The 57671-nt window shown below is 58.8% G+C and carries 42 protein-coding genes and 4 pseudogenes (2 of these 46 running past the window's edge); 33 read left to right on the top strand and 13 right to left on the bottom strand.

Annotated elements, in window-relative coordinates; translation table 11 throughout:
* From ACMGGG_RS20270 to ACMGGG_RS20225, 10 genes and pseudogenes are all read left to right on the top strand, one after another.
* Positions 1-1070 carry the 3' portion of an MFS transporter gene (locus tag ACMGGG_RS20270; protein ID WP_197893285.1) on the top strand. It extends 454 nt beyond the left edge of the window, so the window shows 1070 of its 1524 coding nt (coding positions 455-1524); the start codon falls outside the window, past its left edge; the stop codon is at positions 1068-1070.
* 95 nt (positions 1071-1165) lie between these two features.
* Positions 1166-1702 (top strand): annotated as a pseudogene (locus ACMGGG_RS20265) (MCP four helix bundle domain-containing protein); the annotation flags it as partial.
* 66 nt (positions 1703-1768) lie between these two features.
* Complete coding sequence (locus tag ACMGGG_RS20260; RefSeq protein WP_414155829.1) at positions 1769-2830, top strand: methyl-accepting chemotaxis protein; 1062 nt, start codon at positions 1769-1771, stop codon at positions 2828-2830.
* Between the two features lie 173 nt (positions 2831-3003).
* On the top strand, positions 3004-3915 hold the full coding sequence (locus ACMGGG_RS20255; RefSeq protein WP_054895270.1) for a LysR family transcriptional regulator: 912 nt from the start codon (positions 3004-3006) through the stop codon (positions 3913-3915).
* 131 nt (positions 3916-4046) lie between these two features.
* On the top strand, positions 4047-5504 hold the full coding sequence (locus ACMGGG_RS20250; RefSeq protein WP_239502724.1) for a gamma-aminobutyraldehyde dehydrogenase: 1458 nt from the start codon (positions 4047-4049) through the stop codon (positions 5502-5504).
* Between the two features lie 83 nt (positions 5505-5587).
* Positions 5588-6733, top strand: a complete 1146-nt coding sequence (gene ydcS, locus ACMGGG_RS20245) for a putative ABC transporter substrate-binding protein YdcS (RefSeq protein ID WP_414154300.1) — start codon at positions 5588-5590, stop codon at positions 6731-6733.
* 142 nt (positions 6734-6875) lie between these two features.
* On the top strand, positions 6876-7901 hold the full coding sequence (locus ACMGGG_RS20240; protein WP_414154299.1) for an ABC transporter ATP-binding protein: 1026 nt from the start codon (positions 6876-6878) through the stop codon (positions 7899-7901).
* 1 nt (position 7902) lies between these two features.
* On the top strand, positions 7903-8853 hold the full coding sequence (locus ACMGGG_RS20235; RefSeq protein ID WP_414154298.1) for an ABC transporter permease: 951 nt from the start codon (positions 7903-7905) through the stop codon (positions 8851-8853).
* Positions 8843-9649 carry an ABC transporter permease gene (locus ACMGGG_RS20230; protein WP_414154297.1) on the top strand — a complete coding sequence of 269 codons (807 nt, stop codon included), beginning with the start codon at positions 8843-8845 and terminating at the stop codon, positions 9647-9649. The genes ACMGGG_RS20235 and ACMGGG_RS20230 overlap by 11 nt, the downstream gene beginning before the upstream one ends.
* Before the next feature lie 35 nt (positions 9650-9684).
* Positions 9685-11109 (top strand): gamma-aminobutyraldehyde dehydrogenase, encoded by a 1425-nt coding sequence (locus ACMGGG_RS20225; protein WP_414154296.1) that lies wholly within the window; start codon positions 9685-9687, stop codon positions 11107-11109.
* Between the two features lie 194 nt (positions 11110-11303).
* Here the strand turns inward: ACMGGG_RS20225 and ACMGGG_RS20220 are convergent, their stop codons facing one another.
* The 3 genes from ACMGGG_RS20220 to ACMGGG_RS20210 all read right to left on the bottom strand — a co-directional run bounded on the left by ACMGGG_RS20220 (position 11304) and on the right by ACMGGG_RS20210 (position 15431).
* Positions 11304-12692: a class II fumarate hydratase gene (locus ACMGGG_RS20220; protein ID WP_414154295.1), complete on the bottom strand. Its 1389-nt coding sequence runs from the start codon at positions 12690-12692 to the stop codon at positions 11304-11306.
* 15 nt (positions 12693-12707) lie between these two features.
* Complete coding sequence (dctA, locus tag ACMGGG_RS20215; RefSeq protein ID WP_414154294.1) at positions 12708-14009, bottom strand: C4-dicarboxylate transporter DctA; 1302 nt, start codon at positions 14007-14009, stop codon at positions 12708-12710.
* A 66-nt stretch (positions 14010-14075) separates the two neighbouring features.
* The gene (locus ACMGGG_RS20210; RefSeq protein ID WP_151925040.1) at positions 14076-15431 is read right to left on the bottom strand and encodes an adenylosuccinate lyase family protein; all 1356 of its coding nucleotides are present in this window, start codon (positions 15429-15431) and stop codon (positions 14076-14078) included.
* 124 nt (positions 15432-15555) lie between these two features.
* On the opposite strand from ACMGGG_RS20210, the gene ACMGGG_RS20205 reads away from it, so the two are divergent.
* Positions 15556-16290, top strand: coding sequence for a GntR family transcriptional regulator (locus tag ACMGGG_RS20205; RefSeq protein WP_125931385.1), 735 nt, complete (start codon positions 15556-15558; stop codon positions 16288-16290).
* 183 nt (positions 16291-16473) lie between these two features.
* On the opposite strand, the gene ACMGGG_RS20200 is transcribed toward ACMGGG_RS20205, so the two are convergent.
* Positions 16474-16935, bottom strand: coding sequence for a hypothetical protein (locus tag ACMGGG_RS20200; RefSeq protein WP_054895259.1), 462 nt, complete (start codon positions 16933-16935; stop codon positions 16474-16476).
* 132 nt (positions 16936-17067) lie between these two features.
* Positions 17068-18012, bottom strand: coding sequence for a helix-turn-helix transcriptional regulator (locus ACMGGG_RS20195; protein ID WP_063546169.1), 945 nt, complete (start codon positions 18010-18012; stop codon positions 17068-17070).
* A gap of 177 nt (positions 18013-18189) precedes the next feature.
* On the opposite strand from ACMGGG_RS20195, the gene ACMGGG_RS20190 reads away from it, so the two are divergent.
* Genes ACMGGG_RS20190 through ACMGGG_RS20180 form a run of 3 tightly spaced genes read left to right on the top strand, consistent with a single transcriptional unit; the run spans position 18190 to position 19909 of the window.
* Entirely contained in the window at positions 18190-18636 is a 447-nt protein-coding gene (locus ACMGGG_RS20190; protein WP_063546168.1) for a hypothetical protein, read from the top strand.
* Between the two features lie 3 nt (positions 18637-18639).
* The gene (locus tag ACMGGG_RS20185) at positions 18640-19290 is read left to right on the top strand and encodes a hypothetical protein (RefSeq protein WP_063546167.1); all 651 of its coding nucleotides are present in this window, start codon (positions 18640-18642) and stop codon (positions 19288-19290) included.
* Positions 19283-19909 (top strand): hypothetical protein, encoded by a 627-nt coding sequence (locus ACMGGG_RS20180; RefSeq protein ID WP_414154293.1) that lies wholly within the window; start codon positions 19283-19285, stop codon positions 19907-19909. The genes ACMGGG_RS20185 and ACMGGG_RS20180 overlap by 8 nt, the downstream gene beginning before the upstream one ends.
* Positions 19910-20123: 214 nt before the next feature.
* Here ACMGGG_RS20180 and ACMGGG_RS20175 read toward each other — a convergent pair whose 3' ends face one another.
* Complete coding sequence (locus ACMGGG_RS20175) at positions 20124-21041, bottom strand: LysR family transcriptional regulator (RefSeq protein WP_125931388.1); 918 nt, start codon at positions 21039-21041, stop codon at positions 20124-20126.
* Between the two features lie 126 nt (positions 21042-21167).
* On the opposite strand from ACMGGG_RS20175, the gene ACMGGG_RS20170 reads away from it, so the two are divergent.
* The 8 genes from ACMGGG_RS20170 to dctM all read left to right on the top strand — a co-directional run bounded on the left by ACMGGG_RS20170 (position 21168) and on the right by dctM (position 30231).
* The gene (locus ACMGGG_RS20170) at positions 21168-22007 is read left to right on the top strand and encodes a MaoC family dehydratase N-terminal domain-containing protein (protein WP_054895271.1); all 840 of its coding nucleotides are present in this window, start codon (positions 21168-21170) and stop codon (positions 22005-22007) included.
* A 30-nt stretch (positions 22008-22037) separates the two neighbouring features.
* Entirely contained in the window at positions 22038-23201 is a 1164-nt protein-coding gene (locus ACMGGG_RS20165) for an acyl-CoA dehydrogenase family protein (RefSeq protein ID WP_414154292.1), read from the top strand.
* A 10-nt stretch (positions 23202-23211) separates the two neighbouring features.
* Positions 23212-24561 (top strand): MmgE/PrpD family protein, encoded by a 1350-nt coding sequence (locus ACMGGG_RS20160; RefSeq protein ID WP_414154291.1) that lies wholly within the window; start codon positions 23212-23214, stop codon positions 24559-24561.
* Between the two features lie 20 nt (positions 24562-24581).
* On the top strand, positions 24582-25781 hold the full coding sequence (locus ACMGGG_RS20155) for a CaiB/BaiF CoA transferase family protein (RefSeq protein ID WP_063546162.1): 1200 nt from the start codon (positions 24582-24584) through the stop codon (positions 25779-25781).
* 19 nt (positions 25782-25800) lie between these two features.
* Positions 25801-26628, top strand: coding sequence for an HpcH/HpaI aldolase/citrate lyase family protein (locus ACMGGG_RS20150; protein WP_063546161.1), 828 nt, complete (start codon positions 25801-25803; stop codon positions 26626-26628).
* A 618-nt stretch (positions 26629-27246) separates the two neighbouring features.
* Entirely contained in the window at positions 27247-28245 is a 999-nt protein-coding gene (locus tag ACMGGG_RS20145; RefSeq protein ID WP_054895249.1) for a TRAP transporter substrate-binding protein, read from the top strand.
* 70 nt (positions 28246-28315) lie between these two features.
* Positions 28316-28948: a TRAP transporter small permease gene (locus ACMGGG_RS20140; RefSeq protein ID WP_063546160.1), complete on the top strand. Its 633-nt coding sequence runs from the start codon at positions 28316-28318 to the stop codon at positions 28946-28948.
* The gene (dctM, locus tag ACMGGG_RS20135) at positions 28948-30231 is read left to right on the top strand and encodes a C4-dicarboxylate TRAP transporter large permease protein DctM (RefSeq protein ID WP_414154290.1); all 1284 of its coding nucleotides are present in this window, start codon (positions 28948-28950) and stop codon (positions 30229-30231) included. Before ACMGGG_RS20140 ends, dctM begins: the two co-directional genes overlap by 1 nt.
* Before the next feature lie 60 nt (positions 30232-30291).
* Here the strand turns inward: dctM and ACMGGG_RS20130 are convergent, their stop codons facing one another.
* Entirely contained in the window at positions 30292-30777 is a 486-nt protein-coding gene (locus ACMGGG_RS20130; protein WP_414154289.1) for a hypothetical protein, read from the bottom strand.
* Between the two features lie 344 nt (positions 30778-31121).
* On the opposite strand from ACMGGG_RS20130, the gene ACMGGG_RS20125 reads away from it, so the two are divergent.
* The 3 genes and pseudogenes from ACMGGG_RS20125 to ACMGGG_RS20115 all read left to right on the top strand — a co-directional run.
* A complete protein-coding gene (locus ACMGGG_RS20125; RefSeq protein WP_414154288.1) occupies positions 31122-31277 on the top strand; it encodes a hypothetical protein in 156 nt (51 codons plus the stop codon).
* Positions 31278-31295: 18 nt separating this feature from the next.
* The gene (locus tag ACMGGG_RS20120) at positions 31296-32849 is read left to right on the top strand and encodes a GMC family oxidoreductase (RefSeq protein ID WP_414154287.1); all 1554 of its coding nucleotides are present in this window, start codon (positions 31296-31298) and stop codon (positions 32847-32849) included.
* Positions 32850-32866: 17 nt separating this feature from the next.
* Positions 32867-33093 (top strand): annotated as a pseudogene (locus ACMGGG_RS20115) (integrase core domain-containing protein); the annotation flags it as partial.
* An 89-nt stretch (positions 33094-33182) separates the two neighbouring features.
* Here ACMGGG_RS20115 and ACMGGG_RS20110 read toward each other — a convergent pair.
* The 4 genes and pseudogenes from ACMGGG_RS20110 to ACMGGG_RS20095 form a co-directional block, all read right to left on the bottom strand.
* A complete protein-coding gene (locus ACMGGG_RS20110) occupies positions 33183-34886 on the bottom strand; it encodes a LeoA/HP0731 family dynamin-like GTPase (protein WP_414154286.1) in 1704 nt (567 codons plus the stop codon).
* Positions 34886-38134, bottom strand: coding sequence for a DUF726 domain-containing protein (locus ACMGGG_RS20105; protein WP_414154285.1), 3249 nt, complete (start codon positions 38132-38134; stop codon positions 34886-34888). Before ACMGGG_RS20105 ends, ACMGGG_RS20110 begins: the two co-directional genes overlap by 1 nt.
* A gap of 290 nt (positions 38135-38424) precedes the next feature.
* The gene (locus ACMGGG_RS20100) at positions 38425-39336 is read right to left on the bottom strand and encodes a restriction endonuclease (RefSeq protein WP_414154284.1); all 912 of its coding nucleotides are present in this window, start codon (positions 39334-39336) and stop codon (positions 38425-38427) included.
* 296 nt (positions 39337-39632) lie between these two features.
* Positions 39633-39813 (bottom strand): annotated as a pseudogene (locus ACMGGG_RS20095) (WYL domain-containing protein); the annotation flags it as partial.
* Positions 39814-39925: 112 nt separating this feature from the next.
* Between ACMGGG_RS20095 and ACMGGG_RS20090 the strand changes: the two are divergent.
* The 8 genes and pseudogenes from ACMGGG_RS20090 to drmC all read left to right on the top strand — a co-directional run bounded on the left by ACMGGG_RS20090 (position 39926) and on the right by drmC (position 51255).
* Positions 39926-40594: an ankyrin repeat domain-containing protein gene (locus ACMGGG_RS20090; protein WP_414154283.1), complete on the top strand. Its 669-nt coding sequence runs from the start codon at positions 39926-39928 to the stop codon at positions 40592-40594.
* A 249-nt stretch (positions 40595-40843) separates the two neighbouring features.
* Positions 40844-41830, top strand: coding sequence for an HNH endonuclease (locus ACMGGG_RS20085; RefSeq protein ID WP_414154282.1), 987 nt, complete (start codon positions 40844-40846; stop codon positions 41828-41830).
* Positions 41831-43347: 1517 nt separating this feature from the next.
* Positions 43348-43608: pseudogene (locus tag ACMGGG_RS20080) on the top strand (transposase domain-containing protein); the annotation flags it as partial.
* Positions 43609-43663: 55 nt separating this feature from the next.
* Positions 43664-43951, top strand: coding sequence for a helix-turn-helix domain-containing protein (locus ACMGGG_RS20075; protein WP_414155828.1), 288 nt, complete (start codon positions 43664-43666; stop codon positions 43949-43951).
* Complete coding sequence (locus ACMGGG_RS20070; RefSeq protein WP_414154281.1) at positions 43948-45195, top strand: DNA cytosine methyltransferase; 1248 nt, start codon at positions 43948-43950, stop codon at positions 45193-45195. The genes ACMGGG_RS20075 and ACMGGG_RS20070 overlap by 4 nt, the downstream gene beginning before the upstream one ends.
* On the top strand, positions 45188-48619 hold the full coding sequence (gene drmA / locus ACMGGG_RS20065) for a DISARM system helicase DrmA (RefSeq protein WP_414154280.1): 3432 nt from the start codon (positions 45188-45190) through the stop codon (positions 48617-48619). The genes ACMGGG_RS20070 and drmA overlap by 8 nt, the downstream gene beginning before the upstream one ends.
* A 4-nt stretch (positions 48620-48623) precedes the next feature.
* Positions 48624-50423: a DrmB family protein gene (gene drmB / locus ACMGGG_RS20060; RefSeq protein WP_414154279.1), complete on the top strand. Its 1800-nt coding sequence runs from the start codon at positions 48624-48626 to the stop codon at positions 50421-50423.
* A gap of 13 nt (positions 50424-50436) precedes the next feature.
* Positions 50437-51255: a DISARM system phospholipase D-like protein DrmC gene (drmC, locus tag ACMGGG_RS20055; protein WP_414154278.1), complete on the top strand. Its 819-nt coding sequence runs from the start codon at positions 50437-50439 to the stop codon at positions 51253-51255.
* Here drmC and ACMGGG_RS20050 read toward each other — a convergent pair.
* Together ACMGGG_RS20050 and drmD are read right to left on the bottom strand one after the other, a co-directional pair.
* Positions 51252-55220, bottom strand: a complete 3969-nt coding sequence (locus tag ACMGGG_RS20050) for an Eco57I restriction-modification methylase domain-containing protein (RefSeq protein ID WP_414154277.1) — start codon at positions 55218-55220, stop codon at positions 51252-51254. The two genes, drmC and ACMGGG_RS20050, sit on opposite strands and share 4 nt — an antisense overlap.
* A protein-coding gene (gene drmD / locus ACMGGG_RS20045) for a DISARM system SNF2-like helicase DrmD (RefSeq protein WP_414155999.1) crosses the window boundary here: on the bottom strand, positions 55207-57671 show its 3' portion. Its footprint extends 616 nt past the window's final position; 2465 of the gene's 3081 nt are visible here — the last part of the coding sequence; its start codon lies beyond the right edge, outside the window — the gene reads right to left on this strand; its stop codon occupies positions 55207-55209. The genes ACMGGG_RS20050 and drmD overlap by 14 nt, the downstream gene beginning before the upstream one ends.

Below are 57671 nucleotides of genomic sequence, written 5' to 3'. Positions count from 1 at the left end.
GCCTGATCGCCAGCACCTTGGGCTGGCGCTGGATCTTCTACATCAACCTGCCGCTGGTGGGGGTGCTGTCGATCATGGTCCGGCGCAGCATCGAGGAATCGCGCGACAGCGCTGCTGCGCGCCTGGATCCGTTCGGCAGCCTGACCTTCGCGGGTGCGCTGGGCTACCTGATCTGGGCGCTGATCGATGCCAACCGCGTCGGCTGGGACAGCGCCCCCACCCTCGGGCGGCTAGTGATCGCGGCGTTCCTGTTCTTCCTCTTCGTGTTGGTCGAGCGCAACCAGTCGCGGCCAATGATCGACCTGCAACTGATGCGCAGCGGGCGCTTCATCGGCGCTCTGCTCGGCATGTTCGCCTATGCCGCCTGCGCCCAGGTGATGATGACCCTGCTGCCGCTGTACCTGCAGAACGGCCTGCAACTGCCAGCGCTGGCCGCAGGTGCAGGCATGCTGCCGTTCGCCCTGGCGATGCTGCTGACACCCCGCCTGGGCATGCGCCTGTCGGCACGGCTCGGCTCGGCGCGCGTGTTCGCCCTGGGGTTGCTGCTGGTGGGGCTGGGCAACCTCTTGTGTTCGGCCGCAGCCGCGTACGGCGGTTATACCCGCTTCGCCCTGGCCAGCCTGGTGCTTGGTGCCGGGGCCGGGCTGCTCAACGGCGATACGCAGAAGAACATCATGGCCTGCGTACCGCGTGAGCGCACCGGCATGGCCTCGGGCTTGAGCACCACCACACGCTTCGGCGCGATCGTGCTGGCCATCGGTGTGCTGGGCGGGATTCTGGCCAGCCGCAGCGGGCAGTTGTTGCGTGAGGCGGTGGCGGGCGTGGCGCCGGCGCAACTGGACAAGGTCGGCGACATGGCGACCCGGGTCGCGGCGGGCGATCTGCCGGCGGCGCTGGCGGTGGTCGATCCGAGTCTGCGCGACACCCTCGCGCCGCTGGCACGCCAAGCCTTCGTCGGCGGTTTCGAAGCGGTGCTGACGAGCGCCGGGGTGGCGGCGCTGGTGTTCGCCGTGGTGGTGGGGCTTCTGCTGAACCGACCACTCCCCGTGCCAGTCACGCAGCCGACCTGATGATTTAATTTCATGGTCGTTATCAATCAACGCGATTAGAAGGCTTCACATTCTCTGGGTATAAAGCATGCAAAAAATGATGGCAAAAAGCTTTTATGCACTCGGGGGAGGACACCATGTTCAGAGGAATCAGCATCACCATGAGGTTGGCGCTGGGGTTTGCATTGGTCGTTGGGTTGATGCTGGTCATCACCGCCATCGGCGTGCACCGGGTGGGCGGGATCGACGCGCTGCTCACCGAGGTCAGCGGCAACACCACGGTCAAGCAGCGCTATGCGATCAACCTGCGCGGCAGCGTGCATGACCGCGCCATCGCCATCCGCGATGCCGTTCTGACCCACGATGACGGCCAGCTTTCTGGCTTCCTCCAGGACATCAAGCGCCTGGACGACTTCTACCAGACCTCCGCGGTGCCGCTGGCCAAGATGCTCGGCGAGCCCAAGGCCGGTGCCGACGAGCAACGCCTGCAGCAGCAGATCCGGGGTATCGAGCGTACCGCCCAGGCCGCCACCGCACAGTTGCTGGAGCTGCGCCACAAGGGCGACTTCGAGCAGGCCCAGGCGCTGCTACTGGCCCAGGTCGCGCCGGCGTACAAGGAATGGCTGCGCAGTATCAACGCCTTCATCGACCTGCAGGAAAAGGATGTAGTGCGCGACATCGGCATCGTGCGTGACAGCGCTTCGGGCTTTGCCGGTTTGATGCTCTGGGCCGCGGCCCTGGCTGCGCTGCTCAGCGTCGCCGCCTCGCTGCTGATCATCCGCAGCATTCGCTCGACCCTGGGCGCCGAGCCCGAGGAGGTGGCGCAACTGCTGCGTGGCCTGGCCCGTGGCGAGATCGACCAGAGCGTACGCAGCCAGCACCCGGACAGCGTGATGGGCGCGCTGGGCACCACCAACCGTCACCTCACCGAGATCATCGCCCAGGTCAACCAGGTGGCGACCGACCTGGTCGCCTCGTCCAGCCGCATGAGTCAGGGCGCCGCCGCCAACCAGGGGCGCATGCAGCAGCAGAGCGACGACACTCAGCACATGGCCAGCGCCGTGTCGCAACTGGTGGCCGCGATCAACGAGATTGCCGGTTACGCCGCCGCGGCAGCGCGGGCCTCCGAGGCGGCCGACCAGGAAGTGGACGCTGGCAAGACCGTGGTCGAAGGTACCGCCAGCTCCATGCACGAACTGGCCCAGGTGCTGGAGTCGGCCACCGAGGCGGTGTTGCAGGTCGCCGCTGACAGCCAGGCCATCGAGAGCATCATCGAGGTCATCAACTCCATCGCCGAGCGCACCAACCTGCTGGCGCTCAATGCCGCGATCGAGGCGGCGCGTGCCGGCGAGTTCGGCCGGGGCTTCGCGGTGGTCGCCGACGAGGTGCGCTCGCTGGCCAACCGCACCCAGGAGTCGACTCGAGAGATCCGCGGCATGATCGGCAAGCTGCAGGAGGGGGCCGGCAAGACTGCGCAGATCGTCGGCGACAGCCGCGAGCTGGCGCAGGGCACGGTGGAGCGTACCCAGGTCGCACAGCGTTCGCTGAACGAGATCCGTCGCGAGGTGGCAGCGATCAGCCAGATGAACAACCAGATCGCCGCGGCTTCGTCGCAGCAGGATGTGGCGGCGAGCATGCTCAGCCAGGACATCAATCGCATCCACGCCTCCTCGCGTGATGCCCACGCAGGTTCCACGCGCCTGGCCGGAGACAGCCAGGAATTGCTGGAGCTGGCGGATGCACTGGGCAGCCGGATGGGCTTCTTCAAGACTGCCGGGTAGTTCCCCCAGGCCCGACCTTTTCGCGGGTAAACCCGCTCCTGCAGGGATTGCTGTGGGAGCGGATTTACTCGCGAAAAGGCCAACACTGCCCTCAACCCTGTTCGATAAAAAAGAACGCTCAATCACCCATTCGATAAACCATACTGCGGAAAAAACAACAGGTGTTTTTCCGCATGATGACCCTGCGCCAGATTCGCCACTTCATCGCCGTCGCCGAAACCGGCTCGATCTCCGCCGCCGCGCAGGCGGTGTTCATCTCCCAGTCGACCCTCACCCAGGCGATCCAGCAACTGGAAGACGAGATCGGCGTGACCCTGTTCACCCGCCACGCCAAAGGCATGAGCCTGACCCACCAGGGCCACCAGTTCCTGCGCCAGGCGCACCTGATCCTGGCCACCGTGGAAAACGCCAAGCGCAGCCTGCAGCAGAGCACCGACCAGGTTGATGGCCTGCTCACCATCGGCGTCACCAGCCTGGTCGCCGGCTATTACCTGGCCGACCTGATCACCCGCTTCCAGCACGCCTATCCCAACGTCCAAACCCGCGTGGTGGAGGACGAGCGTCCCTACATCGAGCATTTGCTGGTGGCCGGCGAGATCGATGTCGGCGTGCTGATCCTGTCCAATCTCGAAGATCGCCACGCCCTGCAGACCGAAGTGCTCACCCACTCGCCACACCGCCTGTGGCTGCCGCCGCGCCATCCGCTGCTCGAGCGCGACAGCATCAGCCTGGCCGATGTCGCGGGCGAGCCGCTGATCCAGCTCAACGCCGATGAAATGGGCCTGCACACCCAGCGCATCTGGAGCCGTGCCGGGCTTACGCCCAAGGTCACCTTGCGCACCGCGTCGGTGGAAGCGGTGCGTAGCCTGGTGGCGGCGGGGCTTGGGCTGTCGATCCAGGCCGACATGACCTACCGCCCGTGGTCGCTGGAAGGCGACATCATCGAAGCCCGCCCGCTGGCCGACCTCAACGAGACGCTCGACGTGGGCCTGGCCTGGCGCCGGGGCACGGCGCGCACGCCGCTGGTGGACCCATTCCTGACATTGGCCAGGGGGCAGGGCAGCCAGCGCAAGGTATCGCTTTAATCGAACGAGACTTTCTATATTTAGAATTTGTGAAGCTGCCTGTCGGGCCCTAGTCTCGTTTCTAGTGGACGCGCCCGACCCACAGCGGAGGCGCCATGCACGACGACACGAAAAAAAGAAGAAGTCCGAAAATGCCCACCAGTCTTCCGCTGTACAGCGCGCAGTTGATCGATGGCCACCTGGTTGCCGGGGAAGGGCTGGTCGAGCCCATCGTCAACCCGGCGACCGGCGAGTTGCTGCTGAATGTCGGCGAAGCCTCCCTCGAACAGCTTGAGCGCGCAGTGCAGGCGGCCCAGCGCGCCTTTGCCGGCTGGTCGCGCACGACCCCTGCGCAACGCGCTGCCACCTTGCTCGCCATCGCCGACGCCATCGACGCCAATGCCGACCAGCTCGCCCGTCTCGAGGCGCTGAACTGCGGCAAGCCCCTGCACCTGGCGCGCCAGGATGATATTCCCGCCACTGCCGACGTGTTCCGCTTCTTTGCCGGGGCGGTGCGCTGTCAGCAGGGCCAGCTCACTGGCGAGTACGTCGCCGGGCACACCAGCATGGTGCGCCGCGACCCGGTTGGCGTGGTGGCGTCGATCGCGCCGTGGAACTACCCACTGATGATGGCGGCGTGGAAGATCGCCCCCGCCCTGGCCGCAGGCAACACCGTGGTGTTCAAGCCCTCCGAACACACGCCGCTGTCGATCCTGGCTCTGGCGCCGCTGCTGGTCGATATCCTGCCGCCTGGCGTATTGAACATTGTTTGCGGTGGCGGCGAGGCGGTCGGCAGCCATCTGGTCGGCCATCCCAAGGTGCGCATGGTGTCGCTGACCGGCGATATCGTCACCGGCCAGAAGATCCTCCAGGCCGCTTCGCGCACGCTCAAGCGCACCCACCTGGAACTCGGCGGCAAGGCCCCGGTGATCGTCTGCGACGATGCCGACCTGGAGGCCGTGGTGCAGGGCATTCGCACCCATGGTTACTACAACGCCGGGCAAGACTGCACCGCCGCCTGCCGCATCTACGCCCAGGCTGGCATCCACGACCGGCTGGTGGCCGCACTGGGCGACGCGGTGGGCAATATCCGCTTCGCCCGCAAGAAAGACGCCGACAACGAGATCGGCCCGCTGATCAGCGCCCGCCAGCGCGACCGCGTGGCCAGCTTCGTCGAGCGCGCCCTGGGCCAGCCGCACATCGAGCGGGTGACCGGTGCCGCAGTGCATTCGGGCCCCGGCTTCTACTACCAGCCGACGCTGCTGGCCGGCTGCCGCCAGCAGGACGAGATCGTCCAGCGCGAGGTGTTCGGGCCGGTGGTCACCGTGACCCGCTTCGAACACCTGTCCCAGGCGCTGGACTGGGCCAACGACTCCGAATACGGCCTGGCCTCCTCGGTGTGGACGCAGAACCTCGACAAGGCCTTCCAGATCGCCAACCGCCTGCAATACGGCTGCACCTGGATCAACACCCATTTCATGCTGGCCAGCGAGATGCCCCATGGTGGGCTCAAGCGCTCCGGCTACGGCAAGGACCTGTCCAGCGACTCGCTGCAGGACTACAGCGTGGTGCGCCACATCATGGCGCGTCACGGCGAGCTGCTCGACTGACACAAGAATCCGCTGGCGCCGCCAGGGACGTTGTTCGCTTGATACTGCCCCGACAATAGAAAGAACAATTTGGGAGATGAACGATGTACAAGACAGCGTTTCTCAGCGGGCTCGCCACCGCGCTCCTGGCCAGTGGCAGCCTCCAGGCCGCCGAAGCCCTGAAGGAAGTCGGCAAGGGCGAGGGCCAGCTCGATATCGTCGCCTGGCCGGGTTATATCGAACGTGGCGAGTCGGACAAGGCCTATGACTGGGTCAGCAAGTTCGAGCAGGACACGGGTTGCAAGGTCAACGTCAAGACCGCTGCCACCTCCGACGAGATGGTCAGCCTGATGGCCAAGGGTGGCTACGACCTGGTCACCGCTTCGGGCGATGCCTCGCTGCGGTTGATCTATGGCAAGCGTGTACAGCCGATCGACCCGAAACTGATCCCCAACTGGAAGAACCTCGACCCGCGCCTGCACGACGCGCCCTGGTACACCGTCGATGGCAAGACCTACGGCACGCCCTACCAGTGGGGCCCGAACCTGCTGATGTACAACACCAAGGTGTTCCCCGCCGCACCGGATAGCTGGAAAGCCGTATTCGAGGCCGAGAACCTGCCCGATGGCAAGCCGAACAAGGGCCGTGTGCAAGCCTACGACGGCCCGATCTACATTGCCGACGCCGCGCTCTACCTCAAGGCGACCCAGCCGACGCTTGGCATCAGCGATCCGTACCAGCTCGATGAAAAGCAGTACGCCGCCGTGCTCGACCTGCTGCGCAAGCAGCACGCCTTGATCCACCGTTACTGGCACGACACCACGGTGCAGATGAGCGACTTCAAGAACGAAGGCGTCGCCGCTTCCAGTGCCTGGCCTTACCAGGCCAACGCGCTCAAGGCCGAGGGCCAGCCGATCGCCACGGTGTTCCCGAAGGAGGGCGTCACCGGGTGGGCCGACACCACCATGCTGCATGTCGAGGCCAAGCATCCCAACTGCGCCTACAAGTGGATGGACTGGTCGCTGCAGGACAAGGTGCAGGGTGACGTGGCGGCCTGGTTCGGTTCGTTGCCAGCGGTGCCGCAGGGCTGCAAGGCCAGCGAATTGCTGGGCGCCGAGGGCTGCAAGACCAACGGTTTCGACCAGTTCGACAAGATCGCCTTCTGGAAGACCCCGCAGGCCGAGGGTGGCAAGTTCGTGCCCTATAGCCGCTGGACCCAGGACTACATCGCGATCATGGGCGGGCGCTAGGCCGGGCGCTTGCCTGGGCCGGCCTCATCGCGGGGCAAGCCCGCTCCCACAGGATACTTTGCAGCCCTGTGGGAGCGGGCTTGTCCCGCGATGAGGCCGGCAGCGACACCACAAAACCACCCTTCACCCCGGAGCCTCCACCATGCCCCCAGCCGTCCAGTTCACCCAGGTCTCCCGTCAGTTCGGCGAGGTGAAGGCCGTCGACCAGGTGTCGATCGACATCCAGGACGGCGAATTCTTTTCCATGCTCGGCCCCTCGGGCTCGGGCAAGACCACCTGCCTGCGCCTGATCGCAGGTTTCGAGCAGCCCAGCGCAGGCTCCATCCGCATCCATGGCCTCGAAGCCGCCGGCCTGCCGCCCTACCAGCGTGACGTCAACACGGTGTTCCAGGACTATGCGCTGTTCCCGCACATGAACGTGCTGGACAACGTCGCCTATGGCCTGAAGGTCAAAGGCGTGGCCCGCACCGAGCGCTTGCAGCGTGCCGAGGAGGCGCTGGAGATGGTCGCCCTCGGCGGTTATGGCACGCGCAAGCCGGTACAGCTTTCCGGCGGCCAGCGCCAGCGCGTGGCCCTGGCCCGCGCGCTGGTCAACCGTCCGCGGGTGCTGCTGCTCGACGAGCCGCTGGGGGCGCTCGACCTCAAGCTGCGCGAGCAGATGCAGGGCGAACTCAAGCGCCTGCAACGCCAACTGGGCATTACCTTCATCTTCGTCACCCACGACCAGAGCGAAGCGCTGTCGATGTCCGACCGCGTCGCGGTATTCAACAAAGGGCGCATCGAACAGGTCGACACCCCACGCAACCTGTACATGAAACCGGCCACCGCCTTTGTCGCCGAATTCGTCGGCACCTCCAACGTGTTGCGTGGCGAACTCGCCAGCCAACTGGTCGGTGATGCCCGGCCGTTCTCCATTCGCCCCGAGCACATTCGCTTCGCCTTGGGCGAACGGGGAGCCAGCGACGTGGAGGTCAGCGGCCTGCTGCACGATATCCAGTACCAGGGCGCCGCAACGCGCTATGAGATCCGCCTGGACAATGGCCAGCACCTGAGCCTGAGCCAGGCCAACAGCCAGTGGGGCGACGGCCCGGCCAGCCACCAGCCGGGTCAGCGCGTCACCGCCCGCTGGGCGCGCGAGGCCATGGTGGCGCTGAGCGAGGGCGTGTGAGATGAGCCTGACCCTCGATGCCACGGCGCCGGTAGTCCGCCACGGCGCCCTGCGCGGGCTGTCCAACCTGCTGTACCGCAAGCCGGCGCTGTACCTGTCGCTGCTGCTGGTGCCGCCGCTGCTGTGGTTCGGCGCGATCTACCTGGGCTCGTTGCTGACGTTGTTGTGGCAGGGCTTCTACACCTTCGACGATTTCACCATGACGGTGACGCCGAGCCTGACCTGGGCCAACTTCGCCGCGCTGTTCACCCCGGCCAACTTCGACATCATCCAGCGCACCGTGCTGATGGCCGTGGCGGTGTCCATCGCCAGTGCTGCGCTGGCGTTTCCCATTGCCTACTACATGGCGCGCTACACCAGCAGCAAGACCAAAGCGTTCTTCTACATCGCGGTGATGCTGCCGATGTGGGCCAGCTACATCGTCAAGGCCTATGCCTGGACCCTGCTGCTGGCCAAGGGCGGGGTGGCCATGTGGTTCGTCCAGCACCTGGGCCTGGAGCCGTTGCTGAACCTGCTGCTGGGCGTGCCCGGTGTGGGCGGCAACACCTTGTCGACCTCGAACCTGGGGCGCTTCCTGGTGTTCGTCTACATCTGGCTGCCGTTCATGATCCTGCCGATCCAGGCCTCGCTGGAGCGCCTGCCGCCGTCGCTGCTGCAGGCCTCGGCCGACCTCGGGGCGCAACCGCGCCAGACCTTCATGCAGGTGATCCTGCCGCTGTCGGTGCCAGGCATCGCCGCGGGCTCGATCTTCACCTTCAGCCTCACCCTCGGCGACTTCATCGTGCCGTCGCTGGTCGGGCCGCCGGGCTACTTCATCGGCGGCATGGTCTACGCCCAGCAGGGCGCCATCGGCAACATGCCCATGGCTGCGGCCTTCACCCTGGTGCCGATCGTGCTGATCGCCGTCTACCTGTCCATCGTCAAACGCCTGGGGGCCTTCGATGCACTCTGAAAAAGCGTCCTGGGGGCTGAAGCTTGCGGCCTGGGGAGGGCTGGTGTTCCTGCACTTCCCGATCCTGATCATCTTCCTGTACGCCTTCAACACCGAAGAGGCCGCGTTCAGCTTTCCACCGCAGGGCTTCACCTTGCACTGGTTCAGTGTGGCCTTCGCACGCCAGGACGTGCTCGATGCCGTGACCCTGTCGGTGAAGATCGCCGCCCTGGCCACGCTGATCGCCATGGTGCTGGGCACGCTGGCGGCGGCTGCGTTGTACCGGCGTGATTTCTTCGGCAAGGAAAGCATCTCGCTGATGCTGATCCTGCCGATCGCCTTGCCCGGCATCATCACCGGCATTGCGTTGCTGTCGGCATTCAAGACCCTGGGCATCGAGCCCGGCTTCATGACCATCGTCGTCGGGCACGCGACCTTTTGCGTGGTGATCGTCTACAACAACGTCATCGCCCGCTTCAGGCGCACCTCGCACAGCCTGATCGAAGCCTCGATGGACCTGGGCGCCGACGGCTGGCAGACCTTCCGCTACGTGATCCTGCCCAACCTCGGCTCGGCGCTGCTGGCTGGCTGCATGCTGGCGTTCGCCCTATCGTTCGACGAAATCATCGTCACCACCTTCACCGCCGGTCATGAACGCACCTTGCCGATCTGGCTGCTCAACCAGCTCGGTCGCCCGCGCGATGTGCCGGTGACCAATGTGGTGGCGATGCTGGTCATGCTGGTGACGATGCTACCGATCCTGGGCGCCTACTACCTGACCAAAGGTGGCGAAGGCGTTGCCGGCAGCGGCAAGTGAACACGCGAACAAGAACCTGAGAAAAGGAGCGCTTCATGCAAACCAAACTGCTGATCAACGGCCAACTGGTCGCCGGTGAAGGCGAGTCGCTCGCCGTGCTCAACCCGGCGCTCGGCACCACCCTGGTGGAAATTGCCGAAGCCACACCGGCCCAGGTCGACATCGCCGTGCGCGCAGCCGACGCGGCGTTCGAAGGCTGGTCCCAGACCGCCCCCAAGGATCGCTCGCTGCTGTTGCTCAAGCTGGCCGATGCCATCGATGCGCATGCCGAGGAGCTGGCGCGGCTGGAGTCGAACAACTGTGGCAAACCCTACCAGGCTGCGCTGAACGACGAACTGCCGGCAGTGGCCGATGTGTTCCGCTTCTTCGCCGGCGCCAGCCGTGTGCTGCAGGGCTCGGCGGCGGGTGAGTACCTGCCGGGGCACACCTCGATGATCCGCCGCGACCCGGTGGGTGTGGTGGCGTCGATCGCGCCGTGGAACTACCCGTTGATGATGGCCGCCTGGAAGCTTGGCCCGGCCTTGGCGGCGGGCAATACCGTGGTGCTCAAGCCGTCCGAGCAGACGCCGCTGACGGCCCTGCGCCTGGGCGAACTGATGGCGGGCATCTTCCCGGCGGGCGTGGTCAACCTGGTGTTCGGCCGAGGCCCGAGCGTGGGCGAGCCGCTGACGACCCATCCCAAGGTGCGCATGGTCTCGCTGACAGGCTCCGTGGCGACCGGCAGCCGCATCATCGCCGGCACTGCCGATACCGTGAAGCGCATGCACATGGAGTTGGGCGGCAAGGCGCCGGTGATCATCTTCGACGATGCCGACATCGATGCCGCAGTCGAAGGTATCCGTGCGTTCGGCTTCTACAACGCCGGGCAGGACTGCACGGCGGCCTGCCGGTTGTATGTGCAGAAGGGTGTGTACCAGGCCTTCGTCGACAAGCTCACGGCGGCGGTGGCGAGCATCCGCCTTGGCGAGCAGGACGATCCCGAGACCGAACTGGGGCCGTTGATCACCCAGCAGCACCTGGAGCGCGTCAGCGGTTTCGTCGAGCGGGCGCGGCAGGTGCCGCATATCCAGGTCACCACTGGCGGCAGGCGCGCCGACCGGGCGGGGTTCTTCTTCGAGCCGACGGTATTGGCCGGCGCGCAACAGGACGATGAAGTGGTGCGGCGCGAGATCTTCGGGCCGGTGGTGTCGGTGACCGAGTTCAGCGACGAGGCCCAGGCGCTGGAGTGGGCCAACGACTCGGACTATGGGCTGGCGTCGTCGGTGTGGACCCAGGACGTTGGCCGCGCGCACCGGCTGGCGGCGCGCTTGCAGTATGGCTGCACCTGGGTGAACACCCATTTCATGCTGGTCAGCGAGATGCCCCATGGCGGGGTGAAGTTGTCCGGGTATGGCAAGGACATGTCGATATATGGGCTGGAGGATTACACGGCCATTCGGCATGTGATGATCAAGCACTGATCGGCGTTGGGTTCATCGCTGTTCTCAAAGCCTGCGGTTTACTGTGGGTGTGGCAACGCGCCGTTGTCGAAAGCAGTGATGAACCTGTGGGAGCGGGTTCACCCGCGAACCAGGGCGAAGCCCTGGCCGATACACCGTGGTGAATTCATCGCGGGGCAAGCCCGCTCCTACAGGGTGCGGGCTTGCCCCGCACCTCAGCCTCCCACCATCTCCTGCGGCCTGACGTACGCGTCGTACTCCTGCGCCGTCAACAGCCCCAGCGCCACCGCCGCTTCCTTGGGCGTCAGCCCCTCGTCCGCCGCCTTGCGGGTAATGCGCGCCACCTGGTCGTAACCCAGCACCGGGTTCAAGGCCGTGGCCAGCAGCAGCGAGCCTTCCACATTGCGCGCGAGCACCGCGTGATTCACCTCCAGCCCCGCCAACAGCTTGTCGGTGAAGATCGTCATGCTCTCGGCCAGCACGCTGATCGACTGCAGCACGTTGTGGATGATCACCGGTTTGGCGACGTTCAACTCGAACAGGCTCGAGGCCCCGGCCACCGACACCGTGGTGTGGTTGCCCATCACCTGCATGCAGGCCTGGGCCAGGACCTCGGCGATGGTCGGATTGCGCTTGCCGGGCATGATCGAAGACGTCAGCCCATCATCAGGCACCACCAGCTCACCCAGCCCGCAGCGCGGACCGGAGCTGAGCAGGCGGATGTCATTGGCCAGCTTGGTCAACGACACTGCCAGCACGTTCAGCACCCCCGACACCTCGACGAACACATCGTGAGTGCCCATGCCCTCGAACTTGCACGGGTTGGGGGTGAAGCGGGTCTGGGTGATCAGCGACAGCTCTTCGCAAAAGGCCTCGGCAAAGCCTGGCGGCGTGTTGAGCCCGGTCCCTACCGCCGTGCCGCCCTGGGGCAGGCTATCGAGCCGTGGCAGGCAGCCTTGCACGCGCTCGATGCCGTGGACGATCTGCGCGGCGAAGCTGGCGAAGGCCTGGCCCATCGTCATCGGTACCGCGTCCATCAGGTGGGTTCGGCCGATCTTCAGCACGTCATGCCACTGTCGGGCCTTGGCCTGCAGCTCGGCGTGCAGGTGGGCAAGCGCCGGCAGCAGGTCGCGACCGAGGGCAAGGCGGGTGGCCAAGTGCATCACCGTCGGGAAGGTGTCGTTGGACGACTGCGAAGCATTGACGTGATCGTTCGGGTGCACCGGCGCCTTGGTGCCCAGCGGCTGCCCGAGCAACTGGTTGGCACGGTTGGCGATCACCTCGTTGGCGTTCATGTTGGTCTGGGTGCCAGAGCCGGTCTGCCACAGCGTCAGCGGGAAATGGCGGTCGAAGTGACCGTCGGCGAGTTCTTGCGCGGCCTGCTCGATCACCTCGGCCAGCCCTGCATCCAGCATGCCCAGGCGCCGGTTGGCACGGGCGCTGGCCAGTTTTTGCTGGCCGAAAGCGTGCAGCAGGACCGGCGGGAACTGCTCGCGGCCGGCACCGAACACGCCGATGGCGCGTTGGGTCTGGGCACCCCAGTACTTGTCCTCGGGGATCTGCACCGGGCCGAAGGCGTCGTGTTCGATACGAACGTTCTGCATGTCGTTCTCCATGGCTCAGAGCGGCGCCGCAGCGCTGCGCCCGAGCACTCGCTGGTACTCGCCCTGGGCCTGCTGCTCGGAGAATTCGCCCGACCATTTGGCGACCACCACGGTAGCGATGCTGTTGCCGATGGTGTTGCAGGTGGCGATGGCCATGGACATGAAGCGATACACGCCGAACAGCAACGCCAGGCCCTCGACCGGCAGGTGGCCGATGGCGGTCACGGTGGCGGCGAACACCACGAAGCTGCCGCCGGACACGGCCGCCGCGCCCTTGGAGGTCACCAGCATGATGGCGATGATGCCCAGTTGCTGCTCCCAGCTCAGCGGCACGCCATAGGCGTTGGCGATGAACAGCACGCACAGCGACATGTAGATCGAGGTGCCATCGAGGTTGAAGGCATAGCCGGTGGGCAGCACCAGCCCCACGCTCTGCTTGGAGCAGCCGAACTTCTCGAGCTTCTGCAGCAGGCGCGGCAGGGCGCTTTCCGACGAGGCGGTGCCCAGCACGATGAACACTTCATCCTTGATGTAGGTGAGGAAGCGCCACAGGCTGAACCCGCTGATCCGGCACACCGCGCCCAGCACCACGAAGATGAAGAACAGCACCGCGACGTAGAACATCAGCACCAGGTTGGCCAGCGAAATCAGCACCGCGGTGCCATTGCTGCCCACGGCGTAGGCGACCGAGCCGAAGGCGCCCAGCGGGGCGAGTTTCATGATCAGGTTGATGAACTCGAAGAAACACTCCGAGACGCGGTTCAGCCCGTCCTCGACCACTGCCCGGCGCTCGGCCTTGAGGGCCAGCAGGGCGAAGCCGAACAGCACCGAGATCACCAGCACTTGCAGCAGTTGGCCACCGGCGAAGGCCGCGACGAAGTTGTCAGGAAAGATGCCGTAGATGAAGTCCAGGGTCGATTGCGGCGCGTGGCCCTTGGCAACGGCTGCCGCTGCGGCCGCCGAGGTGGCGCTGTTGGGGTGGGCATCGTGCATTCCCGAGCCGATGTCGATCAGGTTGCCCCAGCCAAGGCCGATGGCCAGGGCGAGGGTAGAGACCACCTCGAAGTAGATCAGCGCGCGGATGCCGACCTTGCCGACCCGGCGGATATCACCGGCCGAGGCGATGCCGTGGACCACGGTGAAGAACACCAGTGGCGCCACGGCGGTCTTGATCAGCTTGAGAAAGATGTCGCCGAGGATCTTGAACTTGGCCGCAAGCTCCGGGGCGATGAAGCCGAAGGCGATGCCGATCAGCATGGCAGCGACGACCTGGAAAGTCAGGTCGCGGTAGAACGGTTTTGCGGGTGCAGATGACATGGTCGAATTCTCATTGTTGTCGTTGTCGAGAAAACCCCGCGGGCTCGGGTGAGCCCGCGTCTTGCATCAACGTGGCACGCGGCCGGGGCGTTCCAGGGCGCGGTCGACCATCTGCGGTGCCAGGCCCAGGTAGTTGGCCGGATCGGTCAGGCGCTCGAGTTCGGCACGCGGCAGGCGGGCGCTGACCTCGGCATCGTGCAGCAGCGCATCGAGCAGGCTGACGTTCTCGTCGTTGGCCACGCGGCAGGCGGCGTACACCACATCGTGGGCCGCCTGGCGGCCCAGCTCCGGCGCGAGTCCCATCATCACCGCCTCGGCAACGATCAGGCCGCGAGTCATGTCGAGGTTCTGGCGCATGCGTTCGGTGCGCACTTCAAGGCCGGCAAGCATGAATTTCGCCTGGCCCAGCGAGGCGGCGGTGAGGGCGAAGGCTTCGGGAATGGCGATCCACTCGGCCTGCCAGGGACCGGTGGAGCGTTCGAAGTCCTGGATCATCGCGTCGAGCATCAGTCCGGCTTGCTGGCGTACACCCTTGGCGGCGGCGTACATCAGTTCGCAGGAGATCGGGTTGCGCTTCTGCGGCATGGTGCTGCTGGCGCCACGCCCTTTGACGAAGGGCTCGTAGGCCTCGCCCAGCTCGCTGGTCATCATCATCATCACGTCCAGCGCGACCTTGCCCAGCGAACCGGTGACCAACCCCAGGAAGTTAAGAGCCTCGGCCAGGCCATCGCGGGCCACGTGCCAGGTGGCCTGCGGCACGTTCAGTCCAAGCTCGGCCATCAGCGCCTCCTGCACTTCCAGGCCTTTGTCGCCGAGGGAGGCGAGGGTGCCTGCGGCGCCGGCGAACTGACCCACTTCAACCCGTGGACGCAGCTCGACCAGGCGTTCGGCATGCCGGTCGAACATGCTCAGCCAGACCGCGCACTTGTAGCCGAAGGTGATTGGCAAGGCATGCTGCAGGTGGGTGCGGCCGGCCATGGGGGTGTCGCGATAGCGCTGCGCGAGCCCGGCGAGCAATCCGCGCACGGCGAGGATGTCGCGCTCGACGATGGCCAGCGCGGCGCGTACCTGCAGCACCACCGCGGTGTCCATGATGTCCTGGGTGGTGGCGCCCCAGTGCAGGTAGCGCCCGGCTTCGCCGCAGGTCTTCGACAGTTGTTCGACCAGCGGCAGGATCGGGTAGCCGACGATCTCGGTCTCGTGCTGCATCAGCGCCAGGTCGAGCGAGGCGTAGGTGGCCTTGGCGGCGATCTGCTCGGCAGCGGCGGCGGGGATCACGCCACAGCGCGCCTCGGCGCGGGCCAGGGCGACCTCGACTTCGATGTAGCGCTCGATCAGCGCCTGGTCGGAGAACACTCCGCGCATCTCGGCGGTGCCGAACATGTCGCGGAACAGGGAGGAGTCGAAGACGGTGGTGGACATGGCGGATCCTTTTTGTTCGGTATTTGTTCGTTTTAAATCGAACCTAATTAATACATCCGAACAAAATGGTCTGCCACATTTGATACACTGTCAACCCTTCGCCTTCCGTGAACATGAGCCTTGAATGAGCACCCGCGGCCGCTACACCGATATCGCCAGAGACCTCACCGACAAGATTGCCCGGGGCGATCACCCGGTCGGCTCGCTGCTGCCCACCGAGCTTGAGCTGTGCGACCTGTATGGCGTGGGGCGGCATACCGTGCGTGCGGCGATCGATCAGTTGCAGGGGCAGGGGATGGTGTCGAGGCGACGGAAGGTCGGCACCCGGGTCGAGGCGGCAGCGCCGCGCAGCGGTTATTCACAGGCCATCGATTCGATCACCGACCTGGTCCAGGTGGCGGAATCGCATGTGCGGGAGATCCAGGGGGTGCGCCATTTCGTGGCGGACATCGCGCTGGCCAGACGGCTTGGGCTGACGCCAGGGGAGCATTATTTCTGCGTGTCGAGCATCAAGGTCGAGAGTGGCGAGCATCGTTATCCGCTGTGCTGGACGGATGTATATGCCGAGCAGCGCTTCGCCGACGTGGTGGCCGAGGCCGAGGCCCATCCGGGCGAGCTGATCGCCGCCCTGATCGGCAAGGCGTTTGCCAAGAGCATCGAGGCGGTGGATCAGGAAGTGAGCCCGGTGCAGCTCACTGCCGAGCTCAGTGCGAGCCTGAAAGCGCCCAGCGGAGATCTGGGGCTGAACATCATTCGCCAGTACCGTGACCAGGATGGCGAGATTATCTCGGTGTCGGAGACGGTCTACCCGCGCGACCGTTTCAAGCTGGTAATGCACATGACCCGTGCGCAGCGGTGACAGTGCTGACCTTGTGGGGGCGGGGCTGGCCCGCGAACCAGGGCGAAGCCCTGGCCGTCCACCGCGGAGTCTGCTTCGCGGGCAAGCCCGCTCCCACGGGGCTGGCCTTTAGAGTTTGAACAACACAGTTGTCCCCACAAGGTACTGAGCGGCAGCAGGGGATAACCCGCATACCGCCTTGAATCAGTTGCTCGGCCGCTGCTTGGTCGCATCCAGCTCGGCTTTCTTGCCTGTGGTCACTTCAGTGATCTTCGCCGACTTCTCGATCGCCAGGTCGAAGGTGTCCTGCATCTTGGCGATGGCGTCGGTCGGGGTGCCGGCCAGGCCGCCCTTGGCCGCCCAATCGAAGTTCCACACCCCGGACAGGTTGTCGGCGCCGGGTACGTCATGGGTTTCGATGGCAGTGAACACATCCGGGTGGCGCTGCATGTATTTCGCCGCATCCGACACATTGGCCGGCACGTTGCCTGACTTGTTGTCGGCCAGCTTGTCGAGTTCGTCCTTGGTGATGGCCGACTTGCCGGTCTGGCGCATGTAGTCGGCGATCACCTGGCTCGACTTGGCGGTGTCCAGGCGGTTGTCGAAGGCCGAGCTCGAGGCTTTTGGAGTATTGGACCCGCTACCAGCGGGGGTGATGGTAGACATTGGCGCTGCTCCCGAAACGGAAATGAAAGGGTCGTCTTGATGACGGCTCCGGACGGTAGCATGGGCAATTGGCTAGTACTGTGAGTCTTCACAACGATTCACAACAGCTCACAGCTTTCACAGCGCAGGCGATCACTCCATGCCCGGCGGATGCCCGTGGTAGGCCTTGTAGGCGTTGCTGAAATTGGCCGGGTTGGCATAGCCCAGGCGATAGGCGATCTGTGCCACCTGCCATTTGCGTTGCAGCAACAACGTGCGGGCCAGCTCCATGCGCTGCTGGCGCAGGTACTGCAGCATCGACTGGCCGAACACCTTGGCGAAGGCGCGGCGCAGGGTGGTTTCGCCCACCCCTAGCTGTCGGGCCAGCGCCAGGCTGCCGGGCGGGTCGACCAGGTTCAGGTCGAGCAGGCGCCGCGCCTCATGGGCCAGGTCGCGCTGGCCGCGAACCGTCGGCGCAGGCGCCAGCGGGCGGTTGCCGAGGTGCGTGGCCAGTTCCACCAGCACGGCCAGGCTCAGGCTTTCCTGGTGCAGGCGCTTGAGCGTGCCGTGGTAGGGCGAATGGTAGAGCTGCTGCAGCAGGCGACCCAGCGCCGGGCAGCGTTCGAAATCGGTGAATTTCATGCCGTCGTCGAGCAACCCGATCAAGGATTGCAGGTGCGGATCTTCCTCGGCCAGTTCGCGCAGATAGTCGGCACCGACGCGCAACCCGGCCATGCGCGCGTGGCTGTCGGCGGGCAACTGGTCGAAGGCTTCCATGTGCTCGCTCAGGCCCAGCGCATAGGTCTTGCCGGTGAGGTAGTGGTTGAGCTGGCCGTCGACCCGGTGCTGCCATTGGCCGCTGAGCATGTGCACCAGGCACAGGCTGTCGGGCAACACCTTGTGGATGCGCAGCGGCTCGGGAAATTGCAGGTCGCAGTCGAAGTACTGCAGGTGCGCACGCACGGTGTGGGCGCGGTAATGACCGATCGCACTGCCCATGACGTGGCTGGCGGCGCTGTCGAGGACGCCCGCCTGGGCCAGCGAGCCTGGGCGGTCGAAGCTGAACTGCATGTCCAGGTAAGGGGTCCAGTGTTCCATCTGCCAAGCCTGTCCATAGGGTGTCGTGGCGGGTGGCGGAATGTTAACGCGAACACGCCTCGGGCGTCAGCCATTGTGCGCGACGGCCTGTTTGTTGTGCGCAGCGGCCAGGCCGGTTGGCAGGCTGGCCCATGCCCCTTTCAATACAAGGCCCCAGAATTTCGAGGAGCAAGCAGTATGTCGATTCATCGCAGATGGGCGGCCGGCATGGTCGCAGCGCTGGCGCTTGTGGGCGCCATGGCCCAGGCCGAGGAGCGTCCATCGGTGGCCGAAAAGGTCGTGGCCTATGCCGGCGAGCAGGGCGTGAAGGTCTGGACCCTGCGTATCGGTGAGCGCAGCGCCAACGAGGCGCTGGTGCAGGTCGAGGGCGTCGACCATGACTGGAACATGCGCATCCAGAAGATGAAAGTCGAGAAGACCGACAAGCTGACCCGCTACTACACCACGGTCGACGGCCAGAAGTTCGCTGCACTGGTGATCCAGGGTTCGGACAGCTGGAGCGCCAGCGAACTGTACCTGCCGGGCGAAGCCCAGGCGCTGAAGATCGGCTACTCCCAGGCCCTGTCCGAACAGGGCAACGCCCAGGCGTTCCTGACCGATTACCTCAATGCCCGTAACGAGTAAGCCATGAACACGCCACAACACCCTGATCCCTCCCTTTCTCCCGATGAGTACGGCCAGTCCCGAGCGGCCCAGCGCGACCGCGTGATCGCCGAACTGCGTCTGATGATCGAGCGAGTTCCTGAGCAGACCGAATTCACCAACTCCCGACGCTACAAGCTGTGGGGCCCGATCATGTTGCTGGTATCGCTGGGCATGCTGGCGATGGCCATCAACATGGGGCGAACCGGGCTGACGGTATGCGCTGGCTTCCTGGTCGTGTTTTCCCTGCTCGTCACCTGGCAGCACCGGGACGCGGGCAAGCAGGTGTTCATGCGCCTGACCCGTCGCCAGCTGTTCGTCGATACGCTCGATGCGCCGATCGAAATGGCCGAGGTGCAGGACATCCTGGTCAAGGACGAAGGGCTGCTGACCCTGCAGAAACTCACGCTCGACTCTCACGCCCATCTGCCCACGCACCATGTGGCGAGGTTGCAGGTATTCGGCAACCAGGCCATGGCGCTGAACAAACCCGAGCCGCATGTACGCATCCACTCTGCCGGGCTGATGACCGGTGGGCGCAAGCTGGACTGCGATGAAATCGCCGCGCTGCTGGGTGCCTACCGCGACGCCGCCTGTGCACAGCAGCAACTGGATGCCCTGCAGGTTCATGGCTGACACCGACCGGGAAACCTTGCTGGCCTGGCTCAGGGCTCACGCGGAGGAGTCCTGCAAGCCATGGGCGCTGCACGAATCCTCGCGTGGCAAGGCGCTGGCCTGTGCGTTGCTGGCGTTTTCGCTGGTGTTGGTCGGCGGCTGGCTGGCCAGTTTGCCTACGCAGTGGCAGATGCAATCTGGGCACTGGTTGCTGTGGGGACCTGGCGTGCTGCTGCTGGTTGCCGGCGTGGCTGGGCTGGCGCTTGCCGAGGGGCTGCGCCGAAGACATGGCAAGTGTGTGTTGAGTGTGACTGACGACTCTGTGCTGTTCGCCAACTCGCACGCGCCGACGCCCTTGTATTGTTTCGATGGGTTCGAAATCTACCAGCGTCATCTGAGCATGACGCTGGTGTTTTCGCTGGCAGCCATCAGCCGTGCGCCGCAGCTCGCACCGGCCTGCTTCAAGTCACTGGTGGCGCCGGATGCGTGGCCAGTGGCCGGTGGCTTGCGGGTGAAGTTGTGGGTGTGCACGCCGGTGGTGAACGGGCGGCGCGTCGATCTGCAGGCGCTGACCGACCGGCTGTATGTCTGCATGGAAGCAGCTCAGGCGCGGCGCACGCTGGGGCAGTTGGGGATGTGATCTTGAGGGAGCTTTGGGGGAACAACTGTCTTGTTCAAGACCCCAGCGCCTGCCCAATCCCTGTAGGAGCGGGCTTGCCCGCGAACACGGGCGTAGCCCGTGCCAGGCAGCGCGGTGTCCTTTTCGCGGGCAAGCCCGCTCCCACAAAAGCCCCCCGCAGCTGTGAACGCAACTGTCTTGTTCAAAATCCAAAGGTCAGTCCAATCGCACAGGATCACCCGCGAACACCGTCAGCGTCGGTGCCATCCGCTTGCGGCATCAAGGTCGCGATCAACGCCCGTACCGTGCCCGGTAACGCATCCAGCTCGCGCACCAGGATGCTGCGCTCACGCACCGCCCACGGCTCGTCCAGCTCGATGGTCACCAGGTTCATGGTGTGGCTGTGCCGCATCGCCGAAGACTCGGGGATGATCCCGATCCCCACGCCGGCCTCGACCATCCGGCAGATCGCCTCGAAGCTCGACATCTGGATCCGCAGCGCCAGGCTCTGGCCAATACGCTCGACGTGATCGCGCAGGAAGGTCAGCAAGGTGCTGCCGTCATGCAGGCCGATGTGCTGGTAGGCCAGGGTCTGCTTGAGCGTCACCTGCTTGCGGCCCGCCAGCTCGTGACCGGCCGGCACGATCAGCACCAGCCGGTCGGTACTGAAGCGCATCACCTGAAGCCCGGCCGCCTCCACGGGCCCGGCGATGATGCCCATGTCGCTGCTGCCATCGAGCACCCCGCGCACGATATCGCGTGACAGCCGCTCCTGCAGGTCGACCGTCACTCCCGGCCGCTGGGCGAGAAACCCGGCCAGCACTTCGGGCAGGAACTCGGTCACCGCAGTGGTGTTGGCGAAGATGCGGATGTGCCCGGCCGAATCGGTGCCGAACTGGGTGAACTCGGCCTTGAGGTACTCCACCTGACGCATGATCAGGCGCGCATGGGTCAGCAGTTTCTGACCGGCGGGCGTCAGCTCCACGCCACGGCTGTCGCGGTACAGCAGGCGGGTGTCGAGCTGCGCCTCTAGGGCCTTGATCCGCGCGCTGGCTGCGGCGGGGGAGAGAAACGCACGGCGCGCACCTTGGGTGAGGCTCGGCGATTCGCCGATGTGGATGAAGAGCCGCAAGTCAGCCAGGTCGAAGTGCATGGGGGAGTCCTGTCGTAGCAGAGGCGTTCGGCATTTATGAACGCTGGTTTACGCAAATGCAAATTCACAGAATGCCGGGCGCCTCGCATGATCGGCCCATAACAACAAATGCAGAGGCCCATGCTCATGACTGCTTCGACTTCGCCCACCGACTTCAGCGCCTGGATCGGCCGCACCGAAGAGGCCTGGGATGTGCTCAGCCGCAACCTGGTCAAGCGCATTGCCGCGACCTTCGGCGAGGCCGCGCCAGGCCATGGCGACGCGCTGCCGCACCTGTGGACCTGGTGCTTCTTCCAGGAGCCGCTGCCAGAGTCGCAACTGGGCAGCGACGGTCATCCTGCCCGTGGCGGCTTCCTGCCACCGGCCGACAACCGCAACCGCATGTGGGCTGGTGGGCGGGTCGAGTTCATCGCGCCGCTGAAAGTCGGCGGTGAAGCCCACCGCCTGTCGACCATCCTGCACATCGAGGAAAAGCACGGACGCACCGGCGCACTGCTGTTCGTCACCGTGCGCCACGACTACTCCCAGGACGGCCGCCTGTGCATCCGCGAGGAGCAGGACATCGTCTACCGCGAGCCCAACCCGCCCAAGCGCGGCAGCGGCACGCCGAGCGAGGTGGGTGAGTGGAGCGAAACCATCACCCCGACGCCGACGTTGCTGTTCCGCTACTCGGCCATCACCTTCAACGGCCACCGCATCCACTACGACCACCCCTACGTCACCGAGACCGAAGGCTACCCCGGCCTGGTGGTGCATGGCCCGATGATCGCCACCCTCAACCTGCGCGCCTTCGTGCGGGCCCACCCCGACAAGCCCGTGCGCCACTTCGCCTACCGCGGTGTGCGGCCGCTCACCCTGCCTGCAGCGTTCCAGGTCAGTGGCTGCATCGAAGCACCGGGCAAGGCGCGGCTGTGGGCCGGCAACGCCGACGGCACTGCACAGAGCGCCGAAGTGACCTTCGACTGACTTCCTCAAGCCTTCGCAGAGAGTCCACACATGCACAGCTACGACAGCGATGACCTCAATGCCATCCGCGAGGGCGTGCGCGCCCTGTGCGCCGAATTCCCCGCCGAATACTGGCGCCGGATCGATGAAGAAAAAGGTTTTCCGGAAGCCTTCGTCAAGGCCATGACCGATGCCGGCTGGCTGTCGGCGATGATCCCCGAGGAATACGGCGGATCGGGCCTGGGCCTGGCCGAGGCGTCGGTGATTCTCGAGGAGGTCAACCGCTGTGGCGGCAACTCGGGCACCATCCACGGGCAGATGTACAACATGTTCACCTTGCTGCGAAACGGCAGCGACGAGCAGAAGCGCTTCTACCTGCCCAAGCTTGCCAGTGGCGAGCTGCGCTTGCAGTCGATGGGCGTGACCGAGCCGACCACCGGCACCGACACCACCAAGATCAAGACCACCGCCGTGCGCCAGGGCGACAAGTACGTGATCAATGGGCAGAAAGTGTGGATCTCGCGCGTGCAGCATTCGGACCTGATGATCCTGCTGGCGCGCACCACGCCGCTGCCGGAGGTGAAGAAGAAATCCGAAGGCATGTCGATTTTCCTGGTCGACCTGCGTGCAGCGATCGGCAACGGCCTGACCGTGCAGCCGATCGCCAACATGGTCAACCACGAGACCAACGAGCTGTTCTTCGACAACCTGGAAATCTCGGCCAGCAGCCTGATTGGCGAGGAAGGCAAAGGCTTCCGCTACATCCTCGACGGCCTGAACGCCGAGCGCACGCTGATTGCCGCCGAGTGCATCGGCGATGGTCGCTGGTTCGTCGAAAAGGCCAGCCAGTACGCCCGCGACCGCGTGGTGTTCGGTCGCCCGATCGGGCAGAACCAGGGGGTGCAGTTCCCCATCGCCGAGGCCCATATCGAGATCGAGGCCGCCGACCTGATGCGCTGGCGCGCCTGCGCCGAATACGACAGCGGCGCCAACGCCGGGGCGGCGGCGAACATGGCCAAGTACCTGGCGGCCAAGGCCTCGTGGGAGGCGGCCAACGCTTGCCTGCAGACCCACGGCGGCTTCGGCTTTGCCAACGAATACGACGTCGAGCGCAAGTTCCGCGAGACCCGCCTGTACCAGGTGGCGCCGATCTCCACCAACCTGATCCTGTCGTACGTGGCCGAGCACCTGCTCGAGCTGCCGCGCAGCTTCTGAGGAGCCGACCATGCGTGATACCCAAGCCCTGGCCAGCTTCCTGGCCGACCTGCGCTACGAGGCCATCCCCAGCAGCGTGCTGGACCGCACCGAAGACCTGTTCCTCGACTGGCTCGGCTCGGCCCTGGCCAGCCAGGGATCGCATCCGATCCCGCTGTTCGAGCGTTACGCCGAGCGCATGGGGCCCTCGTCAGGCCGTGCGCGGGTGCTGACCAATGGCCGGCGCACCTCGGCCTATTTCGCCGCGCTGGTCAACGGCGCCGCCTCGCACCTGGTCGAGCAGGACGATCTGCACAACAGCTCCGTGCTGCACCCGGCCACCGTGGTGTTCTCCGCCGTGCTGGCGGCCGCGCAAGACCTGGGCAAGTCCGGCCAGGACCTGCTGCTGGCCTCGGTGGCTGGCTACGAGGCCGGCATTCGCATCGGCGAATTCCTTGGCCGTTCGCACTATCGGATCTTCCACACCACCGCCACCGTCGGCACTCTGGCTGCCGCTGTGGGCGTGGGCAAGCTGCTGGACTTCAACCAGGAGCAGTTCATCAACCTGCTCGGCAGCGCCGGTACACAGGCTGCAGGGCTGTGGGAGTTTCTGCGCGACGCCGCCGATTCCAAGCAGCTGCACACTGCCAAGGCCGCCGCCGACGGCCTGCTTGCCGCCTACCTCACCGCCGATGGCCTGAGCGGTGCGCGCAACATTCTCGAGGGTGACCAGGGCATGGCTGCGGGCATGTCCAGCGACGCCGACCCTGCGCGGCTCTCCGACCGGCTCGGCACGCGCTGGGCGCTGGCGGAAACCTCGTTCAAGTTCCACGCCTCGTGCCGCCACACCCACCCGGCGGCTGATGCGCTGCTGCACCTGATGCAGCGCGAGGGGCTGGGCCATGAGCAGATCGCTGAAGTCATCACCCGCGTGCACCAGGGCGCCATCGATGTGCTGGGGCGGGTGACCACGCCGAGCACCGTGCACCAGGCCAAGTTCTCCATGGGCACGGTGCTCGGCCTGATCGCCGTGCACGGCAGCGCGCAGTTGCTGGAGTTCCGCGACCTGGCACTGACGGACCCGCGCATCGCCGCGTTCCGCGACAAGGTGCGTATGCAACTGGACCCCGAAGTGGACGGCGCCTACCCGGCGCGCTGGCTGGGCCGGGTCGAGGTGCGTTGCGTCGATGGCCGGCAGTTCAGCGCGGCCATCGACGAACCCAAGGGCGACCCCGGCAATACCCTGTCGCGCCCGGAGCTGGAAGCCAAGTTCCAGCGCCTGCTGGCCTATGCCGGGCAGCGCAGCGAGACCGAGGGCCGTGCGCTGATCGAGCGCGTCTGGCAACTGCGTGACGCGCAGTCGCTGGCGGACCTGCATTGAACACCGAACAGGAATTTGCCATGACCCAATCCGCTCCCCGCCCGCTGGACGGCATCACTGTCGTCAGCCTGGAACATGCCATCGCCGCGCCGTTCTGCACCCGCCAACTCGCGGACCTGGGCGCGCGCGTGATCAAGATCGAGCGCCCCGGCAGCGGCGACTTCGCCCGTGGCTACGACCAGCGTGTCGATGGTCTGGCCTCGCACTTCGTCTGGACCAACCGCTCCAAGCAGAGCCTGACCCTGGACCTCAAGCAGGACGAGGCCGACGACATCCTCCAGGCGCTGCTGGCCAAGGCCGACGTGCTGGTGCAGAACCTCGCTCCGGGTGCGGCGGCGCGCATGGGGTTGTCGTTCGAGGCCCTGCACGCGCGTTTTCCGCGGCTGATCGTCTGTGATATTTCCGGCTACGGCGAAGGTGGCCCGTACGAGAAGAAGAAGGCCTACGACCTGTTGATCCAGAGCGAGGGCGGCTTTCTCTCGGTGACCGGCGGGCCGGGCGACGAGCAGATGGCCAAGGCCGGGTGCTCGGTCGCCGATATCGCTGCCGGTATGTATGCCTACACCGGCGTGCTGTCGGCGCTGCTGCTGCGTGACAAGACTGGTATCGGCAGCCGCATCGACGTATCGATGCTGGAGAGCCTGGTGGAATGGATGGGCTACCCGATGTACTACGCCTACAACGGCGCGCCGCCACCACCGCGGGCCGGCGCTTCGCACTCGACGATCTATCCGTACGGGCCGTTCCCCACCGGCGGTGGCGGCACCATCATGCTCGGTTTGCAGAATGAGCGGGAATGGCAGTTGTTCTGTGAAAAGGTCCTGCTCGACCCGGCGCTGGCCAGCGATGCGCGTTTTTCCGCGAACTTCCGTCGCTCGGAGAACCGTGAGGTGCTGCGCCAGATCATCATCGACGGCTTCGCCGAACTGTCGCTGGATGAGGTGGTGGCACGTCTCGAAGACGCGCAGATCGCCAACGCCCGGGTCAACGACATGCAGGGCGTCTGGCAGCACCCGCAGCTCAAGGCTCGCGACTGCTGGCGCGAGGTCGACAGCCCGGCTGGCAAGCTGCCGTCGTTGCTGCCGCCAGGGCGCAATGCCGCCTTTACCCCGCGCATGGACCCGGTGCCGGGGTTGGGGCAGCACAGCGCGGCGATCCTCGAGGAGCTGGGTTTCTCGGCCGACGACCAGGCCCGACTGGCGGCTGCCGGTGTCGTTTGATGACAAGGAGTGATTGCTGATGCCGCAAACCATCGTCCGTTCGGCGCTGTTCGTGCCGGGCAGCCGTCCCGAGCGTTTTGGCAAGGCCCTGGCTGCGGGCGCCGATGCCGTTATCGTCGATTTCGAGGATGCCGTCGAGGAGCCGCTCAAGCTTCAGGCGCGTGACAATCTCGCGGCCTTTCTTGCAGCCCATCCGCAGGCGCGGGTGTGGGTCAGGGTCAACGCCCCGGAGCATGCCGGGCATGCCGATGACCTGGCGTTCTGTGCGCAGCAGTCCGGCGTCAGCGCTGTGCTACTGCCTAAGGTGGAAAATGCCGCCCAGGTCGCAGTCGCTGCGCGCACTGGCAAACCGGTGCTGCCGATCATCGAGACGGCCAAGGGCTTGCTGGCACTGGAGCGCATTGCCGGTGCCGAGGGGGTCGAGCGTTTGTCGTTCGGCAGCCTGGACCTGGCGCTGGACTTGAACCTCAACACTGACAGCGCCTCGGCCCAGCGCTTTCTTGACCAGGCGCGCATGGCAGTGCAACTGCATTCACGCGGCGCCGACCTGGCGCCGCCGCTGGACGGCGTGTTTCCGGCGATTGGCGACCCGCAAGGGCAGCAGCGGGCCATGCGCCATGCCTATGACATGGGCTATGGCGGGGCGCTGTGCATCCATCCCAGCCAGGTGCCGTTGATTCATGGCGTACTGGCGCCGAGCAGCGAAGAGCTGGCCTGGGCACGGCGGGTGGTGGACGCCAGTGTGGCGGCCAAGGGTGCCGGGGCGTTCCAGCTCGATGGGCAGATGATCGATGCGCCGGTGCTGTTGCGGGCGCAGCGGCTGTTGGCATTGGCCGAAAGCACCTAGGCCTTTCGCGGGGCAAACCGGCGGCATCCCCACCGATGCATTTGTGGGTGCAACTGTCTTGATCAAAATCTAAAGGCCAGCCCAATCCCTGTAGGAGCGGGCTCGTCCCGCAAACACCGACAAAGCCGGTGCCCGACACCGCGGTGTCCTTTTCGCGGGCAAGCCCGCTCCCACAGGAGCTGGGCTGGTTTAAGACTTTGAACAAGACAGTGGCAGCTACAGCGCTGACTCTGGGCTCAACGCTGTACCTGTAGGAGCGGGCTTGCCCGCGAATACCGGCAAAGCCGGTGCCATACCCACTGATGTATCTGTAGGAGCGGGCTTGCCCGCGAACACCGGCCAAGCCGGTGCCATCCCCACTGATGCATCTGTAGGAGCGGGCTTGCCCGCGAATACCGGCAAAGCCGGTGCCATACCCACTGATGTATCTGTGGGAGCGGGCTCGTCCCGCGATCACCGGCATAGCCGGTGCCATCCCCCACCCATCCAGGAGCGTTCACCCCAGCCAAACGCGGGCTTACACAAAAGCTGATTCTCGAAACACGCCCGATTGGGCCATCGTACCCTTGGCAACGCTTCCCTGCTGACCCCTTCCAACAACAATAAAAGGTGACACCGATGTTGAAGCTGACCCAGGCGCTGTTGTGCGCCGCCGCCGTGTCCATGGCCGGGCTCGCCCAGGCTGCCGATCCTGTGATCATCAAGTTCGCCCACGTCGTGGCCGACAGCACGCCCAAGGGCCAGGGCGCGCTGATGTTCCAGAAACTGGTCGAGGCCGACCCGCAGCTCAAGGGTAAGGTCAAGGTCGAGGTCTACCCCAACTCCTCGCTGTTCGGCGATGGCAAGGAGATGGAAGCCCTGCTGCTGGGCGATGTGCAGATGCTCGCGCCGTCGCTGGCCAAGTTCGAGCACTACAACAAGCAGGTGCAGCTGTTCGACCTGCCGTTCCTGTTCAACGACCTCGCCGCCGTCGACCGCTTCCAGCAAGGCCCGCAGGGCAAGGCGCTGCTGACCTCGATGGAAGACAAGGGCATCCGTGGCCTGGCCTACTGGCACAACGGCCTCAAGCAGCTGTCGGCGAACAAGAAGGTGATCCTGCCCAAGGACGCGCGCGGCCTGAAGTTCCGTGTGCAGGCCTCCAGTGTGCTCGAGGAGCAGTTCAAGGCCATCCGCGCCAACCCGCGCAAGATGAGCTTCGCCGAGGTCTACCAGGGCCTGCAGACCGGTACCGTCAACGGCACCGAGAACACCTGGTCGAACTACGAGAGCCAGAAGGTCAACGAAGTCCAGCCGTTCTTCACCGAGACCAACCACGGCCTGATCGACTACATGGTGATCACCAACGCCAAGTTCTGGAACAGCCTGCCTGAAGACGTGCGCGGCGAGCTGCAGACGATCATGGACAAGGTCACCGTCGAGGTGAACAAGCAGGCCGAGGAACTCAACCAGGCTTCCCGGCAGAAGATCATCGACGCCAAGACCAGTGAGATCGACCCGCTGACGCCAGAGCAGCGCGCCCAGTGGCGTGAAGCCATGCGCCCGGTGTGGGACAAGTTCTCCGACCAGATCGGCGCCGACCTCATCAAGGCTGCCGACGACGCCAACAAGCCGTCCTGATCGTCGCCCCCATCACCCATGGCCACCTGCAGCGCAGGTGGCCCGGCTTCCTTCTGTCCGGAGAATGCCCATGCACAGGATCAGACGCGTCTGGGAGCACTTCGAGGAGGGCATGATCGCCTTCCTCCTGGCAGCCATGACCTTGATCACCTTCATCTACGTGGCGCTGAACAACCTCTACACCCTGTTCTACACCCTCAGCGACCACTGGAGCTTCGCCAGCGAGCTGATGCTCGGCATCGGCGACCACCTCATGGGCTACGCCCAGGAAATGACCTGGAGCATCGCCCTGACCAAGGCGCTGTTCGGCTGGCTGATCTTCTTCGGTATCGCCTACGGCGTACGCACCGCCGGCCACCTTGGCGTCGATGTGCTGGTGCGGCGTGCGCGCAAGCCGGTGCAACGCATCCTGGCGATGATCGCCTGCGCCTGCTGCCTGGCCTACGCCGGGTTGTTCCTGGTTGCCAGCATCAAGTGGGTGAACGCGGTGTTCGTCGCCGGTATCGGTGCCGAAGACCTCGACCGCTACGGCATCAAGATCGGCCACATCGCGCTGATCGTGCCGTTCGGCTTCGCCCTGATCATCGTGCGCTACCTGGAAATCCTCTACCGCATCTTCACCCACCGCCAGACCAGTCTGGGCCTCGCGGATGAAGCAGCGGAAGCGAGCAAACTGGCCAACCCGGGCGAGGAGTCACACTGATGACCGTTATCTGCCTGTTCCTGCTGCTGTTCGTGTTCATGTTCCTCGGCGTGCCGATCGCCATTTCCCTTGGCCTGTCGGGTGCGGTGTCGATCCTGCTGTTCAGCCAGGACTCGCTCAGCTCGCTGGCGATCAAGCTGTTCGAAACCTCCGACAGCTACACCTTCCTGGCGATCCCGTTCTTCCTGCTGTCGGGCGCGTTCATGACCACCGGCGGCGTCGCCCAGCGCCTGATCGACTTCGCCAACGCCTGCGTCGGCCACATCCGCGGCGGCCTGGCCATTGCCGCAGTGCTGGCATGCATGCTGTTCGCCGCGCTGTCCGGCTCCTCGCCCGCCACCGTCGCCGCAGTCGGCTCCATCGCCGTGGCCGGCATGGTGCGCTCGGGCTATCCGAAGGAGTTCGGCGCCGGGATCATCTGCAACGCCGGCACCCTCGGCATCCTCATTCCGCCATCGATCGTCATGGTGGTGTACTCGGCCGCCACCGAAACCTCGGTCGGCAAGCTGTTCATGGCCGGTGTGATACCCGGGATCCTGCTGGGCGTCTTCCTGATGGTGACCATCTACATCGTCGCCCGCATCAAGAAACTCCCCGCCCAGCCCCGCGCCAGCTTCGCCGAATGGCAGCGCACTGCCCGCCGCGCGTTCTGGGGCCTGTTGCTGCTGGTGATCATCCTCGGCGGCATCTACAGCGGCATGTTCACCCCCACCGAAGCCGCGGCCGTGGCGGCGGTGTACTCGGCGTTCATCGCGCTGTTCGTCTACAAGGACATGCGCCTGAGTGATTGCCCCAAGGTGCTGCTCGAGTCCGGCCGCCTGACCATCATGCTGCTGTTCATCATCGCCAACGCCATGCTCTTCGCTCACGTGCTGACTACCGAGCAGATTCCCCAACAGATCACCCAGTGGGTGCTCTCCGAAGGCCTGACGCCGATCGGCTTCCTGATCATGGTCAACGTGGTGCTGTTGGTGGCGGGGAGCTTCATGGAGCCCTCGGCGATCATCCTGATCCTGGCGCCGATCTTCTTCCCGATCGCGATGAAGCTGGGCATCGACCCGATTCACCTGGGGATCGTGATGGTGGTGAACATGGAGATCGGCCTGGTGCATCCGCCGGTGGGGTTGAACCTGTTCGTGACCAGTGCGGTGACTGGGTTGACGCTGGGGCAGACGATTCGTGCGGCGTTGCCGTGGCTGTCGATTCTGTTGTTGTTCCTGGTGTTGGTGACGTATGTGCCGTTTATTTCGCTGGCGTTGCCGGAGTGGTTGGGGATGCCGTAGGGGGAGGTGGCTTCTCGGCCCGAAGGCGCTGGCGATGTCAGCGCCTTCGGGCCGCAGCACTCAGGAGCCCTTGATCTTGGCGAGTCCATGGGTGACGGAGATCAAACGCATCGTCAGTCCGAACTCTTCCACGGTGCCTTCGTAGACTGCTCGATAGATACCGGGGCCGGAATACTTCACAACGGTTCCGACATTGACAGGGGCATCGTGCAGCGGGTTGCCGTCTTTGTCATAGATGACCACACGGCTATAGCCCCAGGAAGAAGAGAAGCATTCCAGCGCTACATAGTTTGTGGGATTGTCGAAGGTCAGTTCAAAGGACGCCTCAACCGGCCAATGCCCGTTATTTCCGAAGACCACAAGGCTGTTATTACCGTCGCGGTCGATCACCATGAACGTGGCATCGCTGGTATTGGGATTCAGCGTGAGCGTGTATCCCGGCCTTTGCACTTCACCTTCGAGTGTACTGCCGGGTTTCAGGTCTTTAAAAGAATCAGTGATGTAGGAGATCTTGCGGCTCTCATAAAGCTCATTCATCTTGGTCATCTTGTGCTCCTGAGGGGCGAACCTCTGAGTTTCGGTTTGGATAACGACGAACGCATGAGGGCCGGTTGTATGCCAGGCCAAACAAGAAGGAGACCTACCCGCCCTACAGGCTTGGGGTCCATGTTGGGTGAGGAATAACAGGGCCGGCAACTGGCAGACTTGTCAGTTGCTGGTGGCCTGTAGGGCTTCTATATTCAGCGCTTTTGTTTGCATTTGGATTGAGTCGGCTACGAGCATTCACAAAGCCAGCACCCTGTGTCGGCAGGGGAGCAGCATTCAGTCATACAGCCACGGCTTGAGCTCGGCCAGGTTGCTGATGACCACCTGCTGTACCAATTCACTCCGTGGCTGTCATCCTGCTGCTGCTGCTGCTGCTGCTGCTGCTGCTGTTGCTGATGACCTACGTGCCTTTCTTTTTGCCGGCGCGCCCTGCGCCGGGTCGGATAATCGACCGATACCGGTGCGGCATGCTGCGCAGCAGAATCTTCGGTCCCTACTGACACTCAGGCACTGAACGCATGCAGCAACTGACTGATCACACTTACGATTTCATCGTCTGTGGCGCCGGCACCTCGGGGTGCGTGGTCGCCGCCCGCCTTGCCGACCAGCCCGGCGCCCGTGTCCTGCTGATCGAAGCCGGCAGTGCCTACACCGGCCAGGAGGTCACCGACCCCGCGCAATGGCCGGCGAACCTCGGTTCCGAGCGCGACTGGGGTTTCGAGGCGCAACCCAACCCCGCTTTGAACGGCCGCCGCATGGCGTTGAACATGGGCAAGAGCCTCGGTGGCGGTTCCTGCATCAACGTGATGGTGTGGGCTCGCGGGCACCGCACCGACTGGGACCACTTCGCCGAGGAAAGCGGCGACCCCGGCTGGGGCTACGAATCGGCGCTCGGCTACTACCGCCGCATCGAAAACTGGCAAGGCCGCCCCGACCCCCTGCGTCGCGGCTCGAATGGCCCCGTGCACGTCGCCCAACCTAGCGCGCCCCAGCCCCTCGCCTTGGCCACCCTGGAGGCCGCCGGCCAACTGGGCATCACCCGTTTCGACAGCCCCAACGGCGAGATGATGGAAGGCACCGGCGGCGTCGCCATCGCTGACCTGCGCATCAAGCAAGGCAAGCGTGACTCGGTGTACGACGCTTATATCGTGCCGCGGCTGCACAACCCGAACCTGCACATCCTCACGCAGGCGCTGGTGGCTCGCGTGTTGTTCGATGGCCGTAAGGCGAGAGGTGTCGAGGTCGTGGTCGAAGGCCAACTGCAGCGTTTCTACGTGACGGGTGAAGTGATCCTGTCGATGGGTGCGGTGAACACCCCCAAGGTCTTGATGCAGTCCGGCATCGGCCCGGAGGCCGAGTTGCGCGCGCACGGCATCCCGTTGCTCAATGTATTGCCAGGCGTGGGACAGAACCATCAGGACCACGTCGCCTTCGGCTGCACCTGGGCGTACTCGCAGCCGCAGGCGGTCGGCGGCGGAGGTTGCGAGGCCACCTTGTACTGGAAGAGCGACGCCCGCCTCGACGCGCCGGACTTGCTGCACTGCCAACTGGAATTCGCCGTACCTTCACCCCCCGAGGTCGGCATTGCCTCGCCGCCGCATGGGTGGACGATGTTCGCCGGCTTGGCCAGGCCCGTCAGCCGCGGACAGTTGCGGCTGTCAGGCGCTGGCGTGCTGGACAGGATGCTGATCGAGCCGAACACCTTGAGTGCACCGGAGGACATGGCCGCCGCGTTGGCTTCGGTCGAGTTGTGCAGGGAGTTGGGGAACCATCGCGCGTTTGCCGGGTTGGTGAGCGGAGAGGTCGTACCTGGACCGCGGGATAAGCAGGGAATGGAGCGATTCTTGCGCAACTCGGCGGTGAGTTTTTGGCATCAGTGCGGGACGGCGAAGATGGGCCGGGATGAGATGGCGGTGGTGGATCGCGCGTTGAGGGTTTATGGGGTGAGCGGCTTGCGAGTGGTGGATGCTTCGGTGATGCCGCGGATCACGGTGGGGAATACGATGGCGGCTTGTGTGGTGATTGGGGAGCGGGGGGCGGACCTTTTGATGGGCAGTCGAGCGGTGTTGTAAGGGTTCTGCTGATACGCAGCTTTCGAGGGGACGGGTGGGATAATGCACCGATGGAGCGTGTATTTCGCAGTTTGAAATCAGAGTGGATACCGACCACGGCTACCTGATCGTGCAACAAGTTCAACCAGACATTGGCCAATACCTGATGAGCCACTACAACTGGATCCGACCTCATCAGTTCAACGATGGACTGGCTCCGGCGAAAGCTGAAGAAAAACTCAAAACAGTGTCCGGGATGAGTTGACCACTACATATCGACGATAGGGCATGAGCCGACGAAGCCCGGTGTTGCAGCCCCAGGCTTCTGTCTGCCCTGTGCGAGTATTGGGGCGGTTAGTTCAACGTTCTGAACTCAGCATCGATGGTTTCAGCTTCAACCCGCCATGCTTGGAAGAGCTGTTGACGCACCCGGCTTTCATCCAGATTGCTTTGCAGCTCTTGTCGGCGAGTATTGAGCTGAAGGTAATCGGGGAAGAACTCTTCCTTGAAACGTTCAGCGTTCACCAGAGCGATGAAGTCCTGGCGCTGTTTTTCGAAGTTGTCGACCATCGTTGCAATGGTTTTCTTGAAGGCTTCTTCGCGTTTGTATTGCTCCCAGCTGTCCCACGCTTCGAGTGCCACACCCAGCAAAGCCAGGGCACCATTAGCGCCCTTGGCGAATTTCACTGCGCCCCAGGGTTTGAACTTCAGGTACTTGCCGATATCCATGCCAACCGTCTTGGCGATCGTCGAGATGCCATCTCGAGCGGCCAGTACCGTGGTGTTGTTGATGAGATTGCCCTTGAGCACGTGGTTGATGCCTTGTTTTCCCAGGGCTTTGACCGTCGTATTGAAGTGATTGACCTCACTGTCGAAGCCAACCTGCATCTTCTCGACCTCAAGCGTGATCGACTGGGTCTGGCGGCTGAACTCGTTTTGCAGCCGTGTAGCGAGGATGATGCCTTCGGCACCGACCTCTCGTTCGAAGAAATCGGTGAACGTTTCAAGGCTACAGCCTTTGGCCTGCAGGATCAGATCGGCGAAGTAGCGCGTGGCAAACTCGCGCAGGCTGATACGTGCTTCTTCGATCTGCTGACCGGTGCTTGCCAATTGCTTACCTAACCGACCATTGAGCTCGTCGAGCTTGCTGACTTCGAGGGAAACCTTGTGCTCGTTCTCGACAGCGATCGGCAGTTGGTTGTTGAGCACATCGCGAATTACGCTGGTGCGCATTTCATTGGCCAGCGCAGCGCTGCCACCATTGTGCTCGATCTTCGCTGTGGTCGCCGTCTGCAGCGTTGCGATATGCGACAGCGCCTTGAATTCTTCAAGGTTGGACAGCCAGTGCTCGGCCCCCAGGTCAAAGGGATTGGCAGCCACTGCAACTATCGAAAGATCGGCTGCTTCCTGATCGCTCAGACCAATCTGTTCGCGAAGCCTGCCCGTGACGTTATCGCGCTTGATCTGCAGATTGGACTGATAGTCCTGTTCGTCTTCAACATCAGCCACCTCATCGAAGCGACTGAGCACGAACACCGTGCGCGGCAGCAGACCCAAGGTGCGGAACAACCAGGTCAGGTCTTCCTTATGGCTTTCCTTGATCGGGTTGGTCGAGTTCATCACGTACAGCACCAGGTGAGATTCGCTCACGTACTTCTTGGTGATGTCCTTGTACTTCTCGATGGCATGGGTTTCGGCGTTTTCCTGCTCTTTGAAACCGAACAGGCCCGGGGTGTCGATCAGTACGAAATCATCATCGACCTCGTAGATTTTCACCTCGTTAGAGGACTCTGCATGACTGATCTTCATACTGGATTTATCCAGCTTCTCCATCCAGGCTGCTGCAATCGATGTCTTGCCCTCGGAGAAGCCGCCGATCAGTGCGACCTTGAGTTTTTCACCGGATACGCTGTTGATGGCGTTCCTCAACTTGCTGCTCAGGGCCCCGTCGATTGGCACACCGGCCTGTGCACCCTGATCGAGAAAACCTTGCAACCGTTCGAGCAGCGACAGTGCGTCGGCCTGTTGGGCCTTGAATGTCTTGAGGGTATTTTTCATTACAGTTTTCCTGCGATTTCGATTTGGCGGGAGAGCACTTTCAGGCGTTTGGTGGAGCGCGCCAGCGTTTCAACCTGGCTGGAAGCTTGCTTGGCAGGTGCTTCCAGCGCCCGATCAAGTTGCTCGATCGTCTTCTGCATTTCGCTCAGTGCGCTTTCCAGATTTTCACGTAATGCACTGCGCAGTTGTTCGGTAGCGCTGAGCAGGTTTTTATCGGTTGCCTGGCGTTGCTGAGATTTCTTGAAGTCGGAATCGAATGCGCCCCAGATCGCTTTGCCAACCGAGATCAAAGCGGTCAGTACCGAAGCCCCCACGAACCACAGGCTGGCACCGCCGGTGAAGGGAGCTGCTGCGATTCCCAGAAGGCTGGCGATCAGTCCCGCAACCTTGATGCCATTGTCGATTTTGATATTGAGTTTGAACGGCTGATTGAACTTCATGCTGCCGAGCTTTCCATAGCTCGCGGTCAGTTCCTGAGCATGCTTTTCGAATCGTTTGAGAATATCGTCGGCAGCCTTCTGGAAGGTGCCCACTTCAACGTTGATGACCTTGGGCAACTGCTTGCCCAACGCGTGTTGCTGTTCCTCAAGCTGTTCGCTCAGGGCTGCCTTGAAGGCATCGTTGCTGATGTCTCCTTCGATCTTCGCATAGACGCTGTTTCGCACCTTGCTGGCGAAGCTGTGGATCAAGGTCTCGCCTGATGATTCAAGGCGCTTCTTCAGCGCACTGAAGCTGCTGTTCAACTGACTCTTGGCGCTTTGCTCTTCTTCGTTGAGCTTGGCCGCCAGCGCCGAAAGCGTTTGTTGAACACCTGAGAGCGTGCCGGTGGTGTCGGTGAGTGCTTCATTAGCCTTATTGAAGTTGGCCCGAATGATCTTGGACTGGCCGTCACGGATCAATTTCTCGTCGAGCAACTGCAGGAAGCCTCGCAGGCGAGACTTCTCCAGGAGTTCGTCGGCACCAAAGTCCGCGAGCACCTTGGCCCGACGATTGGCGTTCGATGAACCCGGCGCGAAGTGATGGGTCGAGGCAAGGAATGCTGGCAATGCGGTCAGCGCGAACACCTCCCGGTAGTGTTTGCCAAGCTGGTCGGCCATCTTCTGATCTAGGCCAGCAAGACTCGTGGTTTCGTCTTCGGAAACCAGTGGTCGGCCGTTCAGGGAGTTCTTGGGGCTGGTGATCTTCTTGTTGAAGATTGTCCAGACTTCGGTTTGTGCAGAGAGATGCTTCTTGATCTTCTCCAGTGTGCCCAAGTTCTGCCCATCGCCCGTCTGCGGAGGTGCTGCCTGGTTGGTGACGTAGAATACGGCGTGAGCAATTTGTACGGCGCGCTCGATTTCCTCCAGTACCAACCCTTCCTTGCCTTCGATACCCGGTACATCCAGCAAGGCGAAGGGGTGGCCGTCCAGTTCGAGGTCATAACGCTGTGTTTTGCGCGTGAAGTCGGCACTACCGTCACCGATGATCTGCCCGTCGGCATGGACCTTCAGCTCGGTCACCAGTTGCACCAACTGAGTTTCAACTTCCAGGCGCTGTTGTACGAGCGTCCGTTGCTGCTCAGTAGTCGCTGCCTGTTGAGCGGTAAGCGCCGTACAAGCATCGTCGCGTGCACGGGTGACTTCGGCTAACTTCTGCTCGAGTTCAGTGCGGGCGTGCTCGGCTTTCTGCCGTTCGGTGTCCAGTGTCACTGCAGCGCTGTCGCGTGCTGCCGTGGCGGTGGCCAACCGGGCAGTGGCATCGTTGAGCTGTAGTTCTTCCGGCATTTTTCTGAACAGGTTCAGCAGCGTCTGCCAGAGCGAAGCCGTGCTTTTACGTTCGGCGAGAAGGCTGTGCAAACGGGTAACGGCAGCTAGAGCATCTTTGTGTGCGTGCTCGTGTTGCTGGAGCGTGTTGTCCAATCTCTGTGTCAGCTCGCTGGACTGGGCATTGGCCTGATCCAACGCTTCGCGAGCCTGCTGGTAGGGTTGTTCGTACTGCTGCACTGCGGCGGTCAACTGCCGCGTGAGTTCATCAAGTCGCGCTTCGGTCTCCTCAATGCTTTGTTGCAAGCGCTGGAGGTTTTCTTCAGTCAGTTCGTACTGTTCGTGCAGCTTGCGGAAGGCCTCCTGGCTCGCGCGCTTGCCTGGCTCCTGCAACAGAATCCGCAACGTCTCGATGAGTGTCGACTTGCCTGCCCCGGTTTCACCATAGAAGGCGATGGTGAAGGTGTTCCACTCGGCGTTCTTCTCCAGTTCCGCCAACCGATCGAACAGCGCAGTACGATGTTCGGTGAGCCGCCGCAGCGCTTCCTTCCTGGCCAGGTTCAAGGCTTCGTCGTCCGAAGAGTGCCTCAGCTCACCGATGATGAGGGCCAACTCATCGTTGATTTGCTGGTAAACCTCGCGGGGGCTGTTCAGTTCGAGAGTCATGTAGGGTTCTTCGGTGGATTTTTCGGGCGCCTGGGTCGGCGGGAAAGCATCGGCATGAACCAGGGTGGGCTCAGGAGCGTTCGGCGTAATTGCTTTGAAGCGTGTTTCGGTCAACACCTCGGGGAGTCGCTCCCAGTAATCTGTGTGACCAAAATCGTTCATTTCGACGCTTTCGAAATGCTCGACCACGTTGCGTCCCAGGCAGGTTTCGCCCCAATTGAGCAGCAACGTCCGGTCTGTCTTGGAATACGCGTTGATCATCCTGCCTTGCAGGAGCTTGCGCATCTGACTCGCTTCAATGGCTGAGACCTCGACTGCCGCAGCCATCAGCAGTACATCGTTGATTGCCAACTGGTGCCTTTTGGAGAAGCTTTTCAGACTGCTGACGACCACCCGACCGCCAAGAGAGTGGCCGATCAGATTGATGGTTTCTACCTGAGGGTGTTTGGTGCGCAGGTACTCTTTCAGTTGATCGAGCAGCACAACACCCATGCTCTCTGCACGAGCGCGGGCATCGCTGAAGTTCTTCAGACGGTCTTTGACCACGGCCCCCACCAATCCCAAGGAAGGACCGAAGCCCCCGGTAGCGCCGACCGGTACGAAGTTAAGGCTGCCCGCACCCAGCGACCAGAATGAAGCGATGTCGAAGTGCAGATAATGGTTTGATGGCCAGAACGCAAAGATATTGATGAAGTTACCGAGTTGCGCGGGAATTCTTTCAAGCAGGAGTTGCTTATCTTCGTCGTTGTGCCCGGCGCTGTAGCCATGGATGAAGATGTTGGCTTCGGTCGTGTTGGTGCTGGAGGACGGCGACGACTGGAACAGGAATGGCAGGGACATCGGCGGCTCCCTATCTGCAGGCGTGCTGCTTGCGGGGCGGTATTGGCCGAGAGGGGGAGTCTGAGTACTCCAGACACAGATGCGATGAGGTCTGGCGGCTGAGGAGGGAGTCCTTGGCTTGGTCCATAGCTGCAACTTCCTTGTGATCGTGAACCGGGTTTTGTGTGGATGCCTGGAAGGGAATTTACCTCGTTTAGGTGGCATATTGCCATGCCTGGGGCAGGAACGACGCAGATTCGCTGCGGAGATCGGCGCAGGCGCATCGGCAGGAGGTCAACGCCACGGCGCAGTTAGTCCTCGGTGAAGTAGTCGCTATCCAGATGCTTCACTTCGTAGACCTGTTTAACGCTGCAGCCCAGGTTGTAATCGACCATCAGGCCGGCGAGTTCGGCACCATCGATAAGCACTACTTTAATGTCCAGGCTCAGGGCAGCTTCGCGGGCTCCGGCGGAGAAGTCGGATGTCGTGATGAAGACGCCTTTACGGGCGCGTTTACGGGTCAGCGCCCCGATGAACTTATCGATCTCCGGCCGATGCACCGTGTTACCCCAGCGCTTGGCTTGCAGGTAGATGACATCCAGCCCGAGCTTGTCTTCCTTGATGATGCCGTCGATACCATCGTCGTTGGTTTGCTGGGTTGCGCTGCCGGCCTCTTTGCGTGAACCCCCGTAGCCCATGGCGATCATGAGATCGACTACTAATTGCTCGAAGAATGTCGGCGAAGCGGCACGGACTTGGGCGAGGAGGTCGTCTGCCAGCGATTGCATCAGTGCCTGGTGGGCTGTGGACAGTTGTTCATCAGGAGTGGATTGCTCGGTGGGGTCAGGTTGGGCTGCCAGTATTGAGTTGGTGGCAGGGGGCGTGGTGTGGAACGCGGCGAACTCTGGAAATTGCTTGAGCCAACTGACAGTGATGCGGGCAGGGCCGTTGTTAAGGGCCTCAAGGCCGCGTGGAGTGATCTGGACCAGGCCTTTGGCCGGGATCACGAGCAGGCCGGCTTTGTTTAGATAGGTGCGCGCCCAGCCGACTCGGTTGTTGATGACTGTTTGTTTACCGGAGGGGAGGCGTTCGGTGCGTTCGTTCTCGGTTAGGTTGAACTCGTTGGCTACGTGCTCGCGTAGGTCACTGAGCGTGAGCGGAGCGCGTTCGGCAACGATAGCCAGGATCGGGCGCATGAGGGTTTGGAAGTCTGGGATGGGCATGGGGGAAGTCCTTTTCAGAATTTGGGGCTGATGGCGAAGCGGGATAGGGGAAGCTTGGGGAGGTTGGGCGTTTTTGTCGAGCCGGGGTAATTTGAAACCGGTCGATATCTATCTGTTTTTGCTGGTAAATAATTTTTTGCTCAACTTGCTTGGAATACCAGTTGGAACGCTGCGTGGTCTGGATTCCGATGGACGGTGCTGTTGGAGCTACGCGCCATAAACGAAACGGCATCGAATCTATAAAAATTTCGGCCGCCCGGGGCGCCCTTGGCCTGGCAGGGCCAGTCGTTCATCAGCTAAGGGTGCAGTTCCCAGAGTTTTTTGACCACGATATGCTGGGCTTCGGGTCTGGTTGCGAGGGTCGATGTGGTAGCGCTGCAGTACGTATTTCATTAAGGCCTTGCGGCTTGGTACCACAAGCTGCCCACTTAGCATGCCACAGTCGGCTTCGATGATCTCCTTTTGTGCCTCGTTCAGACAGCATAAGGTGGCGGATGCTACGTTACCTCTTACACCAGGCTCGGAAGCTGCGTTGACCGAGCTACCTACGACATTCATTCTTTCGGCTCAATTCATTCAGGGACGAACCATGACGTACCCCACCACTGTAATCACACTTCTTGAGCAAGTATTGGCTCCCACGGGATATTGCAGCCGCGATATGCAAGCCCACGGCATGGGGGACTGGCACGTTTGCGTGCTGCTCGATTGCATTTTTCCTCTGTCTCAGCTAAACCCGCAGGCGCTGAATGACAGGGATTACGCTGGGCATACCCCGCTGGACATTGCATATCAGTTGAACCGTAAAGCGCTTATTGGGCCGTTGCAAGAGCTTGGTGCTGAAGGAAACAAGGCGATTCTTGAATACAAGGGCGTCGGCGTATTTATAGAGAATGACAGGTACGTGCACCTGCCCGCCAAGCAAGGAAAGCTAAAAACGCTGGAAAAACGGCATGCAGAAGGGGGATGCCTCAACAGTCGAGATGGAGAGTTGAACACGCCTATTCATTGGCTTGCTGCTAACGGCCACTTCAAAGCGGCCAAGCACTTTTCCGAAAAGCATTTTATTTTTGGAATCGATATTGATGCCAAGAACAATGACGGTAACACGCCGCGAAATCTGGCAATCCTGGCTGGTCATCAAGACATAGCTGAACAGCTGTTGACCTGGGAGATTGATAATTACATAACTGGTGTCCGGATGCGCCACAAAGTTTCTGCAGGCCTGAAAGAGATGTTGCCTAGGTACAAAGACTGAATCAGAGCTGGGCGCGAATACCCACTAGATAGTCGGGTGGCGCTAAGAGTCTGGGCAATTGCGTCGGTCCTTTATGCATATGGGTTGCCGTGCCTCTAAACAGGGCGCCTCGAAAGGAATTAAAAACAGCACCAGTAATTTTATAGAATATTCCCACTCGGAATATTTGACCCTTCAGATATATATTCATGGCGGTCGGGTTGCGCAGGATAAATTTGCAGAATTTCGATAAAAGGCAGGGGTCATTAAGTGATTGAGTTTGCAGAAAATTACAAGCCGTCCGAAATTTATATGTTAAAAGAAAGGACTTTTGTTGGGCGGCTCGGGCCATGCCGATATTGCGGGAAGCAGGTCCCGGAAGTAAAATTCAGCAAGGAAGCACATTCTTTGCCAGAGCTTATAGGAAATAAGCTGCTTTTCTCTAGAGATGAGTGCAACACATGCAATGAGTACTTTGATAAACATCTCGAAAACCATCTCGCCAATTTTTTAGGAATATCAAGAACTACTACTAGAGTTGACGGAAAAAAAGGTACGCCAAAATTTAAATCCCGCTCCGGCGAGCGAGTGGAGATGATCGGAAATAGCCTTGTTATTCTAGAAGTTGAGGGTTCGGGATTAACCGAACTTAACGACGATTCGGGGGTGTTTACTATAAAAACAGAAACCAACCCGTATATTCCTGAGCAAGTATATAAATGCTTTGTAAAAATGGCAATGTCTATCATGCCTGAATCAGAGCTGAAAGGATACTCACAATGTATCGAATGGATACGATTCAACAAGAAGCCTGCAAAGTTTGATCCCGGCGCATTAAAAATATACAAGACCTTTGTGCCCGGGCACAAGCCATTTCCCAGAATATGGCTTCAGCTTTTCAAAAGAACAGGTGATAAGAAAAAATACCCGCACATGATTTGCAATATTGCGTTCGATAATTTCGTATTTAATTTCACAGTGCCCTTCGGGTCAAAAGACAAAATTGTTGACTGGAAAAAATCAAAGCTACTAAGTTTTCCGTTTTTTGAGGGAATGCTACCAGGACAAAAGGGTAAGGCACAAACGGAGGTTTTGGATCTAACTGAGAAAACATCAAAAAGAAATAAAAATAACGCCTATATGCAGACGTTTCAAGAATGGACATCTCCTCCTCTCGAGGAAATACCAACAGAAGTGTTGGACAGAATTAAAGAGTTAGGCTTGGAATTTTCCGCTAAACTACCAGAGGACAGCTGAGTTCAGTTTCTAGATCGATGCTGCGCAACTTTTGATTAGTCGATGGAATATTTAGAAAGCTGGACTCATGAGCATACACGCCCGACAAGAATAGTAGGTACGAGCGCGTAAATGCGTGGCGCTAAACAGATGCTTTCGCATGGGCAATGTCAGAGCCAGATGTCTCCACGCTTCCTTGCTGAGGTGTTGGTCGGCTGGATCGACCAGCCTGCGCTTTGATGTAGCCCAATGGCCGCCGTGTTGGGATGGTGATAGCGATTTGGTATACCGTAAGAAACGGCTGCCAGGGCTCCTTGAGACATAGGGATGGGAGGTGGCCCAGTGAAGGCACCTCCGTGATGAGTTATCGCAATTGCAGAAAACTGAGTCCCAATGCCAAGGGGCAATAGGGAGTAAGGCAGATCACCCGAGAGTAGAACGGGTCCTCCAGCCCTGATTATCCTCATCGCATATCCACTGTCATTTCGATTGCTGCGAGCGCCTGTACCTTTCCATAGCTCTATTCCACTCCTGATGCTAAGGAACGGAGCAGAAAGCAGAGTCAGGTTGGTACCCAGAAGAGCCTGGAGCCGGGCCGCATTTGGCCCGACTGGTTGATCAGGCGCATACCACGCGAGATTCCGAAGCTCCGGAATTTTGCTGACGGCTAACGAATAGTGGTCAAAGTCCCAGTGAGACAGTACGACAAATCCCGATTGAGGCACCCTTTTCTGTTCCAGAAACACGCTGGGGAATGTATTGTGATGAAAAAACAGCGGCCCTCCTACGTCAAAGTACCCCATGATTGGAGATGTGATGTTTTTGCTGGAATGGATGGCTGAAAAGCTAGCTTGACCGACGTCAACTACCCTCACAAACGGACCGCTCGCGTTTCGTTGAGGACGCCAACTTGAAAGCTGTTGGACGTGTTTCGCATCAGGAGCTTGGCAAAACTTGACCAGCTTTTGTTCAATTCTACTCGCCGCAAACGGCCCTCCTCCTATGCGGACAGCGTCGGTAATGTTCGTGCGAACGACCCTTCCGCCGTAGTCACCATCAGCGGAGAGGTACCAAGCTGGAGGATCTCCTGGACTGTCTTGGAGCTTAAACTCGATCCAGCTTCCCTCTTCCCAATGGCTCCCTGGGAAGCGCGCTTCCAAACGATTGATGGTTGAAAGGATCCGAACTATCAAAAGATCATGAGCCGTGTCCCTGACGCTCACACCCTTCTGGAGTGCCTCTACTCGAAGGCTATCCAAAACTAAATTCACGCGCCCTCGGTTACTCTCCTTAGGGTCAGGGTAAGTCACTGCTTCAACAAAGCCATAAGCCTTAATAACCGGCCTTTCCTGCCCATCCATGGTCAATCCTCACTCATGATCAATGACGCTTTGAAAACCCAGATTCCCCAAGAGCATCGCGTTGCGATGAAAAGGCGCAGGGGGGCTCGGTGCTTGCGGGACTTTATGCCCCCAACACACAGGGCGCCCTCCTGGAAGATATAGGATGAGCAGTCTCTATTCCAGGCGGAATGAGCCAGGTACCTGGACGATGGGGCTGTGCGTATCGACAACAGCTTGGTGGAGAACCAGATACGGCCATGGGCATTCCTTCGCTCGAACTTTTTGTCTGCCGGGTCGCTGCGCAGCGGTAAGCGGGCGGCTGCAATCATGAGCCTGATACAGTCAGCGTGCATGAAGGGGCATGATCCGTATACCTATCTCAAAGATGTGCTGAGGCGATTGCCGACACAACCGGCCAGTAAGATCGCGCAGTTGCTGCCGCATCAGTGTGTGCCGGCCTGGCTTACGCAAGGTGAGTTAGGTGTACGCTTGCTCTGCGTCGACATTTTTAATGGGACAAAGGCGTGGTATGATTCTTCAGCGGTTCAAAATGATCTTCTGTAGAGCAAATTGGGTGATTTCTATGATCAAGTGCCACCTCTCAAGGGTGATGGGTGAGCAGAAGCTAAAAATTTCAGATGTCTCGAGGGACACTGGAATAAATAGGGGCACCTTGACGAGAATGTACTACGAGACCCTGGTGAGAATAGATTTAGACACAATTAATACCCTCTGCGAGTATCTGGCTGTATCTTTAGATGAGCTGCTCGAATACCAGAGATGTGAGAAGAGCGCATGAGTAGTAAGCAGACTAAAACAATGATTTCCCTTTTTAGCGGCGCTGGAGGGTTGGACCTCGGACTGAGCGCGGCGGGATTCATGAATAAACTCTGCGTAGAAATTGATTTGAATGCTCAGAAGACTCTCGCTCTAAATTATCCAAAGTTGAAGCTTGCTTCTTCAGGGGATATCCATGCATTAGCACCGAGCGAATTATTGAGGCAGTCAGGGCTTAAACCGAGAGAGCTAACTCTGCTTGCAGGCGGACCACCATGTCAGCCATTCTCCAAATCAGGATACTGGGCTACAGGAGATACAGATCGTCTAACAGATCCTCGTGCAAAGACCTTGAGGGCCTATTTGGATATAGTCCGAGAAGCCCTGCCGGAAGTGATATTGCTTGAAAATGTCAAGGGTATTGCCTATTCTGCAAAGGATGAAGGTCTAAAGCTTTTTGTTAGTGAGTTGGAAAGTATCAATCGCGCTAGAAAAACCAGCTACCATCCACATGTGATTGCCATAAATGCTGCTGACTATGGTGTGCCTCAATCAAGAGAGCGTGTTTTCATTGTCGCGAGTAGAGATGGGAAAGAATTTAAATTACCCGAGCCTACGCACTTTGACCAAGAAAAGATACCTGGTAAAGGTCTGCCATATTTGACGGCGTGGGATGCCATCGGGGATTTAGATGTTGATATTTGGCTAGATGAAGTTAAGCCAACAGGTAAATGGGCTGATTTACTACCTACAATTCCCGAAGGTCAAAACTATCTGTGGCACACTGAAAAAATGGGGGGGGTACCGTTATTTGGTTGGAGAACCAGGTTCTGGTCATTTCTTCTAAAGCTGGCCAAAGATAAACCAAGCTGGACAATCCAAGCTCAGCCTGGCCCGGCGACAGGGCCCTTTCACTGGAAGGGAAGGTTGCTTTCTGTTCGTGAACTCGCTCGCTTGCAAACATTCCCTGATTACTATCAGTTTGCAGGAGATCGACGTGCAGCGCACGTGCAAATTGGCAACGCAGTTCCTCCCGCGATTGGAGAGTTTTTGGGGCTAGAAATTCTACGTCAATTTTTTGATGACCGTGTTCGAAGCAAGCTTAAACTGATACCTAAAAAGCGTACCGATTGCCCATCACCAGAAAAGCCTAAAGCGGTACCGAAAAAATATTTGTCATTAAGCGGTGCTCACGATGCCCATCCGGGAACAGGGAAAGGTCCAGGAGCACAGAAACGCGAACCGAAGGGACAAATCAATGGCTAATAGTAGTAAAAGAGAGTCGCGCTCAAGAATTCTTGAAACCCTGAAGCGAGAGCTGATGGGGCCTACTTCAGTTGATGAAACGATCTCTGAATATCCAACTACTCGGTATATCATAGGTCGTTTGGCACCTCTCGAATCGGAAATTCCCGATTATGAAAATGATGAATTAGCGTCAGGTAATGATGATGCTGAGAGCGGTGATTACGAGCCTCAGCCTCCAATCATTGTCGGCTTTAGCCCCTCATCCATGGGGCTCTCATTCCTCCTTTCCCAGGACACTAAAACGCTTAATGGCAGAGCCTCCTGGGGTGACTATCGACTGGAGAAGGATGAGGCCGATGGAGGTAAGTATTGGCAGCGTTACCAAAGATCTGTTTTGGTAGAAGGCATCCCGGTTGATGCTATTGGTAAGATCCGTCCGATTCCGTTATCAAAATCTAATTCCCCCGCATCCGTCATCATCACTCCGGATGGATTTAGGCTGCCAGGTGACAATGGTGATGGAGATTGTCTGGTCTATCTGGAAGGCGTGGTTCATCATATCAATGGTACTAAGGCGGTCAGCCTCTTTCTGGTGAATCGTCGCCCCAAAGGCGAAGATGCAGACAAGACAAAAGATCAACAATGGTTAATGCAGCCAAGACTTGAGTTGTTTGCGTCGGATAAGAGTCACGTATTCATCGCTAAGGCGATTGAAAATGATATATCCAAAGATCCAGAAGTTTCGGCAGCTAATCTTCTGTACCGAGATGCTAAAGAATTTGCGACAGGGCATGGTGTGGCTGCTGGGTGGGATGGTCTGAATACCCAGCGTGACCGTGCGAGCTTCTTGTTCACTGATTTTACCCCAGATTTCGAAGTGCCAAGCCTGATAGCTAAAAGCGGTGCTATTCCTGGTTTGAACTTGGATATGTTGGAAATAAGTAAATGTAAGGCGCCCGATGATTTATTTCATGCTATCGAACCACTGGTTTTAGCCTATGAGCAGTGGGTGGCAGACAGAGCAGTGGAGGCGAACGGCACCCCGTTTAATTCTACCTCAGAAAGTAAAGATACCGCTAAGGTACTTATAGGGGCATGCGAAGATACAGCCCGGAGGATGCGCGAAGGGTTGGAGCTAATACGAGACGAGAAAAATGCCTATGAGGCATTTCTTTTTGCTAACCATGTTATGTGGGATCAACGTATACACGCAATTTGGGCGGGACGAAACCGTGAAAAGGGTGAAGTCATTGGTTCCCCTGCTGACTTCGATCACGCAAACAACCGTACCTGGCGCCCCTTCCAGATGGGCTTTATTTTGCTCAACATCGCTAGCATGGTGAACAAACCAAAGGTGGGGGAAAAATTTGTAGCCGACCGACAACTCGTAGACTTGCTTTGGTTTCCAACTGGTGGTGGTAAGACAGAGGCCTATCTTGGCCTGGCCGCATTTACCCTGGCTCACCGACGCTTGCGCGGAGATGTCAACGGGTTGGATTCCAGTGCCGGTGTAGCAATTATCATGCGCTATACGTTGCGCCTTCTCACGGTACAGCAATTCCAGCGTGCCACAGCGCTTATCTGCGCATGCGAGTTGGTGCGCAGGAGCAAACCTGAAAAATGGGGAAATGAGCCATTTAAAATTGGTCTCTGGGTGGGTAAGGCAACGACACCTAATGATGCAAAGGCATCGGGTAAGGCCCTGGAAGACTTGGATGAGGGTAAAAAGCCGCGAGATGGCAGTCCGGTTCAGTTAGTATCTTGCCCTCGCTGCGGTACCTCATTGGTAACGCCGCAAGGAAAACCAGAAAACCAGACATATGACTTTGATAATGCACGACTGAGAACGCTTGTTCGTTGTCCTAATCCTAAGTGCGAATTTTGTGCTCGAAAATCGAATAATCACGGCCTGCCTGTTGTAGTTGTAGATGACGAGATTTATCGCGAGTGTCCTTCGATGGTCATCGCCACCGTGGATAAGTTTGCTCGTATGCCATTTAAAGGTGAAATTCAAGCGCTCTTTGGCTTTAGAGATAGAATTAGCCCAGTCTATGGGCATTTAACTTCAGGGCATGGTGAAAAACCAAATCAACGAGTTGTCAAAGACGATCAACCTGCACGCCGATTAGTACCCCCTGAATTGATTATTCAAGACGAATTGCATCTGATTTCAGGCCCGTTAGGGACTATGGTTGGATTGTATGAGACTGCGGTGGATTTTCTTACAAGAGTTGAGGTTGAAGCTGGCGTTACGATACCGGCCAAAATAATTGCCTCCACCGCAACCATCCGCAGAGCTCGTGAGCAAATTCGCCAGCTCTACAATCGAGATTTAGCAATATTTCCCCCCAGCGGCTTATCATCCAAGGACTCATTCTTTGCTAAAGAGCAGGAGATTAAAGAGGACGATGATAATACCGCTGGTCGACTTTATTTGGGTTTGAATGCCCCAGGTTCCAGCACCAAAACTTTATTGGTGCGCGTTTACTCTGCATTGTTGGCAGCAGGTGGAGCTGAAATAACTCGGGATAACGAAGCCGCAGATCCCTATGCAACGGTTGTAGGCTACTTCAATAGCATGCGCGCACTTGGGGGGGCTCGTCGTCTGGTGGAAGATGACATTAAGAAGCGCTTGCGCTATTTGGCACAGCAGCGAGGGTTGCCTCAACGATATATAAATGATCCCGATGAATTGACTAGCCGTTTGGATTCCTGGCGCATTCCTGGCCTTCTGAAACGCTTGGACAACAAGTTTCCGCGCGAGCAGGGAAAACAATACCCGGTTGATGTTTTACTTGCTACCAATATGATATCCGTGGGTGTGGATATTGACCGCTTAGGGCTAATGGTTGTGACCGGTCAACCGAAAAGTACCTCTGAATACATTCAGGCTACCAGTCGTGTAGGTCGTAAGCATCCTGGCTTAGTCATTACTATGTATAACTGGCTCGGCGCGCGTGATCTTTCCCACTATGAACATTTTAGGGGTTATCATGCGGCGCTCTATAGGTATGTAGAAGCCATAAGCGTCACGCCTTTTTCTTCTCGAGCATTGGATCGTGGTTTGCGTGGTGCGTTTGCGGCTATGCAGCGTTTGGGTGGGGATAATATGGCAAGGGAGGGGCAAGCTCAAAATTTTGACGCTGCACTAGCCAGCACGGACTTGATGATCACGGACATTACTCTGCGCGCCGCTGACCTGGTGGGTAAGAAAAATGCCAAGTTGGTTAATGAGCGTCTGATGTCTAGCCGAGATGATTGGGCTCACTATGCTGAAGAATTGTTGCGTTACTCTTGGTTGAAAAGCGGTGAGCGACCACCGAACAATTCCAGAGTTTTGTTGAAAACCTCAGGCACGGATAACGAAGGCCAATGGTCTACCCCCGGATCTTTGCGGGAAGTTGAGCCAACAGCGGCATTTTATCTGAGTGATGAGGAGTAAACGGATGTCGAGGAATCGAGCTATTGGCGACGTTCGCCCAAGCCAGGTAATTACCACATTTGGTCCCGGTGCGATTGTCGATCTACAAACGCTGTCTGTGATCGTTGCAGGTATTGATGGCTGGCCTCTAGATGATGATTTAGTTATTCACGAGCCGCGCTTGCAGCGAGCTCTAAAGGTGAAGAGGTTTTTCTCTGCAAAACCTGCCGGTGGTAACTATTTCACAAAATTAGGGACTGTCCCGACATTTCTGTTTCCGCGTTATCAGGTGTGTACACATTCCGAATGTGCAACTATATCTGAGCCCAGCGAAGAACTGGTTGAATACAATGAAAGAACGCGAGAGATGGAGTGCAAAGCCCCTAACTGCAAGGGTCGAGGAAAGTTTCGTGCTCCGACGATTCCGGCGCCCTTTGTCGTTGCCTGCCCGAGTGGACATATTGACGAGTTCCCTTGGCGCGCCTATGTACACCGTAATACCGATACCAACTGCAAAAAGCGCATGCGCTTGGTCTATACCGGCACAACCGGGTCGGTAGCTGATATTTGGATTTACTGCGCTTGCGACAGCAAAAGAAGCGTCAGTGGTGCTTTTGGCGAAAGCCGTAGCCTTGCTCTGGGTGAATGCACCCGAAAGCGCCCTTGGTTAGGGATAAAAAATAAAGATCCACATGAATGTAAACATTCCACTCAGGTGCGGGCAATTCAGCGCGGCGCTACTAACGGTTGGTTCCCCTTGGTGCGTAGCGCGTTATCCATAAGAGATGCGGCTAGTCCAATTGGTCAGGCACTGAAAAAGTGTCCTCAACACCAGGTGGAAAAAATTGACTCTCAGGAAAAATTACAAGCGCTGCTGGATATGGAAATGTTCCCCGCTCTGGCAGTGTTCAAGGCTGAAGATATTTGGCAGACCTTGCTGAAAGAGCGTGGTGAAATAGAAATCGATGAGATTGATTTGCGCCTACCAGAGTGGAACGCTTTTCGCGATATCAATGGTAGTAATCAAGGCGATCACTCGGACTTTTTTCTTGAGGCTGGGGATGTTCCTGATTTTCTCGATGATAAAATCGAGCGTATTGTTCTCGCCCGTAAACTTCTTGAAGTGCGCGCGTTAACGAGCTTTACCCGTATCGATTACGCTTCCGGAATGGATGACGATGGTTTGGGAGCATCGCGTGCCCCTATTTATAAGGAACGTCAGGACTGGCTGCCAGCCGTCGAGGTGCGCGGTGAAGGTATCTTTATTGAGTTGAAGGAAGAGGCCCTGTTTGCTTGGGAGTCAGAGCCAGCTGTAGGAAGGCGAGCAGCGGCGATAGAGAAAAAATATAAAGAGTGGGCCACTGAGCGCGGTGTGGATGCCGATGATTTTCCCGGTGCCCGCTACGTACTTTTGCACAGTTTGGCCCATGTGTTAATGCGCCAAATAGCGCTGGACTGTGGTTATTCCGAGTCTTCGGTGCGCGAGCGTATATACAGCAGCTTGGATCCTGAACGTAAAATGGCCGGAATATTAATATACACCGCCAGCGCAGATTCTGAGGGTAGTTTAGGTGGTCTGGTCGATCTGGCTACCAAAGAGCGCTTCCCTAATTTGATATACAGTGCCCTGGAGAACGCCAAGCGTTGCTCATCAGATCCATTGTGTGCCGACCATCAACCGGATATACATGCAACCATCAACGGCGCTGCTTGTCACGCCTGTGTATTGGCGCCGGAGACCTCTTGCGAAGCTTTCAACCGGTTTCTCGATCGCAATTTCCTGGTGCCGACCATGGCATATGGTGATATGGCCTATTTCAAATAGATAAGGAGTAGCCTTGTCTAACAACAGGGATAAATCTGCCTATGCTCTGGCACAGGCAGTACGCGAACTGATCAATGCAGGCGCTTTCGTTGAGTTGCTTACGGCTTTGGATGCCGGAGTGTTAACTGTGCAGTCGGGCTCTGCGAGTATTGCCAAACTTGCAGCCGGACGCGGTGCGGTACAAAACGCGCTCAGCAATCTATTTAGAGTCTGGGTCGATGAATTTACAGCGCTAGATAATATGGCTTTAGCTTTGCAGCTGGCCGCGCTGAAAGAGGCCGTGTTATTAACGGAGGGCGATGCCACTCAGGCCGAAGTAGTCTGGACCGGGCCCAAAGTGGAAGGCTCCTATCTACGTGCTACACGCCAGGTGGTTCAGGATATTATTTCTGCCGCGCAGTCAGAACTCTTGGTCGTTGGTTATTGGTTGGCTGGCAAAAAGGATCATGAAGGTATCATTAAGGACATCGTAGAGCTTATGGCCCATGCTGTCACGCGGGGCGTAAAGGTCACTATGGTGCTGGATGAAGGCGAAAAAGGTTATGGTAAAAACAACCGAGATACCTTAGTCGCCCTTTGGCCCAAGGATATTGCGTTACCCAAATTGCTCACCTGGAAAATACCTGCGGGCGATAAACACCTTAAATTGCACGCTAAGGTATTGGTCGCCGACCGACATGATGCCCTGGCGACTTCGGCGAACCTTACCATGTATGCACTGGATCGAAATATAGAGATGGGTGTTAGAGCGCAAGGGAAACCCAGTGAGCAGATAGCCGTGCACTTCGATTTATTACGGCACAAGGAAGTGCTTGTGCCGTACGGTGCTTAATGAGGTTTCTGTTGCTGGCTCTCTTTGTTGAGAGTCAGCAATCTTCCTAATACTTCGTCTCGTAGTTCATCTGGCCAGCGATATCGCCAACGAATGCTTTTGCCTTCCTCTACCTCGTAATCTGGTGCGAATACGTAACTCAGCTCGAGATCATTCCATCCATAAGCTTCGAGAGTAGCCTCATCAAGCTTTTGATGAAGTCGGCGAAGCTCGAAAATTTCAGGCGAGTTTTCGTGAGGGTTGTTAAAGCGATTATAAGTTTTCGTTAGCCCTAAATTGCTAGAGATCATTAACTCTTTGCGAAAATTGAAATAATTTTCTGCCGCGGTCTGAAGCTTTTCCTCGTTTCCGATCAAGTCCGGGAAAGGGAAAGTCTCAAAGCAGTCAGATGGAGTATATACAGGATCGTCTTTCATAGTGGAGCCGAAAAATAGCGCCCACTCTTCGTGAACTCGAGAGTGCATCACGCAAAACTCTGCCATTGAATCAACTGCAAAGACGATTAGTTTTTGATCGTAGACTAAGCCGTTGGGTAGAAAAGTAAATGTGCGGTACTTGCTAGTTTGTCCGGCAACCATAACTCTACTTAGCGGTTTTATGGTCTTGTATAAACCAGGGCGCTTTTCACAATATTGCCACCAACGATTTCGGACAGCAGGACGCTTTTGCTTGTCTCTGTCTGGTTTTACTTTCTCTTTTACAATTTCGTATAAGTCATTCCACTTTTTGGCTTGGTCCTCATCCATATCACAAAAGTCGATTATATATCGATGATGCTGATGGGTAGGTGAGTCATTTACCTCTGAACCACCAATGTAGGGGAATATCCGCTCTTTGTTTTTAGGGTTGCTTTCTAGCAGTTTCCGCATTTCGGCGATAGAGCTAGTAATTCCTTTTTTGTCGGTGTCATCAAATGTAAATCCCATTCCGAGTGGGATGCTTCCTTGGAAACTTTTTCCAGCATTGGCAGGCAGTACGTAAGGATTCTCGCTGTCACCTTTGTTAAATAAGTAGGCTGTAATTATGCCAACCTGCCGATTGTCTAAGTAGACTGACTGAGGTGCTTCGCCTTTCTTGATGAATATTAAGCTCACGATCACGGCTGCTTTTCCCGGCCATGGCACTCGACGCTGAGCATTGTAAATGACCCCGCCGTTATTTACTATCCATCGTAGTCCGGTACTGCGAGTGTCACCCTGGCGAATAGTTTTTGTTGCGATCAACCCAAAGCTTCCTTCCTTTCGAAGTAGGTTGAATGCTCGTCGGAAAAAATGGGCAACTAGATCGGAGTTTCCATGAGACTCTCTATGCACCATTTTTATCCAGTCAGCGAAATATTCGCGAGTTCCTTCGATGGTAGTATTTTTGCCAGCAAATGGAGGGTTTCCAACAAACGCATCAAAGCCACCATTCTCTCGATGAAAAACCTCCGGGAACTCCAGCTCCCAGCAGAAAGGAATAATTGGTTTTTCGCCATTGCTAAGTCTGTGAATTACTTTCTCTACTTCTACTTTTGCTTTTTCATCATGATCCAAACGCTCAAGCCAATATCGGTACTCGATGAGTTTGGCTTCGCGCTGTTTTGTATTGGTGCCGTCAAAAAAAGCTGCAATCGCTAGGGTTGCCTTCTTCCGGATATTAGCAAGGGCCTGTTCTGCTATGCAATTTTCCTTTTCTTTATTTACGAAATCATGATCGGCAATATTATGAATCGCCTCGCGGTGCTTTTCTGCTTCTTCCACTTCCTGATCAGGTTGATTTGCAAATAGCGGGCCGAGGGCGTCGCAGGCCGGCTTCCAAGTAAATTTTCGGATTTGCTCTGGCGTGAGACCAACTAGAGAGTTGCCATGCTTAAGCGCATGGTCCACAAAAGTAAAGGGGCGGTTGGTCGAGAGTGTACTCAGCCAAAGAGAGAGCTTGGCCATCTCCACCGCAAGTCGGTTCATATCCACACCGTAAACGCAGCGCTCAGCTATATAACGACGAGCAAATACAACTCGCTCCTCACGAGATTCCGGCATCAGGTTTTCGCTGGCTTCACCCTGCGAAGGTGCGCCAAATGGCATAGTTAGAATAGTGTTGGGGTGATCGGCGGTCACCCTTTCCCACGCGTCGACCAAACGTTCGGACAGATAGCGTGTGGCCTGTACCAAAAACGCACCAGAACCCATTGCAGGGTCGCAGACTTTAAGGGCCAAGATTTCCCGTGGTGTTTTGATCAGCCTTGGCTCGACCAATAAACCAGGTTTATCCTCCACATTTACATAAACTTGGTGTTCCAGCGTCCGCCGCACAACTGGCTCGGTCAGTATCGGTGGCGTATAGTGAGCGCCACTCGAGCGTCGGTCTTGACCATGAGTTACGTAAAGACCGCCGGGGCGCACCACGCCCAATGGTCTCAAAAAGCGTTCAACCGGTTTTGCGTACGCCAGTAGCTCGGCATCATCCGTCCCTAGGTTTGCTAGGGCATGTTGCTCTTCGTTGCGCTCTAATACCTTCTTGATAGTGCCAGTAGTCTTGCTAGTGTGCTCGGCAATCGCTTTAATCAACGCGGATTCAGTTAGGCTTGAAAACTTGCTGGCATTTACCGGTTCAGGCTCTGTTATCTTCGATCCTCCCTGTAAAAGTAGCAGCGTTTGGTTGATGGGGGCTCTAGCAACTCGGCGATCCAGCAAACCTTCGTACATATGACCAATTTGTTCTACGGCAAGGGTACGATAGCTAACCAGCAAGCGTACGCCATCGGCTTTGGCATATTTGAGGCTGCGCAGAATATCGCGAATTACCGAATCTTTGACCTTAGGTGGTTCCGGCGCTTCGCTTGGCCATTCACCATTCCTTGCCCGTCCATCCAGTAGTGGGTATCGCTCCGGGTCGAACAAGTGGCCGCCATGGGCAGCGATGGGAATATCTGGGTCGACACTGCCGTCGTGTAAAAGACGAGCACTGGCCAATAGTCGTGCATATGCAGCGTAGGAATGCATCAGTTTTTCAGGCGCTAAGCGACGGGTTTCTTCCAGCTCGGTCAGCAAGTGCAATACGCCATAAGCTCGGTCGTAAGTAACGTTACCGTGCGGTAGCATGCCGTTTTCTTCGGCATAGAGTGTAAACAACAAACGCATGATAAAGGCGACGCAGGATTCAAATACTTCTGCTTCGCTATAGTCATGCAGATACCGGCCACCGAATTCTGCATCGATTCTGTCCAGCTCATGTACCAAAGCTTGTAGAGCTTCGCGTACTTGATTGCCCAGTTGATCTGCCACATCTAGTTGTCGCTGGCGGCTTTGCTTAATGAGCTCGAGGATCACTTGATCTCGTGGTCCCGCAAAGAAACGGGACTCCCCAAGCAGATCTTTGAACGCTGCTAGTGTAATCGGATCGTCGTTCCAAGTTTGAACCGTCCAGGTCATCCATGACGTGGTTTCTGACGGCGAGGCCACTACCAGACGCCAAGCTTCGCCATTCGTTAGCAGGCCAATCTCGACACTTGTCTCGCGTAGTAAGCGCTCGAACTTAGTCGTAGGTGATGCTTTCCAGCGGCCTTTGGCCTGAACCCAAGGCTTATCCAAGGATTGCTCGCGAGGTACCTCAAGGACCAACATCACCGCGCGGTCGTCATCTAGTAAAACACGCGTTGGGCGCAAGTTTTCTTGATGTTCGTTAAGGTACAGCACTTTATCGGCAGGAATGGCTGCGCCGACTTGCCAGTAGTCCTTGTCTTTCAGACCAAGAAATTCTTCTAGGATAAAGTTGATCCAGAAGGTCTGGCCGTTACTTTCAACCATGCCTTTGGGCAGATTCCAAATTTCACGCTGTTTTTTAAAGTTTGAAATTTCTCTCTTATCTAGTGAGCGGAAATTGCCAGCGGTAGCCAAAACTGGCTCACTTAAAACCACCCCAGTAACTTCAACGCTGGAAAGCCAGCGATGCTGGCGATTTGCGATACGTTTATTGGTGGCCATTTGTTGCCCCCTTAGGGAGAATAACTTCAAGAGCAACCGGGTACATTTTTTTGTCTATCACTCTATACAGGTCTCGCTGGCGTTTTGGCTCGGTTTCTCGCTCTTTTCTAAGCTGTTCGAGCCTGCGCTGCAGAGCAAGGAAGTCCTGCTCTCGCTGGTCTTGTTCATCTTCATCAAATGCGAATTGCATTTGCATATCCGCAGATCGGGTTTGCCAATCCTTGATGGACTTGTTGATCGCGGTAATTCGCTCCGTAGCCAGGCTTAGAGCGTGTTTGCGTGCCACCTCACCGCGTTCATTCAGGGTGGATACTAATGATTGTAATTCAATTTCAGCAGTTGTAGAAAGTTCTTTCGCTATCCCATTAATGAGCGGTGAAATCAGTGCTCGAACTTTTTCTGTGTCACCTATGAAGCAGGTAGCATTTCTCGGTCTGGTCAACTCTTGCTTGATAATATTGTTGCCTTGAACCAAGATTGAACAGCGAACTAACCCTTCATGGAGGCGATTATGCTCTGGCCCAAGTAATACCAAGCGCCCCCAGGCGATAACGGTCGGCGCTGAAATTTCAGTCGATTCAGTGATAGCCACTCGCTTTAAGCGGTTTTGCGTAGTTTGCCCCCCCCACATCTGAATGCGAAAGGCAGACGTAGCCCGTCGCATCAGTGGGTGATCGAGGTGAACGATACCTACATTATCATCTCTCATCGTTTTTTTGCGATTGAATGAAAGACGCTTTTGCACGTAGTGGGAACTTACGTAGGCTTTGCATTCAGTCCAAGCTGTCGGTACGCGAGTTAATAAAAACTCGTCATTGCCCAGTTCTTTGACCGATTCAGCACAATCCTCCAGGCTCAACGCCTGACGGAGTAGATTGAGCTGATTGCTCTCTGAAATATCAAGTGCACTGCGCGCTCGGTTGAGGGCTCCTACCATTTGTGCAACGCTTTCATTTTCGTGAGCATCTAGCTCCATCTCTTCTCGGGCAAGTCTTCTGCGAGCATCGTCATCAATGGCAGCAAGGCTTACAGTCTGCCCCAAGGCTCTTTTACGGACACTGTCAGCGATTAAAGTTCCAACGCTACCCAAGTCATTTCTAATGGTTTCAACTTTGTCGACGATGTGTTTTAAAAACTCTGAGTCTTCTTGGTTTTTAAACACAAAGTGATGGATTCTTACCTCATCTGCTTTTTGTCCGTGACGGTCTACTCGACCATTGCGTTGTTCCAATCGGATTGGGTTCCAAGGTATCTCATAGTGAATGAGATTGCGACAGTGCCTCTGAAAATCTGCACCCTCTGATGCCGCGTCAGTCGCTAGTAAAATGCGGGCGCTAGTTTCATTGTCTGGTGCTTGAAATTCATCATTTATTCTCTGTCGATCGCTATCGTTCATGCCGCCGCTAATTATTTTTGTGGCATCAAGAAAGCCATGCTTTTCCAGAATCCTTTCTAGATAGTTAAGAGTGTGCTTGTATTCCGTGAAAATAATGACACGCTCACCACTCCATTGGCCATCAACGCGAAGATTTTTTTCGATCCATGCTACCAGGGCCGCTGCCTTGCTGTCTTCTTTTATAGAGAAGTGAGATACTTGGTTATTGACAATTTCAAACATGCGCTTGAGCATGTCCTTCTCTTGTGGGGTTAGCTCAGTAATTAATTTAGATGCAGCGCTAGTGGCTGCCTCCAAGTTGCTCTCTTTTTCTTCGTCATCGCTCCAGTCTTCTGATTCTTTTTGCTCGAAGCTGTTAAATAACGATTCGCCAATATTGAGCTCGTCTCTAATTCCAGCATTTTCTGCATGGACAATAAGACTTTCGCGCAGAGCGAGAGGAGAGGACAAGGCGCGCTTTTTCAATAACGTCAGGATGAACTGTAGTGGTCGTTCAGAACGTTGATCAGCTGAGGCCAACCTGCTTTCGGTGTAAGCATTCAAGAGGTCGAACAGGTTCTGCTCTTGGCAGGGCAGGGTAACATATAACTGAGGGTCCGATTTTTCATTGCGAGGTAAGATCGCCCGCTTTGGAAAACGTGGTGAACCATCCGGATTTACTATGTCTTGCTTCAGTCGACGAATAGTAACGGCAGAAAGCTGTGCTTTATCCAGTTCAGTGCCACGAGAGAAACGAAGATTATCCAAGATTTCTAATAGGCCAGTAAAACTTTCACGATAGCCGTTGTGTGGCGTAGCGGTGAGGAACATTTTGTGTTCAAATTGTTCTGATATGGAACGTAACAGTGAGGTGCGTTCTGAATCACGCACATACTGTTTTCTGCCAGACGGCGCCGCATTATGGGCTTCATCGAGGATCAACAAATCCCAGGGCCGGTGGTTAGGGCTTTCTAGAAGCCTCCGTCGGGTAAACTCATCAAATAAGCGACGAGGATGCTCAGTTTTTAGGTAGTCAATTGAAGTCACGATTCGAGGGAAGCTGGCCCAGGGATTAA

This window comes from Pseudomonas sp. BNK-44-b, assembly GCF_047456245.1.
Taxonomy (GTDB): domain Bacteria; phylum Pseudomonadota; class Gammaproteobacteria; order Pseudomonadales; family Pseudomonadaceae; genus Aquipseudomonas; species Aquipseudomonas machongensis.
This window is presented reverse-complemented; position numbering and strand designations above follow the sequence as displayed.

Excerpts from the sequence above, each read along its gene's own strand:
- ACMGGG_RS20150 (WP_063546161.1), top strand. The coding sequence starts at position 25,801 with ATGCCGCAAACCATCGTCCGTTCGGCGCTGTTCGTGCCGGGCAGCCGT.
- ACMGGG_RS20205 (WP_125931385.1), top strand. The coding sequence starts at position 15,556 with ATGAGCACCCGCGGCCGCTACACCGATATCGCCAGAGACCTCACCGAC.
- drmB (WP_414154279.1), top strand. The coding sequence starts at position 48,624 with ATGTCGAGGAATCGAGCTATTGGCGACGTTCGCCCAAGCCAGGTAATT.
- ACMGGG_RS20145 (WP_054895249.1), top strand. The coding sequence starts at position 27,247 with ATGTTGAAGCTGACCCAGGCGCTGTTGTGCGCCGCCGCCGTGTCCATG.
- ACMGGG_RS20195 (WP_063546169.1), bottom strand. The coding sequence starts at position 18,012 with ATGGAACACTGGACCCCTTACCTGGACATGCAGTTCAGCTTCGACCGC.
- ACMGGG_RS20185 (WP_063546167.1), top strand. The coding sequence starts at position 18,640 with ATGAACACGCCACAACACCCTGATCCCTCCCTTTCTCCCGATGAGTAC.
- ACMGGG_RS20235 (WP_414154298.1), top strand. The coding sequence starts at position 7,903 with ATGAGCCTGACCCTCGATGCCACGGCGCCGGTAGTCCGCCACGGCGCC.
- drmA (WP_414154280.1), top strand. The coding sequence starts at position 45,188 with ATGGCTAATAGTAGTAAAAGAGAGTCGCGCTCAAGAATTCTTGAAACC.
- ACMGGG_RS20175 (WP_125931388.1), bottom strand. The coding sequence starts at position 21,041 with ATGCACTTCGACCTGGCTGACTTGCGGCTCTTCATCCACATCGGCGAA.
- ACMGGG_RS20200 (WP_054895259.1), bottom strand. The coding sequence starts at position 16,935 with ATGTCTACCATCACCCCCGCTGGTAGCGGGTCCAATACTCCAAAAGCC.
- ACMGGG_RS20140 (WP_063546160.1), top strand. The coding sequence starts at position 28,316 with ATGCACAGGATCAGACGCGTCTGGGAGCACTTCGAGGAGGGCATGATC.
- ACMGGG_RS20160 (WP_414154291.1), top strand. The coding sequence starts at position 23,212 with ATGCGTGATACCCAAGCCCTGGCCAGCTTCCTGGCCGACCTGCGCTAC.
- ACMGGG_RS20090 (WP_414154283.1), top strand. The coding sequence starts at position 39,926 with ATGACGTACCCCACCACTGTAATCACACTTCTTGAGCAAGTATTGGCT.
- ACMGGG_RS20130 (WP_414154289.1), bottom strand. The coding sequence starts at position 30,777 with ATGACCAAGATGAATGAGCTTTATGAGAGCCGCAAGATCTCCTACATC.
- ACMGGG_RS20210 (WP_151925040.1), bottom strand. The coding sequence starts at position 15,431 with ATGTCCACCACCGTCTTCGACTCCTCCCTGTTCCGCGACATGTTCGGC.
- ACMGGG_RS20155 (WP_063546162.1), top strand. The coding sequence starts at position 24,582 with ATGACCCAATCCGCTCCCCGCCCGCTGGACGGCATCACTGTCGTCAGC.
- ACMGGG_RS20165 (WP_414154292.1), top strand. The coding sequence starts at position 22,038 with ATGCACAGCTACGACAGCGATGACCTCAATGCCATCCGCGAGGGCGTG.
- ACMGGG_RS20070 (WP_414154281.1), top strand. The coding sequence starts at position 43,948 with ATGAGTAGTAAGCAGACTAAAACAATGATTTCCCTTTTTAGCGGCGCT.
- ACMGGG_RS20220 (WP_414154295.1), bottom strand. The coding sequence starts at position 12,692 with ATGCAGAACGTTCGTATCGAACACGACGCCTTCGGCCCGGTGCAGATC.
- ACMGGG_RS20110 (WP_414154286.1), bottom strand. The coding sequence starts at position 34,886 with ATGAAAAATACCCTCAAGACATTCAAGGCCCAACAGGCCGACGCACTG.
- ACMGGG_RS20075 (WP_414155828.1), top strand. The coding sequence starts at position 43,664 with ATGGGACAAAGGCGTGGTATGATTCTTCAGCGGTTCAAAATGATCTTC.
- ACMGGG_RS20225 (WP_414154296.1), top strand. The coding sequence starts at position 9,685 with ATGCAAACCAAACTGCTGATCAACGGCCAACTGGTCGCCGGTGAAGGC.
- ACMGGG_RS20170 (WP_054895271.1), top strand. The coding sequence starts at position 21,168 with ATGACTGCTTCGACTTCGCCCACCGACTTCAGCGCCTGGATCGGCCGC.
- ACMGGG_RS20260 (WP_414155829.1), top strand. The coding sequence starts at position 1,769 with ATGCTCTGGGCCGCGGCCCTGGCTGCGCTGCTCAGCGTCGCCGCCTCG.
- dctM (WP_414154290.1), top strand. The coding sequence starts at position 28,948 with ATGACCGTTATCTGCCTGTTCCTGCTGCTGTTCGTGTTCATGTTCCTC.
- ACMGGG_RS20240 (WP_414154299.1), top strand. The coding sequence starts at position 6,876 with ATGCCCCCAGCCGTCCAGTTCACCCAGGTCTCCCGTCAGTTCGGCGAG.
- ACMGGG_RS20100 (WP_414154284.1), bottom strand. The coding sequence starts at position 39,336 with ATGCCCATCCCAGACTTCCAAACCCTCATGCGCCCGATCCTGGCTATC.
- ACMGGG_RS20180 (WP_414154293.1), top strand. The coding sequence starts at position 19,283 with ATGGCTGACACCGACCGGGAAACCTTGCTGGCCTGGCTCAGGGCTCAC.
- ACMGGG_RS20190 (WP_063546168.1), top strand. The coding sequence starts at position 18,190 with ATGTCGATTCATCGCAGATGGGCGGCCGGCATGGTCGCAGCGCTGGCG.
- dctA (WP_414154294.1), bottom strand. The coding sequence starts at position 14,009 with ATGTCATCTGCACCCGCAAAACCGTTCTACCGCGACCTGACTTTCCAG.
- ACMGGG_RS20250 (WP_239502724.1), top strand. The coding sequence starts at position 4,047 with ATGCCCACCAGTCTTCCGCTGTACAGCGCGCAGTTGATCGATGGCCAC.
- ACMGGG_RS20050 (WP_414154277.1), bottom strand. The coding sequence starts at position 55,220 with ATGGCCACCAATAAACGTATCGCAAATCGCCAGCATCGCTGGCTTTCC.
- ACMGGG_RS20230 (WP_414154297.1), top strand. The coding sequence starts at position 8,843 with ATGCACTCTGAAAAAGCGTCCTGGGGGCTGAAGCTTGCGGCCTGGGGA.
- ACMGGG_RS20120 (WP_414154287.1), top strand. The coding sequence starts at position 31,296 with ATGCAGCAACTGACTGATCACACTTACGATTTCATCGTCTGTGGCGCC.
- ACMGGG_RS20105 (WP_414154285.1), bottom strand. The coding sequence starts at position 38,134 with ATGTCCCTGCCATTCCTGTTCCAGTCGTCGCCGTCCTCCAGCACCAAC.
- ACMGGG_RS20255 (WP_054895270.1), top strand. The coding sequence starts at position 3,004 with ATGATGACCCTGCGCCAGATTCGCCACTTCATCGCCGTCGCCGAAACC.
- ydcS (WP_414154300.1), top strand. The coding sequence starts at position 5,588 with ATGTACAAGACAGCGTTTCTCAGCGGGCTCGCCACCGCGCTCCTGGCC.